48 protein-coding genes and 4 pseudogenes (1 of these 52 running past the window's edge) are annotated in these 57,671 nt (G+C 50.6%); 48 read left to right on the forward strand and 4 right to left on the reverse strand.

Features of this window, described 5'->3' with window-relative positions; translation table 11 throughout:
• Positions 1 to 483 (forward strand): immunity 22 family protein (locus tag G614_RS0106500; protein WP_242828011.1); only part of this gene is annotated, 483 nt, incomplete at its 5' end.
• 869 nt (positions 484 to 1,352) lie between these two features.
• Here G614_RS0106500 and G614_RS34970 read toward each other — a convergent pair.
• Positions 1,353 to 1,577, reverse strand: coding sequence for a transposase domain-containing protein (locus G614_RS34970; protein WP_420341522.1), 225 nt, complete (start codon positions 1,575 to 1,577; stop codon positions 1,353 to 1,355).
• A 119-nt stretch (positions 1,578 to 1,696) separates the two neighbouring features.
• On the opposite strand from G614_RS34970, the gene G614_RS29245 reads away from it, so the two are divergent.
• The 3 genes from G614_RS29245 (at position 1,697) to G614_RS0106525 (ending at position 4,057) form a co-directional block, all read left to right on the forward strand.
• Entirely contained in the window at positions 1,697 to 2,038 is a 342-nt protein-coding gene (locus G614_RS29245) for a helix-turn-helix domain-containing protein (protein ID WP_049948053.1), read from the forward strand.
• Positions 2,039 to 2,042: 4 nt separating this feature from the next.
• Complete coding sequence (locus G614_RS0106520) at positions 2,043 to 2,765, forward strand: LytR/AlgR family response regulator transcription factor (RefSeq protein ID WP_027641305.1); 723 nt, start codon at positions 2,043 to 2,045, stop codon at positions 2,763 to 2,765.
• A 185-nt stretch (positions 2,766 to 2,950) separates the two neighbouring features.
• Positions 2,951 to 4,057 carry an ATP-binding protein gene (locus tag G614_RS0106525; protein WP_162142738.1) on the forward strand — a complete coding sequence of 369 codons (1,107 nt, stop codon included), beginning with the start codon at positions 2,951 to 2,953 and terminating at the stop codon, positions 4,055 to 4,057.
• Between the two features lie 273 nt (positions 4,058 to 4,330).
• Here G614_RS0106525 and G614_RS34975 read toward each other — a convergent pair.
• Positions 4,331 to 4,604, reverse strand: a pseudogene (locus tag G614_RS34975) (transposase); the annotation flags it as partial.
• Positions 4,605 to 4,733: 129 nt separating this feature from the next.
• Here G614_RS34975 and G614_RS34280 point away from each other — a divergent pair.
• From G614_RS34280 to G614_RS0106545, 3 genes are all read left to right on the forward strand, one after another.
• The gene (locus tag G614_RS34280; protein ID WP_027641308.1) at positions 4,734 to 4,925 is read left to right on the forward strand and encodes a hypothetical protein; all 192 of its coding nucleotides are present in this window, start codon (positions 4,734 to 4,736) and stop codon (positions 4,923 to 4,925) included.
• A gap of 89 nt (positions 4,926 to 5,014) precedes the next feature.
• A complete protein-coding gene (locus G614_RS31135) occupies positions 5,015 to 5,176 on the forward strand; it encodes a hypothetical protein (RefSeq protein ID WP_155245027.1) in 162 nt (53 codons plus the stop codon).
• Between the two features lie 8 nt (positions 5,177 to 5,184).
• Positions 5,185 to 5,520: a type II toxin-antitoxin system RelE/ParE family toxin gene (locus G614_RS0106545; RefSeq protein WP_027641309.1), complete on the forward strand. Its 336-nt coding sequence runs from the start codon at positions 5,185 to 5,187 to the stop codon at positions 5,518 to 5,520.
• A 295-nt stretch (positions 5,521 to 5,815) separates the two neighbouring features.
• Here the strand turns inward: G614_RS0106545 and G614_RS0106550 are convergent, their stop codons facing one another.
• Positions 5,816 to 8,803: a glycoside hydrolase family 2 TIM barrel-domain containing protein gene (locus G614_RS0106550; protein ID WP_027641310.1), complete on the reverse strand. Its 2,988-nt coding sequence runs from the start codon at positions 8,801 to 8,803 to the stop codon at positions 5,816 to 5,818.
• A 9-nt stretch (positions 8,804 to 8,812) separates the two neighbouring features.
• Positions 8,813 to 10,207, reverse strand: a complete 1,395-nt coding sequence (locus G614_RS0106555) for an MFS transporter (RefSeq protein ID WP_027641311.1) — start codon at positions 10,205 to 10,207, stop codon at positions 8,813 to 8,815.
• Between the two features lie 158 nt (positions 10,208 to 10,365).
• Between G614_RS0106555 and G614_RS0106560 the strand changes: the two genes are divergently transcribed.
• The 41 genes and pseudogenes from G614_RS0106560 to priA form a co-directional block, all read left to right on the forward strand.
• Positions 10,366 to 11,280, forward strand: coding sequence for an AraC family transcriptional regulator (locus tag G614_RS0106560; protein ID WP_027641312.1), 915 nt, complete (start codon positions 10,366 to 10,368; stop codon positions 11,278 to 11,280).
• Positions 11,281 to 11,307: 27 nt separating this feature from the next.
• A pseudogene (locus tag G614_RS34980) lies at positions 11,308 to 11,394 on the forward strand (methionine--tRNA ligase subunit beta); the annotation flags it as partial.
• A 291-nt stretch (positions 11,395 to 11,685) separates the two neighbouring features.
• Positions 11,686 to 11,940 carry a hypothetical protein gene (locus tag G614_RS0106565; RefSeq protein ID WP_027641313.1) on the forward strand — a complete coding sequence of 85 codons (255 nt, stop codon included), beginning with the start codon at positions 11,686 to 11,688 and terminating at the stop codon, positions 11,938 to 11,940.
• A gap of 59 nt (positions 11,941 to 11,999) precedes the next feature.
• Entirely contained in the window at positions 12,000 to 14,168 is a 2,169-nt protein-coding gene (glgX, locus tag G614_RS0106570) for a glycogen debranching protein GlgX (RefSeq protein ID WP_027641314.1), read from the forward strand.
• 126 nt (positions 14,169 to 14,294) lie between these two features.
• On the forward strand, positions 14,295 to 14,729 hold the full coding sequence (locus G614_RS0106575) for a hypothetical protein (protein WP_027641315.1): 435 nt from the start codon (positions 14,295 to 14,297) through the stop codon (positions 14,727 to 14,729).
• Positions 14,726 to 15,685: a hypothetical protein gene (locus G614_RS0106580; RefSeq protein ID WP_027641316.1), complete on the forward strand. Its 960-nt coding sequence runs from the start codon at positions 14,726 to 14,728 to the stop codon at positions 15,683 to 15,685. Before G614_RS0106575 ends, G614_RS0106580 begins: the two co-directional genes overlap by 4 nt.
• A 31-nt stretch (positions 15,686 to 15,716) precedes the next feature.
• On the forward strand, positions 15,717 to 16,586 hold the full coding sequence (gene cdaA, locus G614_RS0106585) for a diadenylate cyclase CdaA (protein WP_027641317.1): 870 nt from the start codon (positions 15,717 to 15,719) through the stop codon (positions 16,584 to 16,586).
• Positions 16,567 to 17,910, forward strand: a complete 1,344-nt coding sequence (locus tag G614_RS0106590; RefSeq protein ID WP_027641318.1) for a YbbR-like domain-containing protein — start codon at positions 16,567 to 16,569, stop codon at positions 17,908 to 17,910. Before cdaA ends, G614_RS0106590 begins: the two co-directional genes overlap by 20 nt.
• A 23-nt stretch (positions 17,911 to 17,933) precedes the next feature.
• A complete protein-coding gene (locus tag G614_RS0106595; protein ID WP_002583469.1) occupies positions 17,934 to 18,197 on the forward strand; it encodes an HPr family phosphocarrier protein in 264 nt (87 codons plus the stop codon).
• A gap of 59 nt (positions 18,198 to 18,256) precedes the next feature.
• Positions 18,257 to 19,978: a phosphoenolpyruvate--protein phosphotransferase gene (gene ptsP, locus G614_RS0106600; protein ID WP_027641319.1), complete on the forward strand. Its 1,722-nt coding sequence runs from the start codon at positions 18,257 to 18,259 to the stop codon at positions 19,976 to 19,978.
• Positions 19,978 to 21,285, forward strand: coding sequence for an O-antigen polymerase (locus G614_RS0106605; RefSeq protein ID WP_027641320.1), 1,308 nt, complete (start codon positions 19,978 to 19,980; stop codon positions 21,283 to 21,285). Before ptsP ends, G614_RS0106605 begins: the two co-directional genes overlap by 1 nt.
• A gap of 269 nt (positions 21,286 to 21,554) precedes the next feature.
• On the forward strand, positions 21,555 to 22,385 hold the full coding sequence (gene licT / locus G614_RS0106610; protein WP_027641321.1) for a BglG family transcription antiterminator LicT: 831 nt from the start codon (positions 21,555 to 21,557) through the stop codon (positions 22,383 to 22,385).
• Positions 22,386 to 22,431: 46 nt separating this feature from the next.
• Positions 22,432 to 22,926 carry a PTS sugar transporter subunit IIA gene (locus G614_RS0106615; protein ID WP_027641322.1) on the forward strand — a complete coding sequence of 165 codons (495 nt, stop codon included), beginning with the start codon at positions 22,432 to 22,434 and terminating at the stop codon, positions 22,924 to 22,926.
• 20 nt (positions 22,927 to 22,946) lie between these two features.
• Complete coding sequence (locus G614_RS0106620) at positions 22,947 to 23,204, forward strand: HPr family phosphocarrier protein (RefSeq protein ID WP_027641323.1); 258 nt, start codon at positions 22,947 to 22,949, stop codon at positions 23,202 to 23,204.
• Between the two features lie 164 nt (positions 23,205 to 23,368).
• Complete coding sequence (gene nagE, locus G614_RS0106625) at positions 23,369 to 24,823, forward strand: N-acetylglucosamine-specific PTS transporter subunit IIBC (protein ID WP_027641324.1); 1,455 nt, start codon at positions 23,369 to 23,371, stop codon at positions 24,821 to 24,823.
• Between the two features lie 248 nt (positions 24,824 to 25,071).
• Positions 25,072 to 25,362 carry a hypothetical protein gene (locus tag G614_RS0106630; RefSeq protein ID WP_027641325.1) on the forward strand — a complete coding sequence of 97 codons (291 nt, stop codon included), beginning with the start codon at positions 25,072 to 25,074 and terminating at the stop codon, positions 25,360 to 25,362.
• Between the two features lie 400 nt (positions 25,363 to 25,762).
• Positions 25,763 to 26,044, forward strand: a complete 282-nt coding sequence (locus tag G614_RS0106640) for an autorepressor SdpR family transcription factor (protein ID WP_027641326.1) — start codon at positions 25,763 to 25,765, stop codon at positions 26,042 to 26,044.
• A complete protein-coding gene (locus tag G614_RS0106645) occupies positions 26,031 to 26,687 on the forward strand; it encodes an SdpI family protein (RefSeq protein ID WP_027641327.1) in 657 nt (218 codons plus the stop codon). Before G614_RS0106640 ends, G614_RS0106645 begins: the two co-directional genes overlap by 14 nt.
• Positions 26,688 to 26,864: 177 nt before the next feature.
• Positions 26,865 to 27,968, forward strand: coding sequence for a DUF362 domain-containing protein (locus G614_RS0106650; protein WP_027641328.1), 1,104 nt, complete (start codon positions 26,865 to 26,867; stop codon positions 27,966 to 27,968).
• 29 nt (positions 27,969 to 27,997) lie between these two features.
• Positions 27,998 to 29,275 (forward strand): O-acetylhomoserine aminocarboxypropyltransferase/cysteine synthase family protein, encoded by a 1,278-nt coding sequence (locus tag G614_RS0106655; RefSeq protein ID WP_027641329.1) that lies wholly within the window; start codon positions 27,998 to 28,000, stop codon positions 29,273 to 29,275.
• A gap of 328 nt (positions 29,276 to 29,603) precedes the next feature.
• A complete protein-coding gene (locus tag G614_RS0106665) occupies positions 29,604 to 30,041 on the forward strand; it encodes an RrF2 family transcriptional regulator (protein ID WP_027641330.1) in 438 nt (145 codons plus the stop codon).
• Positions 30,042 to 30,144: 103 nt separating this feature from the next.
• Positions 30,145 to 31,695: a cardiolipin synthase gene (gene cls / locus G614_RS0106670; protein ID WP_027641331.1), complete on the forward strand. Its 1,551-nt coding sequence runs from the start codon at positions 30,145 to 30,147 to the stop codon at positions 31,693 to 31,695.
• A 149-nt stretch (positions 31,696 to 31,844) separates the two neighbouring features.
• Positions 31,845 to 33,509, forward strand: coding sequence for a SulP family inorganic anion transporter (locus tag G614_RS0106675; protein ID WP_027641332.1), 1,665 nt, complete (start codon positions 31,845 to 31,847; stop codon positions 33,507 to 33,509).
• Positions 33,510 to 33,618: 109 nt separating this feature from the next.
• Positions 33,619 to 34,614 (forward strand): dipeptidase, encoded by a 996-nt coding sequence (locus tag G614_RS0106680; protein ID WP_027641333.1) that lies wholly within the window; start codon positions 33,619 to 33,621, stop codon positions 34,612 to 34,614.
• A 105-nt stretch (positions 34,615 to 34,719) separates the two neighbouring features.
• Complete coding sequence (locus G614_RS0106685; protein ID WP_027641334.1) at positions 34,720 to 35,397, forward strand: response regulator transcription factor; 678 nt, start codon at positions 34,720 to 34,722, stop codon at positions 35,395 to 35,397.
• Between the two features lie 26 nt (positions 35,398 to 35,423).
• Complete coding sequence (locus tag G614_RS0106690) at positions 35,424 to 36,821, forward strand: sensor histidine kinase (RefSeq protein ID WP_027641335.1); 1,398 nt, start codon at positions 35,424 to 35,426, stop codon at positions 36,819 to 36,821.
• Positions 36,822 to 36,989: 168 nt separating this feature from the next.
• Complete coding sequence (locus G614_RS0106695; protein ID WP_027641336.1) at positions 36,990 to 38,057, forward strand: ABC transporter substrate-binding protein; 1,068 nt, start codon at positions 36,990 to 36,992, stop codon at positions 38,055 to 38,057.
• A gap of 228 nt (positions 38,058 to 38,285) precedes the next feature.
• On the forward strand, positions 38,286 to 39,221 hold the full coding sequence (locus G614_RS0106700) for an ABC transporter permease (protein ID WP_027641337.1): 936 nt from the start codon (positions 38,286 to 38,288) through the stop codon (positions 39,219 to 39,221).
• Positions 39,221 to 40,018: an ABC transporter ATP-binding protein gene (locus tag G614_RS0106705; RefSeq protein ID WP_027641338.1), complete on the forward strand. Its 798-nt coding sequence runs from the start codon at positions 39,221 to 39,223 to the stop codon at positions 40,016 to 40,018. The genes G614_RS0106700 and G614_RS0106705 overlap by 1 nt, the downstream gene beginning before the upstream one ends.
• A 165-nt stretch (positions 40,019 to 40,183) precedes the next feature.
• Entirely contained in the window at positions 40,184 to 41,806 is a 1,623-nt protein-coding gene (locus G614_RS0106710) for a C40 family peptidase (RefSeq protein WP_027641339.1), read from the forward strand.
• A gap of 154 nt (positions 41,807 to 41,960) precedes the next feature.
• The gene (locus G614_RS0106715) at positions 41,961 to 42,737 is read left to right on the forward strand and encodes a ClpP family protease (protein ID WP_027641340.1); all 777 of its coding nucleotides are present in this window, start codon (positions 41,961 to 41,963) and stop codon (positions 42,735 to 42,737) included.
• A gap of 160 nt (positions 42,738 to 42,897) precedes the next feature.
• Positions 42,898 to 45,900, forward strand: coding sequence for a DNA translocase FtsK (locus G614_RS0106720; RefSeq protein WP_027641341.1), 3,003 nt, complete (start codon positions 42,898 to 42,900; stop codon positions 45,898 to 45,900).
• A gap of 89 nt (positions 45,901 to 45,989) precedes the next feature.
• Entirely contained in the window at positions 45,990 to 47,660 is a 1,671-nt protein-coding gene (locus G614_RS0106725) for a formate--tetrahydrofolate ligase (protein ID WP_027641342.1), read from the forward strand.
• A gap of 97 nt (positions 47,661 to 47,757) precedes the next feature.
• The gene (locus tag G614_RS0106730; RefSeq protein WP_027641343.1) at positions 47,758 to 49,293 is read left to right on the forward strand and encodes a UDP-N-acetylmuramoyl-L-alanyl-D-glutamate--2,6-diaminopimelate ligase; all 1,536 of its coding nucleotides are present in this window, start codon (positions 47,758 to 47,760) and stop codon (positions 49,291 to 49,293) included.
• Positions 49,274 to 50,710, forward strand: coding sequence for a UDP-N-acetylmuramoyl-tripeptide--D-alanyl-D-alanine ligase (locus tag G614_RS0106735; protein ID WP_027641344.1), 1,437 nt, complete (start codon positions 49,274 to 49,276; stop codon positions 50,708 to 50,710). The genes G614_RS0106730 and G614_RS0106735 overlap by 20 nt, the downstream gene beginning before the upstream one ends.
• A gap of 105 nt (positions 50,711 to 50,815) precedes the next feature.
• Positions 50,816 to 52,225 (forward strand): APC family permease, encoded by a 1,410-nt coding sequence (locus G614_RS0106740; protein WP_027641345.1) that lies wholly within the window; start codon positions 50,816 to 50,818, stop codon positions 52,223 to 52,225.
• A 72-nt stretch (positions 52,226 to 52,297) separates the two neighbouring features.
• Positions 52,298 to 53,623: a M18 family aminopeptidase gene (locus tag G614_RS0106745; RefSeq protein ID WP_027641346.1), complete on the forward strand. Its 1,326-nt coding sequence runs from the start codon at positions 52,298 to 52,300 to the stop codon at positions 53,621 to 53,623.
• 105 nt (positions 53,624 to 53,728) lie between these two features.
• Positions 53,729 to 55,051, forward strand: coding sequence for an MATE family efflux transporter (locus G614_RS0106750; RefSeq protein ID WP_027641347.1), 1,323 nt, complete (start codon positions 53,729 to 53,731; stop codon positions 55,049 to 55,051).
• Between the two features lie 130 nt (positions 55,052 to 55,181).
• A pseudogene (locus tag G614_RS26960) lies at positions 55,182 to 55,459 on the forward strand (TetR/AcrR family transcriptional regulator); the annotation flags it as partial.
• 2 nt (positions 55,460 to 55,461) lie between these two features.
• A pseudogene (locus tag G614_RS34285) lies at positions 55,462 to 55,614 on the forward strand (SAM-dependent methyltransferase); the annotation flags it as partial.
• A gap of 458 nt (positions 55,615 to 56,072) precedes the next feature.
• Positions 56,073 to 57,671, forward strand: the 5' portion of a protein-coding gene (priA, locus tag G614_RS0106765; RefSeq protein ID WP_027641349.1) for a replication restart helicase PriA. The gene runs 711 nt beyond the window's last position; 1,599 of the gene's 2,310 nt are visible here — the first part of the coding sequence; the start codon lies at positions 56,073 to 56,075; its stop codon lies off the right edge, out of view.

Below are 57,671 nucleotides of genomic sequence, written 5' to 3' on the forward strand. Positions count from 1 at the left end.
ATTTCTTATTTTGTCAAGATACGGATTATTACTTACTTACATTCAATGTGTTGTGCCTTTAATAAAACGAGAGGAATGAATATAAAAATGAGAGAAGTTGAGCAAAAAAATTATACATTTAGTAACGATGATTATCTTTCTGTTTTTGTGGGGGTTTGCAAATCACAAGAACTACTTGATAAATATCTGAAAAAAAATTATGAATTAATAGAAGATGGTTTCATAGGTTCTGAGTTTGGCGTGGATTTTAATATAAATACTTATGATGAAGATTTTATGGTTTCAGTTGTAAACACTAAGATGTCAAATGATATAGATGAGATTTTTGCTGAGGCAATGGTTTTTGACATTAATTTACTAAAAAAAGAGTATTCAGATAATTTAGAAGGGCTTTATAATGTTGCTCTCGTTATAGGAAGATTAAAATATGAAGGAGAAGTAAAGGAGATTCATTTGGGTGTATATCCAGAGGAAGAGGATTGAATATAGCAATGGGGAACCCAATTTTAGACGTGTCTCTCAAGCTATTGTTAATATAACCAGCTAGCAGTCGGTATACCGGCTACTGGAGTAGTTGCAGGTGCCATCACAGGGGGACTGGGAACAGCCCTGTTAACGCCGACTATGCTCTGGACTTATTGGCTGGCAGCTACAACGGTTGTACATGCTGCGGCAGATAGTTCAGAGGGGCGGGAGGATATCCAAAAGAGCCGGCAGGCCGATTCCAGCCGGTCCTATAGCTTCCTTCGGGATACGTTATTTTTAGGGAATCAAGCTACATATGTCAAGCTTACAGGAGTTAAAAAAATTCCAATCCTATACTTCAAAAGCCCATATAGAAATTTTGGTGGATAATTCAATTGTGGTCTATGCGGAACGGGAAAAACAATAAATACTGAGAAAAGATGTTAAAGCGAAAGGGGGCCACAGAAAAAACATTAATTATGACGGAAAATCATTGCGGTATGAGGTAGAGGAGGGAGACGGAACCACCTATGAGTATAACTGGGATAGGAACTGTATCCGTATCCATTATCCGGACGGAGGAACCGAGAGGCGGTTTTATGATGCGGAAAGGAACCTGGTCAAACAGGTCATGCCTGAGTCGTATGATGGAGCATTGGACGATGGTCCAGGGGTTGTTTATGCCTATGATAAGATGGGACGGCTTGTTACCGTAAAAGACCCGGAAGGGAATGAAATCCGGCACTATGAATATGATAAACACGGCCAGATCCCCCGTGAAACAGATGGGGAAGGAAAAGAGAAGCTTTACGAGTATAATGGCCTTGGCCAGATAACGCGCCAGCGGATCAGTGCCAGATGGGAGGCAGATACCACCTATTACCGTGTTATGAAATATTCGTACGACCAGCAGGGGAATAAGATAGAAGAAGCGTACGGGAAGGAAGAGGCAGAGCGGGATGCGGAGCCATCTGAGTGGATGGCAGAAGCCGATCCAGGTCTTCCGGCTTCGGGAACGGGTCCATCCGCCGCAGCTGATCCAGAACGTATGTAAGATAAAGATAGGATTTCACACCATTTAAAAGCGCTGTCTCTGTGATACTGTAAACCACGTACTCAGGCGAAATTAATGTGATTTGAATTTAAATACAATTAATTAGAGTTATTAAAATTTTTGATTAAAGTAAAAGTACCCTCTTTTAATGGTAAAATATAAAAAGAGGGTGCCAATATGGATAACAATTTAGAAAAACTGCGGAAATCCGCGCATTTGACACAATGTAAATTAGGAAGACAGTTGGGGCTGTCCCAGCAGGTCATCAGCCGCATTGAGCGTGATATCAGCACGATTACCTTAGACCATCTGCTCCTCCTGGCAGATTTTTACCATGTATCAATTGACTATCTTCTTGATCGGACAAAGGTAAAAAGGAGCTGGGAAGAACAGCAGGCTATCAGTGCGGTTTTGGAGGAGCATTATGAACTGGTGCGGGCGATTGATATGCTTGATGAACGTGACACTGGTCTTGTATGGGCGTTGATAGAAAAGATGCTGAAAGATAATAAGGAGTGACACGATGCTGGACATTGCTATTTGTGATGACGATAACCGTTTTGCTGGCGGATTGGAAGAGACATTATGCCGCATGGGAAAGAATTATGGGTTAAAATTTGAAATTGATGTTTATCAGGATGGGAGCAGCCTGGTAAAGGAGATCAAGAGCGGGAGACGTTATGACATTATCTGTCTGGATATCCAGATGCAGGAGATGGACGGGGTGGAAGCGGCCCGTCAGATACGCAAACTGGACCGGGTCGTGGAATTGATTTATGTGACATCATATGACAGCTATATGAAAGAGGTGTTTGAGGTAACCCCCAGCGGGTTTATTGTAAAACCCCTGGATCAGAAAGAGTTTGAAAAGACATTTCACCGCGTTCTGCAGACGGTTATAGGACAGGACGCATATTACCGATTTCGGTATAACAAAGAGGAATATAAGCTTTTGATACGCGATATCCTTTATTTTACAAGCGATTTGAGAAAAACGTATATCATAGAGGAAGGCGGACGTTATATGGAATACAGGAAGTTAAATGATATCAGCAAGATTCTGGGGCAGGGAAAGGGCATGTTTGTGAGGATACATAAGTCTTATCTGGTGAACTACCGCCACATCGTGCGGTTTTCGTATGATACTGTTAAGCTGAGCAATGGGGAGGTGCTTCCGGTAAGCAGCCATCGGAAGCAGGAAGTGGACGAGCAGCTTGCGAGGCTGATGTCACTTCTGTCAAGGTAAGGATGCTTTATTTTAGTACAATGGCTTTTTGTGTAGCAATGTCCCTCTTTAGTATCCTGGTATTGAAATTATACTTGGATACGTTCCTGCATAAGCCGAAAGGTATCAGGAGCATTGCTGGGTGGCTGCCGTTTTTTATATGGCAATGCCTTTCTGAAACAGGGTGTTTTCCGGGAAACATTACTTTGCTTTTTACATTTTCTACGATTGTTATGGTGGGCTTGATTGTATATACCGGTCCTTTTTGGAAACGGTGCGTGTTCCCTGCTGTTTATCTGGCAATATGGATGCTCTTAGAAGGTGCGGTGGATTTTGCCCTTCGGTATTTTAGCGGAACCGTGGAAACCGAGTTTTTGATGATTTCCGCTCCGTCTAAGATACTCCTGCTCCTGTTAAGCATGGGAATCAGGCAGTTCGCGAAAAAGAAGGGAATCGGAAAAGAGCCATATGGCGGTGGCATGGTTTTTATGGTCTTGCCTATCATAGGAATGTTACTGTACCATACGTTGTATCAGCTGCTGCAGGCCCTGTATGTGAACCAATCGGAAATCTGGGTATGGATGCTGTTGGCCGCGATTGCCTTGATTTGTCTGAATCTTTCCTTCTATCCGGTTTATATGCAGTTGGTCAATAACCTTCAGATGAAGAAAAATACGCATTTTTATATAAAGCAGATGGAGCTTTTCCGGCAGGAGAAGGCTATGGAAGAAGCAGCGGCGATAGAAATCCGGCAACTGCGCCACGATATGAGGCAGCATCTGATTTTCGTAGGGGAGTTGCTTGAAAATGGAACTTTAGAGTCTGCCCAGGACGCACTAATCGAACTGATCGGAGAAACAAGAAAGCGCGGGAGGCTGGAATCAAGGACGGGCAATATGGTGGTGGATTCTATGGTAAACCATGTATGGAAGACCGCGGTAGAAAACGGTATCATATTCCATGCGGATATAGCGCCGCTGCCGGAATTGTCCATAAAAGACGCGGATTTGTGCGTGCTGCTGGGAAATGCCTTTGATAACGCGCTGGAAGCGTCAAGGTTTGTGGAGGATGGCAGGAAAGAGATATGGGTAGCCTTCCAATATATAAAGGGAAGCCTGTATATTCAGATTAAGAATATCTATGAGGGGGATGTGAAATTATCAGCAGATAGGAAAATCTTAAGCCGTAAAGAAGAAAGCGGGCATGGATTTGGTCTGTACTCTATGGAGCGGATAACGGAGAAATATCATGGCAGGATGGATATAAAGTCAGGCGGAGGATTATTTACGGTGGAAATATTAATACATTGCTGAAGCCAGGTAAGGCGGCCGCAAACTGAATCAATTTAGATTCAGTTTGCGGCTTTTTTGCTTTTCAGGAAACTTCGCAAATCGGCAAAAATGGTGTATAATAGACTTGAAATAAAAAATGGCATAGCAAAAGAGCGAAGATGTAACTTCGTCATGACGTTGCCTATGTAGTTTTTTGTTTTTGGTTTAGGCTGCACTATCTGACGGTAGAGAAAGAATAAGGCGTATGAAGCCTGGAAAGATAACGCTGCTTCTGAGGGGATATACATAGATTTTTTCCTGTTTATGGTGCTTTGCATAAATCCCATAGCAGCGGAAAAGTGTCTGTCAGGGATATGTACAATCAGGCGTTTGATAAAGTCAATGGTGGGGATGCATTCGGTCACAGTTTCATGGTCCTCATGGCGCTGATAGTGGAGGTCACAGAAGTCCCATCATAGGCATCAATCCTGGAAGTGGCAATGACGGGCCGGCCCGGATATCTGCTGATATATTTAATAGTGATATCAGGGGAGCACGGATTGGGTTTGGCCCTGACATAAAACCCATCGGCAGCAGCTCTTCTTCGGGAGGCAGTGGGGGAGGCGGTTCTTCCAGCGACGGCGGTTCCTCCAGCCGTTCATCGACAGGAAGCGCCAAAGAACCAGGTCAGGAAAGCGGCACCTGGATTCAGGACACAGTGGGGTGGTGGTATAGGAACCAGGATGGGACTTATCCCAAATCCTGCTGGCAGCAGCTTTCCTATAATGGTATAGCGGAGTGGTATCATTTTGATGAAAACGGTTATATGCAGACCGGCTGGTATACCGATACGGACGGAAAAACTTATTTCCTCCACGGGACAAGAGGGGCGTTAATTGTGAAATTGTAAAAACGGTCTGTGATTGATTTTCTTTTCAATAAAGGTTATAATGTTGATAGACAAAATAACAGGCACTTATTTAAGGAAGGGTGAAAATTATGGCAATCATGACACAGACAGCTGCAGAGCAATCGTTGAGCTATCAGGCTAAAGATGTAATGAAAGAGTTACTTGGCAGGCTGGATGAGGCCATTGACGATATGGAACAGGGAAGAGTCCAAACAATAGAGGAAGCATGGGCAGAGATTGACGCGATTTAAGGTAGACTATGAAGAAACATTATCGGGTACAGATTGCCCAAAACGGAAAACAGGATATCAAAGTTATGAAAACGTATATCCTGCGGCAGTTTAAATACCGGGAACTGGCTGAAAATTTTTCAAAGAAAATAAAGCGTGCGCTGAAAAGCCTGGATACGTTTCCCGATGGACACCAGCATACTGGTTTTATGTATCGGGGATATCAGATTTGCATGAAACCTCGTGATACATACCTTATCTTTTATGTGGTAGATGAGTCAAAACAGGTTGTGACGGTGCTTAGAATCATGCAGGACGGTATGAATTGGCAATCTATTATTGGGCGCTGGATTCGTGAAAGTTAGATGTAAATGAAAAGGGATGCCTTTGTAATCTTGACATACATAATAAACACAACCGCAAGTAACGGAAAAGGCTATCCTCTACTGCCAATAGGGGATAGCCTGTAATCCGTAATTTTTTACGCTTTATAAGTTTCCGATTGTACAACCGTCGGACGTGCTAATATCCTTCGGCTTCTAAGATGATTATAAACCAACACTGCGTATTTTGCAAGAGGGTTTAGGAAATGGTTTCCTTGTTTGGTTTCATACGGAGAAGGCGAAATGCTGTCCGCTCCTGCTCGTTTTCTATAAATCATTATGAGAGGACAGGGAGCATGTAAAATGAAAAACGAATATCGTTCTTTCCCTTTATATGGTATGCCTTCTCCACATCGCTTCCCCAGCTGTCAATGCCGCCGACGCCGCGCAGTGCGCCCAGGATACGGATGACGCTCCGGAAGCTTTCCGGTAATTCTTCCTGATGATAAACCGCCGCGATTTGATGCTGCGTGTATGGAAGCACGGAGAAATTGAACGGTCTCTCGGACATCAGAAAAATCAATTCTCCCACCTTCATACGGTAGGTGTCTTTGTGATTGCCGCATTCCTGCGGAACCAGATAGGGCGTCATGCAGGTCGCGCTTTCATAAGAACCAAAGCTCGCCCCCTTATAACGATCCGGATAAGTCTCTCCTGAAAGGCCGTCCCAGGAATATCCTTCCTGTTTTTCTGCGGTCACAAACTGCAGGCCAAACGCCGGAAGATCCGGAAGACTCTCATTTCCCTTATAATCCAGATATACCTTGATCTTTCCGTAAGCATTCACACGGTAAGTAACCGTAACAAAGGTTTTGGGAACCGTTGCGGTCGCAAATATATAACGGATCTCCACTTCACGGATGTCTTCTCTTGCAGCTTTTCGTTTCGTAAACTCAAGAGGCACCAGTTCCTCTGAAAAATCATCTCCAAATTCTTCTACTATACATTCTACTGCAGTACTGTAAAGGTCAGCTCCCGCCCAGGCTGCGCTTCCTGCCGGATAATTGCAGCCCATGTCGTTTTCAGTAGGCGCCCGCCAGAAAGTTGGCTTCGGAGCGCGGTGTACCTGTTCTTTACCACGAATGATTAAAGAAACCGGTCCGCCCTTATCGAAGGAAAATACATAGTGAAAACCTTTCCCGTATAGTCCGAGGTTACAGTCGGCATGGATCACCTTTAAATAGGGTCCGACGTTCCTGCCGCTATCTGTCATTCCTTTATCAAAGCTTTCCTGGTTCACAATAGAGGAACCGGCGATTCCCGCAGGAACTTTATATTTGGGACCGCCCACCGTGCTTAAAGTTACCGGATAATCCGGATATTTCTCCAGCTCTCTGATCACATCCAGCCTGCAGGCCTCTCTTTTTTCGGCATTTGCAAGGTCATAAGCCAAACGGTCTTCCTTGCTCATATACCAGTAACGCACTTCATCCATGGCCGGTTTCTCCGTTCGATCAGCAAACAGCAGCCCATTGGCACAGAAAGCGTAATCGGTGGGGCGTTCTCCGAAATCGCCGCCATAGCGCAGCAGGTCTGTGAAATCCCCATTCTCATCTTTCTGATACAGCGCCTGATCGATGAAATCCCACAGGAATCCGCCCTGGAACATGGGGAATTCTTCCCGCAGCTTCATATAGGATTCCAGGCCGCCCATGGAATTGCCCATGTCATGCATGTATTCACAGAGGCACATAGGCTTTTCCGGTTCATTCTCCAGATATTCCCGTACTGCGTCCGGGTGCGGATACATCCGGCTTTCAATATCCGTGATAAAATCAAAGTCCCTGTCGTAAAAGACGCCTTCATAATGCACCAGGCGATGAGGATCGGATGCATGGAAATACTCGCACATCTTTTGAATGACCGTACCAACATGAGATTCATTTCCTGCTGACCACCACAGGATGGACGGGTGGTTTTTATCCCTCTCGTACATGGACACGGCGCGATCCAGACAGCAGCCAAGCCAGTCCTCGTTGTTGTGCGGAATATTCCAGGAGACTTCTGTGATCCCCATTTTCATGCAGGTGCCGTGGCTTTCCAGATTTGCCTCATCCATGACGCAGATGCCTGCCTCGTCACAGAGGCGATACCAAAGGCTCTGATTTGGGTAATGGGAAGTCCTTACGGCGTTGATCCCGTTTTTCTTCATGACCGCAATATCCCGACGCATATCCTCTTCAGTTATCGCACGTCCCGTTTTCGCATTCCATTCATGACGATCTACACCGTTGACTAAAAGCCTCTTCCCGTTAAGCTTCATGACCTTGTCCTCGATCTCAAAATGCCGGAACCCAATCGAATAGGGAACGATCTCTACCACATTCTTTTCTTCATCCCGGATGCAGATAACAAGTTGGTATAAATGAGGTTTCCCTACATCCCAGGGGGTGATATTCTCCAGCTCTACAATTCCAGTCCCGCACAATTCATCAGCAGCTATGCTTCCGTTTGAAATGTTATTCGATTTTCCGTCACTCAGATTCCATATGACGCTTTTTGCTGTGCTTCCTGACAGTTTGGCGGTGAAAGAGAAGAGTCCTTTTTTTCCGGAAACATCATAATCCGCTATGACTTTGAGGTCTTCCACATGGGCTTCCGGCTTCGCATAGAGGAAAACCTCACGGAAGATTCCGGAAAAGCGGAAGAAATCCTGATCTTCGATCCATGCCGCAGAGCTTCTTTTATAAAGCTCCACGCATAGCCGGTTGCCTGTTGGCTTCACGAAGTCGGTAATATCAAAGTCGGACGGCGTAAAGGAATCTTCTCCATATCCGATGAAGTGACCGTTCAGCCATACATAAATTGCTTCCTCTGCCCCCTGAAAGGAGATGCAGATCCTCTTGCCGATCAGGCTGTCTTTTAAATCGAATTCTTTCACATAACTGGCGACCGGATTATTTTCCCAGTCAATGTGGGGCGGACGTAAGAAAGCGTGCCCATCCCAGGGATAAGTGGTGTTCGTATACTGAATCTGTCCATATCCGGCCAGCTCCAGATGCCCCGGTACGCTGATCGTATCAAATCCGGAAATGTCGTACCTTTCTGTCATAAACTCCGTCGGACGTTCATCTGGCTTTGAACTCCATTTGAGCCTCCACGCACCGTTCAGAGACTGCTTTAGCGTGGCGTCACCCTTTTCCCAGGTAAGCGTGTCCTCGTAAAATTCATGATCAGAATGAGCCGGAAGACGATTTACCTGAAAAACCTTCTGGTCTTCGAGCCAGTTCAGGTCTGCTTTCGTTATTCTGTTCTTGTTATTCATATGATCCTCCTATTCCTGTCTCTGTATTTCCGGTATCGCTCCGTGTTCTTCATCCCATTTCGCATTTGCCTGTTCCACCTTCAGCATATAGAGAAGAAGTGTAATCAGAACATTTAAAAGGAACGGCGCCCAAAGGTACATAAAGTTCAGCATGTTAATACAGGACTGAGGCTGCACAGCGGCATTTCTCACATATCCGCCCGCGGCAAGCAGCCATCCGCCAAGTGCCGTTCCGACACCGCCCCCGATCTTCGTTCCAAGAGAAGTGCAGGAGTACATAGTTCCGTCAATCCGCTTTCCTTTTGTTCTCCAGGTATATTCGGAGCAGATAGCGATCAGCGCATTCAGATCTCCCTGCAGCGGACTTGTCCCGATATAAGCCAGCGCTGTGAAAGCGAGCATCAGAGGAACATTGCGCGCAAGTCCGGTTACAATGACCAATGCCCTGAACACGGTTGCCAGCACGTAGCCGGATAAATTTATCTTATAAATCCCTTTTGCCTTTTTTACGATCGCGGGCGTCAGCAGCAGTCCGATAATGATCGGTGCGTTCATCGCTACGGAAAAACTTCCTAACAGGTTGGCATCCCCCAGCACATAGGTCATGAAATAAATCCCCATTGCAGTCAGGGCGGAAGAGACCTGGCAGCAGATATAAACGCCGCAGATGATCAGATAATACTTATTGGCTATCAGCAGCTTCAAAGAATCCAGAAGAGAAATTTTTTCGTCCTCTGTTTCGCTTACATCTTCCCCTTCAAGAGCCAGTTCTTCCGGCGGAAGCTCTTTTACAGAGAACACAGAGAATGAATTGACCAAAAGACCTATGATCGCGTAGATGATCGCCACCGTTCTCCATCCGGATGCTCCGCCGCCAAAATGGCTGACCAGACCAACCGTTACCGACTGAATCAGCACACTTGTACTGAATGCGAAAATGAAACGGATCGAACCTATCTGCACACGTTCATGTCCGTTCTTTGTGATCAGGGCGGTCAAAGCAGAGTAAGCAATGTTATTGGCTGTGTAGAAAACAGCGTTCAGCATACTGTATGTAATGAAGAACCATGCATACTGTGCGGTTGTACTGATTACGGACGGTACAGAATAGATGGCCACCAGGAGTATTGCACATCCGATATAGGCGTACAGCATCCATGGCCTTGCTTTCCCCAGACGGGAATGCGTCTTGTCGATCATGGATCCAAAAAAGATGTCTGTGACCCCGTCAAAAATCTTGGAAAACATCATCAGTGTTCCTACGATTCCTGCGTTCATCCCCATCGTGTCGGTCAGATAAATCATAACAAAAGCTGAGAGAAAGGCATAAACAACGTTGCCTGCAATGTCCCCTGATCCATATCCGACCTTGTTAAACCAATTCAAATATCGTCTTTCGCTCATAATGGTTTACTCCTTCTCCTGTATTGTGACAAAATTATATTAAAATTTCTTGCATGCAATTCGTTTTATGCTATAATAATAGCATAATTGCAATATAAAAGCATATAAACTATATTTTCTGAAATATGGACAAAATGATACTATAAAGGAGGAACGCGATGTATATCAATGTTGCATATCTGGACAATATGCTGGAAAGCTATCTGACGCCGGTCGATTATGAAGATAAAACCGTTCCTCTGAAAGTTCTGTGCTGCGGTTTTTATCGCATAACGGAAGCGGACTCTGTTGTGGAAACAGCAAGGCCGAATGGGCGAAAGGATTACCAGCTATTGTATTTCCATTCCGGGCGCGGGCATTTTTCTTTTGATGGGGAGGACGCCGGAAGAGAGCGCTGCCCGGTCACGGTAACCTCCGGCCAGTTTGTTTTGTTCTGCCCGGGCGACCGGCAGGTATATGAATACTATTCTTCGGACCACACCGAGGTATATTGGATCCATTTCACGGGGAATGCAGTGGAAGGCATATTGGAGCAATTCGGCTTTTCCGGCAAGGAGCAGATCTACTGGGGAGGTGTGTCCCTAGAATACCAGAATCTTTTTCGCAAAATGATCAAGGAGCTGCAGCTGTGCAGGAAAAACTATGAGGCGATCATTGCCTGTCAGTTTCAGGAATTGCTGGCACTGGCTGGTCGGAACCGACACAATCCTTATGTGGCTGGAGGTTCTATGGAATCCATCATCAATGAAGCTCTTGTTTATTTTGATGAAAACTATGCAAAGCCCATCAATGTAAACGCGTACGCTGCTTCCGTCTATACCAGCCCCTGTTGGTTTATCCGAAGTTTCCGGAACTATATTGGGATGACGCCCTTGCAATACATTATCAATGTGCGCATATCCAACGCCCGGGAATTATTATTAAATCCGAAATTTTCAATCTCAGATGTTTCCCGGTCTGTCGGCTATGAAGACTCACTTTATTTCAGCCGGTTTTTTAAGAAAAACGTGGGGATTTCTCCAAAAGACTATAAGAAGGCTCTCCAGAGCAGGCAATCCGGATCTGAAGAATAATTTATATCTGAATCCTTATAATTTTAATCCGCCGTTCATCATGAGGAAGGCGAGGGACGTCTGCATCTTCTGATGGTGGATGACAGGATTCCTGCGGGAGCAAAGCTGTATTAAAGTTAATATAAAGTATTTAGATAATGACCGGGGCGGGATTTGTGAAAATCTTGCCCCGGTTTATTGCTTGAGCGTGGACACAAACAGTTTGTCACAAACGCACTTTTTATTAAGACAATCCGGGTTCCTCCTGTTATAATGAAATGAACCAGACCAGGAGGTGGCAGAATGAAGAATCAAAAGGATATAGTGAGAAAGGTCATTGATACCTTATGTGATATTTGGTTGATATTAGCTGTCCAGTAGTATAAAATAATAATTCATCAACCAATAACTATTGGAGAAAAGAATATGGACAATTCAGCCATTAACCAACCAACTCATGAGCGTATTTCTCAAATAGAGATGGAAAAACGTCTCAAAGAAGCTGGCAAGCAAGAACAATTTTATTCTATTGCTCTATTTGATATATTAGGATTCTCTAATTACGTCACCACACACGGTAATCAGACAATTTTAGAATTATATAATAAATTGCGTCAGCCTTTGAGTCCGGCGGCTTTTTCCAAGTCTTGTAATATACCTTGGGATGTTGTATATTGTTAATACAATGCCTGAAACAGCCTGACATAAGGCGAACATAGGAGGAATGTATGGAGGAATGTATGGAGGAAAAGGGAAAGAAAGCCACCAGCCGCACAGCGGCAGCAACACAGGACAAAAGCGCGGTGAAGGACAGGAAAGCCTTAAGACCGGCCAGTATTGACCACCTGGCCCTGCCCGGCACCATTCACCTGGTACCCATGGACTACTTAGGAGGATATGCGGTCAGGCCAGGATTCTATGAGATAAACGGAGCCACCGCCATACCGGGGGGAGTCAATTTTACGGTGTATTCCCATGGAGCCACTGCCATTGAGCTGCTCCTGTTTAGGCGGACAGAGGAGGAGCCCTATGCGGTTCTTCCCTTTCCAAAGCATTACCGCATCGGCAATGTGTACTCCATGATTGTGTTCAAGCTGAACATCGGCGAATTTGAGTATGCGTACCGGGTGGACGGTCCCTATGAACCGGAAAAGGGGCTTATATTTGATAAGAACAAGTATCTGCTGGACCCCTATGCCAAGGCGGTTACCGGACAGAGCCGGTGGGGGGACCCGCTGCCGGGATGCCAGCACTATAAGGCCAGGGTGGTCAAGGATGACTTTGACTGGGCGGATATGGCCCAGCCCCTGACACCCATGGAGGATTTAATCATTTATGAACTTCATGTAAGGGGATTTACCATGCACGGCTCCTCGGCCGTACTTCATCCCGGAACCTTTGATGGATTGGTGGAAAAGCTTCCCTATCTGCTGGAGCTGGGCGTGAACGTGGTGGAGCTGATGCCCATATTTGAATTCGACGAGATGCAGGATTACCGGGAGGTGGACGGCCGGAAGCTTTATAATTACTGGGGATACAACACCGTAAGCTTCTTTGCACCCAACACCAGCTACACTGCCAGTACGGAGTACAACCGAGAGGGCAATGAACTTAAGAACCTCATACGGGTGTTCAACCAGCATGGGATTGAGGTCTACCTGGATGTGGTATTCAACCATACGGCGGAAGGAAATGAAAACGGGCCCTTCTTTTCTTTTAAAGGATTTGATAACAATATATACTATCTGCTGACTCCTGAGGGATACTACTACAATTTCAGCGGCTGCGGCAATACCTTAAACTGCAATCACCCCATTGTCCAGCAGATGATTCTCAACTGCCTCCGTTATTGGGTTACGGCCTACCGAATTGACGGGTTCCGCTTTGACCTGGCCTCCATCATGGCGCGCAACGAGGACGGCGCGCCCATGAGCAAGCCTCCCCTGCTTCAGAGCCTTGCCTTTGACCCCATTCTGGGCGATGTTAAGCTCATAGCCGAGGCGTGGGATGCGGACGGCCTTTATCAGGTGGGGACTTTCCCGTCCTGGAACCGTTGGGCAGAGTGGAACGGCAGGTACAGGGACGACATGCGCCGCCATATCAAGGGAGACCAGGGCATGGCACAGGCGGCGGCCCTGCGAATCGCCGGCTCCAGAGATATATATGCGGACCATGACAGGAAGAACGCATCCGTAAATTTCATTACATGCCATGACGGTTTTACCCTTTACGACCTGTTTTCCTACAATGTAAAGCACAATGAATCAAACGGATGGAACAATACGGACGGCGCCAATGACAACAACAGCTGGAACTGCGGCGCGGAGGGGGAGACAGACGATCCTCAGGTGGAAGCCCTGAGGCGGCGCATGGTGCGCAATGCCTGCGCCCTCCTCATGTGCAGCAGGGGAACACCCATGTTTCTGGCAGGAGATGAGTTCTGCAACACCCAGTTCGGCAATAACAATGCCTATTGCCAGGACAATGAGATTTCCTGGCTGGATTGGGAACGGCTGGGACAATATAAGGATATATTCCGTTTCTTCCAGTATATGATACGGTTCCGCAAGACACACCGCCTGGTACGCGCCAATGTGAGCGGCGGGGCCTGCGGCTTCCCGGATGTGAGCTTTCACGGAGTGATGCCCTGGTGCAGTTCCTTTGCGGAGTATGAGCGCTATGTGGGTGTTATGTTTGCCGGCCGGGAGGAGGGGGAAGACCCCCAGACCGTGTACATTGCATCCAATGCATATTGGGAACCCCTTGATGTGGAGCTGCCGGTCCTTCCGGAGGGAATGGAATGGGAACTGGCGGCAGACACGTGGGAGGATGTCCCCTGTCCGGGCCCCCTGGGGGGAAATGGATTCAGAATTCGTCCAAGAACCGTGATGGTGCTGGTGGGAAAATAGGGCGGTTTCTTAAGCCAAATTCCAGTTCCTTACAAAATCATAAAAATTGATTTATAGTGTCGCAAATCTGAAAAAGTTGTGGTATACTAAATTGATATGTTATGAAAAAGCGTAAGAGGTACCTGTATGCTGAACGAAGAAAAGGTCAGATATATGACTGGGCTGGCCATATTTGAAAAGAATGAGGGCAGGAAGATATTTCCCATTAACCGTTATTTTAAAAAGGATTATGTCGGCGGACAGATGTTCCGCTCCTTTTTCGGTTATACTTTCTGCTACCTGTTGATTCTGCTTCTGTGGATACTCTACAAACTGGACGTGCTGTTGGGCGGCATGAGCATAGAAGAATTGCTGGAGTGCGGCAGGAACTGGGGAATCCTTTATGCGGGGGGACTGGTATTTTACCTGTTTGTGACCTGGATTGTATATTCCAGAAGGTACGACTACGCATCACGTTCCCAGACCATGTATGCCTCCAGACTGAGACACCTGGTCAAGAAATATGACAACAAAGACAGGACCGACAGAACCAAGGACAACAGAGGAGGAAGGGTTCGATGACAAGTCTTCTGCTATGGAAAGAACATCTGAAACGATTTTACAACCGCTACAGTTACGGAATACAGCCGGTGGTGCGCTTCCTGTTTGCGCTCTGCACCGTGGTAAGCCTTAATACGAATATCGGATATATGGCAAAGCTTAAAAGTCCTTTCGTCATCCTTCCGGTCTGTCTGGTCAGCGCATTCCTGCCCTATGGCGCCATCGTGTTCCTGGCGGGCTGCCTGTTGATTGCCCATGTATATGCGGTTTCTCTGGAGATGGCCCTGATTGCCATTGTGCTGATAATGATCATTGCCATTCTTTACTACGGATTCAAGCCCGGGGACAGTTATCTGATGGTTCTGACACCCCTTGCCTTCCTGTTTAAAATTCCCTATGTGGTTCCTTTGCTGGTGGGACTTGGAGGAAGCCTGGCTTCCGTGATCCCCGTTGGATGCGGCGTGTTCCTGTACTATCTGCTCATATATGTGAAGCAGAACGCAGGCATCCTGGCTGCCAGCGACGGCTCTGTGGACATTGTGCAGAAATACAGCCAGATTCTTAAATCCGTGCTCTTTAACCAGGCCATGATAGTCATGATTGCCACCTGCGCGGTGGGCATCATCGTGGTGTACCTCATACGCAGGCTGTCCATGGATTATGCATGGGTGGTTGCCATTGTGGCAGGCTCCGTGGCGGAGCTTCTGGCCATTTTTGTGGGAGATTTTGTGTTCGGGGTATCTGTTCCCGTGGGACAGATGATTCTGGGACTTGTTTTATCGGCAGCCATAGCGGCTGTATTCAATTTTTTTGTCCTGTCCGTGGATTATACCCGGACCGAATATGTGCAGTTCGAGGACGATGATTATTATTATTATGTGAAGGCGGTGCCCAAGATGACCGTGAGCACCCCGGATGTGAAGGTACAGAAAATCAGTACCCATAAACGCGGCACAAGGGAGAGAAATTCTTATTAATGAAAAAAAGTGAACGTAAGGAGGTGAGAGTATGGCGGAAATACTGGTAAAAGTGACATCCTGGCTGTCACTGCTTCCAAGGATATCAGTGGGGAATATTCTGGAAATCGTGATTATTTCCTTTCTGGTCTATGAACTTCTGGTGTGGATTAAGAACACCAGGGCCTGGAACCTGTTAAAGGGACTTCTGGTTATCCTGGTGTTTGTGCTGTTTGCCGCCGTGCTTCATCTGACCACCATATTGTGGATTCTGGAGAATACCACTACCATTGCGGTGACGGCCCTTCTGGTCATATTCCAGCCTGAGCTTCGCAAGGCTCTGGAACAGCTGGGAAGCCGCAATTACATGTCCTATATCTTTTCCTTTGACGAGGGCAAGGATAACCAGGGCTTTAACGACAAGACCATCAACGAGCTGGTCAGGGCCACCTTTGAGATGGCCAAGGTAAAGACAGGCGCACTGATGGTAATTGAGCGGGGATCTTCCCTGAAGGAGATAGAGAGGACGGGAATCGAAATTAACGGCCTGGTGACCAGCCAGCTGCTGATTAATATTTTTGAACACAACACACCTCTTCACGACGGCGCAGTGGTTATCAGGGGCAACCGCATCACAGCGGCAACCTGTTATCTGCCGCTGACCGATAACATGAGCATCAGCAAGGACCTGGGCACGCGCCACAGGGCGGCTGTGGGTGTAAGTGAATCCACGGACAGTATCACCATCGTGGTGTCGGAGGAAACCGGAAGGGTATCGGTAGCAGAAGGAGGAGTGCTGTCCAGGATACCAGATGCAGAAAGCCTCAAAAAGGTACTTTCCAACGTGAAAGAGGAGACTGTTTCATTGAACCGATTGAAAATATGGAAGGGAAGGCTGAAGAATGGAAAAAAAGCTGTCTAATAATCTTGGGCTTAAAGTACTTTCTGTCTTCCTGGCATTTTTTGTTTGGCTGGCAGTGGTGAACATCAATAACCCGGAGGACTCGGATTCAAAGGAGGTTCCGCTGGATATTGTCAATGAAGGAATCCTGACGTCCAACGGCAAGACATATGAGCTGCTGACGGATAAGGATACTGTTACGGTCAGCTACCGTGTAAGGACACTGGATAAGGCAGGCATCAGCGCCTCGGATTTCAGGGCCTATATAGATTTGGCCGATATCTATGAACCCACGGGCGCAGTGCCGGTGAAGATAGAGGTTAAGAACAACAAACGTCTTTTGGACACTCCGGTGGCAAAGCCGGGGGTCATCCGCGTCAAGACAGAGGATCTGCAGCGCAAGTCCTTTGAGATCAGGGCCAAGGTGATAGGGGAAGCTGCCGAAGGATACGATAAAGGAACACCTTCAGTTTCGCCCAACTATATAAATGTCAGCGGCCCCATGTCCGTGGTGGGCCAGATCAGCGCGGTGGGAATTGTGATCAACGTGGACGGCGCAGATTCCAACCTGGCAGACAGCGCTCCGGTGGTGTGCTTTGACGCCAATGAAAATGAAATACCTACTGACGAGCGCATCACATTCAGCCGCTCCAGTGTGGATTATACAATGCCGATTCTCAAGCGCAAGAGCCTGGTGCTGAACTTTGAGCCGGAAGGCAGGGTGGCAGACGGATACCGGTATACGGGGATAGAGAGCAGCCGTCCTTCTGTGGCTGTCAACGGGCTGAAATCCGATTTGGCCAATATTAATTCCATTACCATCCCAAGCTCTGAGCTGAATATGGACGGAGCCACAGGGGATAAGGAAGTCACCCTTGATATCAGCCAGTATCTGCCGGAGGGAGTTTACCTTTCGGACGAGTATTCCAAAGAGGTGAAGGTTGTCATTAAGGTGGAGGCTTTGGAGAGCAGGACATTTGAGCTTAGGACCAGCCAGATTAAGCGGGTGGGAGCCCACAGCGATTATGAATATCAGTATGACAGGGATTCTGTGAACGTAGTCATAAGAGGTCTGAAGGAAGATCTGGACCAGCTTTCGGCTGCCGCGCTGGGCGCTGAGATGGATGTGGAGGATATGGTGCCGGGAGAGAACAGCGGGGAGATTAAGTTCCAGCTGGGCGATGCCTATGAACTGGTGAGCTACGACCATATCCAGGTGACGGTGACAGAAAAAGGACCGTCAACTGGCAGTACAGCGGCCAGCCCGGATGAGAGCCGGGAGAGGACAGAAAGTGAGACATCAGAAGGTCCTGCCAGCACGTCTAAGGCAGAGCCCGGTCAGTAACAAAAAGCAAGGAGAGAGGTATAATGGTAAGCAAAACAACTGTAATCAAGAATCCGTCCGGTCTGCACCTGCGGCCGGCGGGAGTCCTCTGCAAGGAGGCACTGCGCTATAAATCAAAAATATCCTTCAAGGTGCGCACCACCACGGCCAATGCCAAGAGTGTATTAAGCGTCCTTGGGGCTTGCGTGAAATCTGGAGACGAGATTGAATTCGTCTGTGAGGGGCCAGATGAGAAGGAAGCACTGGAAGCCATGGTTGGTATCGTGGAGGCCGGGTTAGGCGAGTAGATTGACGGCAACCAAAGGTTGTGAGTATAAATGAATTTTTAATAAGGAGGTACAAGAGGATGTACAAGGGAACAAGCGCTTCTGCAGGAATTGGAATTGGAAAGGCAGTGATTGTGGAGGAAGTCCGGCTGGTGATTACCAGGCAGGCGGTAAAGGATGTGGAAGAGGAGGTGCAGCGTTTTAAGGGAGCGCTGGACGAGACCATCAAGGCCACAGAGAAATTGGCAGAGGACCTGGCAACCAGGGTGGGAGAGAAGGAAGCGGAAATCATGCAGGGACATATGATGCTTCTGGCAGACCCCATGCTGACAGGGGAGATTGAGAACTCTATCAGGAATGACAGCGTAAACAGTGAATACGCCATTGAGAATGTGTGCAACATGTATGCGGATATGTTTGCCTCCATGGGAGACGAACTGATGCAGCAGAGAGCCACGGACATGCGCGACATCAAGACCCGTATGCAGCAGATGCTTATGGGAATCCGGTCCGTGGACATCTCCTCCCTGCCGGTAGGCAGCATCATCGTGGCAAAGGATCTGACTCCGTCCATGACAGCGGGAATCAATCCGTCCAATGTGACCGGTATTGTCACGGAGCTGGGCGGCAAGACCTCTCACAGCGCCATCCTGGCAAGGGCCCTGGAGATTCCGGCTGTGGTAGCTGTCACAGGCTTCATGGACGGCGTAAAGAACGGGGACCAGGTGGTACTGGACGGGAGCACCGGCGAGGTGTATGTGAACCCGGACCAGGCTGTGATGGCTGATTATGAGGAGAAGAGAAAGCAGTTTCTGGTGGAAAAGAAGGAGCTGGAGCAGTATATTGGCAAGCCTTCTGTCACAAAGGACGGTGTGCAGGTAGAAATCGTGGCTAACATCGGAAAGCCCGAGGACGTGGATAAGGTGCTCCAGTATGACGGAGAGGGCATCGGACTGTTCCGCACCGAGTTTTTGTTTATGGACAGGAATGCCCTGCCTACAGAGGAAGAGCAGTTCGAGGCGTATAAGAAGGTGGCTGCTGCCATGAACGGCAAGCCGGTCATCATCCGCACCCTGGATATCGGAGGCGACAAGGAGATTCCGTACATGGGCCTGGAGAAGGACGAGAATCCATTCCTGGGCTATCGGGCAATCCGTTTCTGCCTGGACCGCAGGGAGGATGTGTATAAGCCTCAGCTGAGGGCGCTTTTAAGGGCAAGTGCATTCGGCAACATCCGTATCATGGTTCCTTTAGTAACATGCATTGAAGAGTACCGTCAGGCAAAGGCACTTGTGGGGGAAATTAAGAAGGAGCTGGATGAAAAGGGCATTGCATACAACAAGGACATACAGGTGGGCATCATGGTGGAGACAGCCGCAGCTTCCCTGATCGCAGATATCTTTGCAAAGGAAGTGGATTTCTTCAGTATCGGCACCAATGATTTGACCCAGTACACCATGTCTGTAGACAGGGGCAATAAAAAGGTATCCTATCTGTATTCCACCTTTAACCCGGCTGTGCTCAGAAGCATTAAGCATATCATCGCCTGCGGCCGTGAGGCAGGCATCATGGTAGGCATGTGCGGCGAAGCTGCAAGCGACCCAATGATGATTCCGCTGCTTCTGGCATTTGGACTCAACGAATTCAGCATGAGCGCATCCGCCATTCTGAAGGCCAGGAAGATGGTCACCCAGTACAGCGTGGAGGAACTTCAGGCAGTGGCTGACAAGGCCATGAGCTTTGCCACTGCGGCAGAAATAGAACAATACATGAGAGATTTTGTGAAGAAGGTTACGGATTAATGGCAGTTTATCTGGTTTGTTATATCATAAGCTTCATATTGGCCCGGCAGCATTTTTATATGCTGTCTGGGCTGGTTTTAATTACAGCAGCCTTGTGGCTGTATATAAAGGATTACAGGGAGACAGGCAACCTGATTCACCTGCGGGGGCTTTTCTGCCTCTTTTTTGTGGGCGGGCAGGGAATATCCTGCTTTAAGCTAAGCCGCCTTCAGACGGATTGGAGCACCCAGACATGGGTCTGCCTGGGACTGGCGGTGCTCACCTTCTTTATTGTGTTTGAGGTGCTGCACAGGATATATGACGGCTGGAGCGCGGCGGACATGCAGTCCGTATACCGTTTTTATGCCTCGGCTGAATCCCCTTTGCAGGCAAAGAGACTGCTTCATTCCATGGCAGCTCTGGTGGCCGTATCCTACCTCGCCTTTTTCTTTGAGGCGTGGAAGCTGGGATTTGTGCCATTGTTTTCCTACGGGGTGCCCCATGCCTATTCCTATTTTCATGTCAGCGGAGTCCATTATTTTACGGTCTCCTGTGTGCTGGTGCCCAGTCTGTTCGTGGTGTACAGCCTTATGATTTCCCGCAGGGGAAGAGGACTGACCAGGGACCAGGGATTCTGGCTGGGACTGCTTATGGTTGTGCTGTCCCTGGCCGTGCCGGTGCTGTGCGTGTCCAGGTTCCAGCTGATTCTGGCAGTGGGCATGGCCGCGTTTACCTATATTTCCATGAGCGGTACCTTCAGCCTGGTCTATGTGGGCGTGCTGATGGCCTGCATGATTCCGGCCTATCTGGTCTTGACTGTCATGCGCAGCCACAGCGTGGAATACCTGAACGGAATATTTGAGATGAAGAACAGCCATATGCCAATATTCATCACACAGCCTTATATGTATATTGCCAATAACTACGATAATTTCAACTGCCTGGTGGAGCAGCTGGGATCCCACAGCTTTGGGCTTCGCATGCTGTTTCCGGTGTGGGCTCTTACTGGACTTAAATTCCTGTTCCCGGTCCTGGTGAGCTTTCCTCTCTTTGTGACCAAGAAGGAGCTTACCACCCTTACCCTGTTCTACGATGCCTACTATGATTTCGGCATCTTTGGAATGGTGCTTTTGGGCGGGCTCTTGGGAGCGGCATGCTACTCTCTGGTAAGGCGAAGGCGGAAGATGTCATGTCCGGCAGGCCATGTGATCTATGCCCAGTTTGCCATGTATATGATGCTGTCTTTTTTCACCACCTGGTTTTCCAATCCGGCCACCTGGTTTTATCTGGCTGTCACAGGTATTATTTACATGTATGTCAAGTCCTGACAAGAGCTGTGTTGGGAATTCTGACAACAGGAGTGGGGGCAAATATAAAAATTATATAAAATATTGTTGACTTTTATCTTAAGATTTGCTATGATGCTGTTAGTGAAGCAAATCTTTGAAGTTATAATTAAATAATTAAATAATTAATAAGGATTGTTACTGTTCGGCAGGCAAAACCAGGTTTGTTAAGGAGATGATGTGTACCCGTGCGTATGCGCACATGGATCTCTTTAACAAAGTTGGTTTTTTTGTTTTCATCAGGAGCAATTATGAAAATAACGAAAATAATCAATAATAATGTAGTGAGTACCTGCGATGAAGAGGGCAGGGAAATCATCATTATGGGAAGAGGCGTTGGCTTCAAAGCAAAGGAAGGCAGTATCATTGACGAGGAGAAGGTGGAGAAGATATTCCGCCTGGAGAGTCAGAACACCATGGATAAGTTCAAGGAACTGCTTGTGAACCTTCCCATGGAGCATGTACAGATTTCGGCAGAAATCATCAGTTATGCCAAAGAGGTCCTTAACAGGCCTATTAACCCAAATGTGTATATTACCCTTACGGACCACATAAACTTTGCGCTGGAACGATACAAACAGAAGATGATGTTTTCCAATCCGTTAATCAGGGAGGTTCGCAGCTTTTACCACGCGGAATATCTCATTGGCGAATATGCCATTGCCATGATTGAAAGGGACCTGGGAGTGAAGCTCCCGGTGGACGAGGCAGCTTCCATTGCCCTTCACATTGTCAATGCGGAGTATGACGCACCTATGGGTGATACAATTAAGATCACCAATCTGATACAGCAGGTATTGGAGGTGGTCAGGGAGTATTTTAGCATAGAGCTGGATGAGCAGTCCCTCAGCTATGAGAGGTTTATCACTCATCTGCGCTTTCTGGCCCAGCGGGTATTTACAGGGGAGCATATGAATCTGGATAACCTGGAATTCCAGGAGGTCATTGACCGTCTGTATCCTGAGGAATATGCCTGCAGCCAGAAAATACAGGCGCTCATCAAGCTGCAGTACAGGCATCAGGTAACAGAGGAAGAAGTGGCTTACCTGGCCCTGCACATCAAACGTATCAGGACTAAATAATTATTTTGGGCAGGTCCTTCGGGGACATGAAAGGAGAGCAGTAAGGATGTTTGGATCACTTAAGAAGCTATTTGGGGGAGAAGAAAAGGAAGAAAAGATAATCGTAGCGCCGGTGAGCGGAACAGCCATTCCCATGAGCCAGGTAAGCGACCCCACTTTCAGCCAGGAGATTCTGGGCAAGGGAACAGCAGTCATACCGTCGGACGGCAGGGTAGCTGCACCGGCGGACGGACTGGTGACCATGGTATTTGACACAAAGCATGCCATCAGCATGCAGACAGACAATGGCGCGGAGCTGATTATCCACATCGGACTGGACACGGTACAGCTTAAGGGGCAGTACTTTGAGGCTTATGTGGCTGCTGGGGATAAGGTAAAGAAGGGCGACCTCCTTCTGGACTTTGATATAGATAAGATTAAGGAAGCCGGTTACGATGTGACCACGCCGGTCATTATCTGCAACACGTCCCAGTTCCCGAAGATGGAATGTATGACCGGAATGGAAGTAAAGGCAGGGGAGACAGCCATCATCAGACTATAAGGAACAAAGGTGGTGATGAGTTGATAGAGCGGAGCTTTATCTTAAAAGACGAAATGGGGCTTCACGCAAGGCCGGCAGCCATGCTTATGGCTAGGATGCTTCATGTAAGCTCCTGCGTGGAAATCATCTGCGGGGACCGCAGGGCGGACGGGAAGGATGTTATGAGCATCATGGCCATGAACACCATGGCAGGAGATGAGGTCATCTTCCGCATAGACGGACCCGATGAAGAGGCTGCCATGAAAGAAGTGGAGTCTGTCCTGGCCGCCGATGCCTGATACATTGGCATGGTCCGGCAGGCAGGTCCTAAAAATATACGGAAAACAGTAACAGTGATTTAAACCTGGAAACAGGTTTGAATAGATTATTTACCTGCAATTCAGAGTACTCCTACGGGAAAAGTGTAGAAGGAGGCTCTAAAAAAAGAAAGGGGATTTATGTTATGATGAAGTATTTGCAGAAACTAGGTAAGGCCATCATGCTTCCTGTTGCCGTTCTGCCGGTTGCAGCTATTATGATGGGTATCGGCTATGCCATGTGTCCTTCCACCATGCAGGGCGGTGACGTAACCGGTATCATCCAGGTAATTGGTTTTGCGCTGGTAAAGATTGGAAGCGCCGTAATCGACAAGCTGCCCATGCTGTTTGCAGTTGGTGTGGCAATCGGTTTATCAAAGGATCAGCACGGCGCGGCAGGTCTTGCAGGTCTGGTTGCATTCCTGACTGTTACCACTGTACTTAACAGCGGCGTTGTTGCCACCATGATGGGCGTAGAGGAAGCTCCTCTGGCCTTCTCCAAGATTGACAACGCATTTATCGGTATCATTTCCGGTATCACAGCATCTGTTTGCTACAATAAGTTCAGCAGCGCAAAGCTGCCCACCGCACTGGCTTTCTTCTCAGGAAAGCGCTGCGTGCCCATCGTTACATCCTTTGTAATGGTTGCAGAGTCCGCCATCCTGTACTTTGTATGGCCGGCACTGTTCAATGCCCTTATATGGGTTGGCGAGCACATCATGGGACTTGGCCCTGTAGGCGCAGGTATTTATGCATTTGCAAACCGTCTCCTGATTCCCACCGGACTGCATCACGCACTGAACGCAGTATTCTGGTTTGACATTGCCGGCATTGCCGACATCAACAAGTTCTGGGGCTTCGCAGAAGGCGGAATCAAGGGCGTAACCGGTATGTACCAGGCAGGTTTCTTCCCGGTAATGATGTTCGGCCTTCCGGCAGCAGCATTTGCCATGTATCAGACAGCAAAGCCAGAGAAGAAGCAGTATGCGGCAGGTATCCTGATTGCAGGAGCAGTAGCATCCTTCGTATCCGGCGTTACCGAGCCTCTGGAATTCTCCTTCATGTTCCTGGCTCCCGGACTGTACCTTGTACACGCCGTCCTGACCGGTATCTCCGTAGCAGTAGCAGCCGCATTTCACTGGACCGCAGGCTTTTGCTTCAGCGCAGGTGTTACGGACTTCATCTTCAGCTGCAGGCTGCCAATGGCCAACCAGCCATTCATGCTGTTAGCACAGGGTGTTGTATTCGCAGTTATCTACTACGTAGTATTCCGCGCCGTCATCACCAAATTTGACCTTCCGACACCAGGACGTGAGAAAGAAGATTTAGAGGCAGAAATGGCAGCCGTATTAGCAAACGACGATTTCACCAAGGTAGCAGCTATTGTATTAGAAGGATTAGGCGGCAAGGAAAATGTAGTATCATTAGACAACTGCATTACAAGGCTGAGATTAGAGATAAAAGATTACACATTAGTAGACGAGAAAAAGATAAAATCCGCAGGCGTGGCCGGAGTCATGAGGCCAAGCAAGACATCTGTACAGGTAATAGTAGGAACCAAGGTACAATTTGTAGCAGACGAGATGCAAAAGATGTTATAGCAATGAGCCGGGCAAAAATACGGACGGAAAGCCCCAGGGAAGAGAGCTTGCTCTTTTACCTGGGGCTTTCCGTCCGTATTTTTATGGGGCGAACGCCCCACAGCCCTGGGAACGCCGGGGCGTTTCCAGGGCTGCCGCCCGGCGGACCCGCTCCCTCCCATACCTAACACCACCCCAAGCGCCCCTGGGATTGCGGATGTTACAGATACTTGATGTGAAGAATCAGGCAGTGAGGAGGTCAATGTTTTATGAAATTGTTTAATAAGCAGCGTATTATAACCAGATGCCTCAGAGGCATGCTGGCCGTGATTATCCTGTCCGCCATGCTGGGTCTGGCGGCATGCGGCGCGGATACAGGGAGCCCTGAAAATGAAGCCAGGGCGGGTACGGAAAAAGATGGTATACAGGATAACTCCCATGCATTGGGCAGCTCCGGCATACAGGAAGGTTCCGTCAATACCGCAGATGCCTTTGACACAGGCGTGTTTAATGAATATGAGAAGGCCAATCTGAAGCTGGCGGTTGAAATGGAAAAATAAGCGGAGAAATAGTGTGAGAAGCAGTTTGGTGAGAGCGGCATCCATAGGGTGCCAGGCTGCTGCGGATTATGTGGGAGGAAAGACATATGCCCGGGATATTTGCCTGGAAGGCATCATGTCTTCCTCCCTCTTGACATATGTCGGGAGTTTTGGTAAAATACATTTAGATATTTTGATAAATATCTAAATGAAGGAGAGCTGGTTTCGTAGTTGGACCATACAGTTAGTTTACATGGCTGGTTTGCACAGTCGGTTTGCATAGTTGGTCTGCACAGTTGGTCCACAAAGCCGGTCCATATGCCGAACCAAACAGTCGGCCTGCACGTCTGTCCGGTACCTGCACCGTCCACTATAAAAAACCACATAAAAATCAGGCAAAGTGAAAGGAGGCATTCCGTCCATGTCCTTCGGTGATACATTTAAAGCCCTGTCCGACCCCACCCGCCGCGAGATACTCAACCTGTTAAAGCAGACAAGCATGACCGCGGGACAGATTGTGGAGCATTTTGACACAACGGGAGCAACCATTTCCCATCACCTGAACATACTCAGGCAGGCGGGGCTCATAGAGGACCGGAAATCAGGCAAATATATTTATTATGAGCTGAATACCACTGTATTCCAGGAAGTTCTTTCCTGGCTGCATTCATTAATGGAGGAAGACAAGCATGAAAAAAAATAACAGGAAGATATCCAAGTGGGATGTATTGTACTGGATTCTGGCTCTTGTGCCATTTATCATTTCCATATGTTTTTATAACCGCCTGCCGGAGCAGGTTCCAACCCACTGGGGATCAGACAATGTGGTAAATGGTTATTCCAGCCGCAACATGGCAGCATTTGGCATACCTGCCTTTATGTTTCTCATGGCAGTGATGGTAAATGTGTTTTACCGGATTGACCCCAAATGTGAAAACATCAGCCGATCCAGGGAACTGAAGCAGATTACACGGTGGTTCGTGGTCCTGCTGGCAGTTATGGTCCAGTGTGTGATTGTCCTGTCAGGAATCGGTATGGACATCAACGTGGGAAGCATGGTAAGCATCCCCATTGCATTAATGTTCGTGGCAGCAGGCAATTACCTGCCCAAATGCAGACAGAATTATACCATGGGAATCAAGCTTCCGTGGACCCTGGCAGATGAGGATAACTGGAACAGGACCCACCGCATGGCGGGTTATGTATGGACGGCAGGGGGCATGCTGATGCTGATTATGGGATTTTTTCATCTGGCATCCCTGTTCTTCCTGGTTTTCATGGCAATGGTCCTGATTCCAAGTGTGTATTCCTATCTGATTTACCGAAAGAAGCTGAAAGGAATTTAACCGGTTCCACTTTTTCTGTTGTGCGGATGATTTATGATGCCATGGTGAAACCTGTACGAAAATCCCGCGAAAAAAATCTCCCGAAAAAATTTGGTGCCGCTGTCCTCACATACAGGATTGAATAAATGCAGGGTTTGAAGTATAATAAACGGGATAATGATTCAGAAGGAGGACACTATGGCAGTATCAAACGTATACTACACCAACATGAGGACTACACTTACGGAAAATCTCCTGCAGAAGCTGGAGAGGCTGGTAAAAAAGGCAGGCATGATGGATATTGACTTTAACAACAAATACACTGCAATTAAGATTCACTTTGGTGAGCCAGGAAATCTGGCCTATCTGCGTGCCAACTACTCCAAGGTACTGGTGGATTTAATCCGGTCCCAAAGCGGCAGGGTATTCCTGACCGACTGCAACACCCTCTATGTGGGACGGAGGAAGAATGCATTGGACCATCTGGACGCTGCTTATGAGAATGGTTATAACCCCTTTACCACGGGATGTCATATCATAATTGCCGACGGCCTTAAGGGAACGGATGAAGCCCTGGTGCCTATTGACGGAGAGTATGTGAAGGAGGCAAAGATTGGCCGGGCCATCATGGATGCGGACATCGTCATTTCCCTTACCCACTTTAAGGGACATGAGGCAACCGGTTTTGGAGGCACCCTTAAGAACCTGGGCATGGGCAGCGGCTCCAGGGCCGGCAAGATGGAGATGCACAATGCCGGTAAGCCTTTTGTACATACGAATAAGTGTGTTGGATGCGGCGCCTGTCAGAGAAACTGCGCCCACAGCGCCATCACGGTCCTTGAACGCAAAGCCTCCATTGATACAAACAAGTGTGTTGGATGCGGCCGCTGTATCGGTGCCTGTCCCGTGGATGCGGTAGACTCCATGTACGACGAGGCCAATGATATCCTGAACCGGAAGATTGCCGAGTATACCCTGGCAGTGCTGAAGGGACGCCCGAATTTCCATGTGAGCCTTGTGGTGGACGTGTCCCCCAACTGTGACTGCCATTCGGAGAATGACGCCCCCATTGTGCCTAACGTGGGCATGTTTGCCTCATTTGACCCCGTAGCCTTGGACATGGCCTGTGTGGATGCGGTAAACCGCCAGCCCGTGCTTGCCGGAAGCTTTCTGGCAGAGCAGGATCATCACAGCCATGACCATTTCATCAATACACATCCGGAAACCAACTGGGAGACCTGTATTGACCATGCTGTGAAGCTGGGCCTTGGCAATAAGGAATATAATCTCATCACCATTTAGAACCTGACCATTAGGAGGACACAGGAAACATGAGCAAACAATCATTAGACACAATCTGCATACAGGGAGGATGGGAGCCGAAAAACGGCGAGCCCAGACAGCTTCCCATATACCAGAGCACTACCTTTAAATATACCACCAGTGAGCAGATGGGCCGGCTTTTTGACCTGGAGGAGAACGGTTATTTTTATACCAGGCTGGCGAACCCGACCAATGACGCAGTGGCATCAAAAATCTGCCGGCTGGAGGGCGGCGTGGGGGCCATGCTCACTTCTTCCGGACAGGCAGCTACCTTTTATGCTGTTTTGAACATCTGCCAGGCAGGAGACCATGTAATCAGTTCCTCCACCATATACGGCGGTTCCACCAACCTGTTTACCGTTACCTTCCCCAAGATGGGAGTGGAGTGCACCCTGGTGAATCCGGATGCAGACGAGGAGGAACTGGCAAAGGCATTCAGGCCAAATACTAAAGTGGTATTTGCGGAGAGCATTGCCAATCCTGCCCTGACAGTACTGGATTTTGAGAAGTTTGCCCGTCTGGCTCACAGCCATGGTGTTCCTCTGATTGTGGACAATACCTTTGCAACCCCCATTAACTGCCGTCCCTTTGAGTGGGGCGCAGATATTGTGACACACAGCACGACAAAATATATGGACGGCCATGCGGCCACGGTAGGCGGATGCATCGTGGACAGCGGAAACTTTGACTGGGAGTCCCATCATGACAAATTTAAGGGTCTGACAGAGCCTGATGAGTCCTATCACGGCATTGTATATACCCAGAAATTTGGCAGGCTGGCTTATATCCAGAAGGCCACAGCCCAGCTTATGAGGGATTTAGGTTCCATCCAGTCCCCTCAGAATGCATTCCTGATTAATATTGGCCTGGAAACCCTTCATTTAAGGGTGCCGAGACACTGTGAGAGTGCCTTTAAGGTGGCCTCCTACCTTCAGTCCAGGGATGATGTGGCCTGGGTGAAATATCCGGGACTTCCAGGGGATAAGTATTATGTGCTGGCTCAGAAATACATGCCAAAGGGTACCTGCGGCGTTATTTCCTTTGGTTTAAAGGGTGGGCGTCAGGCTGCTTCCGTGTTCATGGATAAGCTGAAGCTGTGCTCCATTGAAACCCATGTGGCTGATTCTAGGACAGCCGTCCTTCATCCGGCCAGCCATACCCACCGTCAGCTCACGGACGAACAGCTGGTGGAGGCAGGCGTGGATCCGTCCATGATTCGTTTCAGCGTTGGACTGGAGTCTGCCGATGATATTATTGAGGATATCCGCCAGGCGTTAGAAGATTAAGAGGTTTAGTCCGGAAGGGGTCAGAGTCTTATAAGGCTTACGATTTTGACAAATTGAAAAAAGGGAGCCGCCCGCTTACGATTAATATGTAAGTGGACCGGCTCCTTTTGTATTTACAAATGATTAGTCCCAGGCGGCCCCGGGAGAAAACGGCCGGGAAGGTCAGTCATCAGGAGCTGCCGGAGAAGCAGCGGGAAATGCGCCGGCGCAGGCAAACCCGGAGCAAAGCCAGGGAATTAAAAAATAAGTGCATTTTTCTGAAAAAAATGGTATGATTTAATGAAAGACAGAAGCAGGCTGTTACAGGTAGGAAAGGGGAATCGAAAAAGTGACAAGTGAATTTACCATTGCGGTGCATGCGCTGGTTTTTTTGAATCACAAGGGGACGGTGTATTCCAGCGAAGGTCTTGCGGCGAATGTCTGTACCAATGCCGCCAGGATACGGAAGGTCATGGCAAAGCTTAAAAAAGCGGATCTTGTGAAAACAAAGGAAGGTATGGACGGCGGTTATCTGTTCCACCGTGACAGCAGGGACGTGAACCTGTCCATGGTGGCTGAGGCTCTGGATACCCCCTTTGTGGCTGCCGCCTGGAAAAGCGGCAATCCGCATATGGACTGTCTCATATCGTCAGGCATGGCGGGAATCATGGACGAGCTCTATGGAGAGCTGAACCAGTGCTGCCAGGCATATTTAGAGAAAGTGACCATTGCGGATTTGGACAGCAAAATCTTCACTGGTGCCGCAAAGGCTGTAACAGCCATATAAAGACAGAGAATTAACCCTGGTGAATCAGGTCGGCGGATGCCGGTTTTTCACCAGGGATTTTTGAGCTGCATGATGAGTTACATGAGAGGAGACAAGGGACAGGATGAAGAAAATGAGAGGATTATTCCGGATTATATTTGGAAGGACGGCCTTTGTGGTGCTGTTTATGGCCATACAGGTGGGAATCCTGTTTGGCGCCTTCCGGTGGCTGGAAGAGTACATGCACATTGTATACGCCATATCTATCCTTTTGAGCGCGGCAGTCATCATTTATATTTTCAATGAACCCATCAATTCCAGCTTTAAGATGGCCTGGATTGTACCGGTCCTGGTGATTCCGGTGTTCGGAGTCCTGCTGTACATATTTGTGCAGATGCAGTTCCAGACAAAGCTTTTGGCCCGGCGCCTGAAGAAAAACATAGGCGACACAGCTCCCTATCTCAAGCAGGACCAGGAGGTACAGGAGCGAATCAGGGAAGCCAGCAGGAGAAGCAGCCACCTGATTGATTACATGAAGGACCACGCGGGGTATCCCGCCTACGGCAACACCCATGTGGAATACTTCCCGCTGGGGGAGGACAAGTTTGAGGCTCTCATGAGGGAGCTTAAGGCGGCCCGGCATTTCATTTTCATGGAATACTTTATCGTGGAGCGGGGATACATGTGGGACAGTATCCTGAAGGTGCTGGAGGAGAAGGTGAAGGAGGGCGTGGAGGTTAGAGTTATGTATGACGGCATGTGCTGCCTCATGCTTCTTCCGTACCATTATCCCAGGGTGTTGGAGAAAAAAGGAATTCGCTGCAAGATGTTTTCGCCTATCAAGCCAACCCTGTCCACCTATCAGAATAACAGGGACCACAGGAAGATTGTGGTCATAGACGGCCATACGGCCTTTACCGGAGGTGTGAATCTGGCGGACGAGTACATTAACCGCAAGGTGCGCTTTGGCCACTGGAAGGATACGGCCATCATGCTGAAGGGAGACGCGGTCCAGAGCTTTACCATGATGTTCCTGCAAATGTGGAATGTGACGGAGAGACAGCCGGAGGACTACGGGAAGTACGCGGTCCCTAAAGACTATGAGCATCCCCTGGCCGCGGACCATTCCGGTTTCGTCCTGCCCTATGGGGACAGCCCTATGGACAGGGAGCAGGTGGGGGAGCGCGTATATCTGGATATAATGAACCAGGCCAGGAACTACGTCCATATTATGACGCCCTATCTGATTCTGGACGACGAGATGGTCAATGCACTGAGTTATGCTGCCAAGCGTGGGATTGACGTAAAGCTCATCATGCCTCACATTCCGGATAAAAAGTATGCCTACATGCTGGCCAGAACCTTTTATCCGGAGCTGACAAGGGCAGGCGTGAAAATCTACGAATACACGCCGGGCTTTGTCCATGCCAAGGTTTTTGTCAGCGACGACGAAAAGGCTGTGGTGGGCACCATTAATTTGGATTTCCGCAGCCTGTACCTGCATTTTGAATGCGCGGCCTACATTTACCGCAACCCGGTGGTCTTTGACGTGGAGCGTGATTTTGAGGAAACCCTTAAGAAATGCAGTCTTATCACTATGGAGGACTGTAAAAATTACAGCTGGATGGGAAAGAAGCTGGGACGGCTCATGCGCCTCATTGCCCCTTTGATGTAATAGGAGATGAACAGCTGCCGGCTCTGACTCCGGAGGCTGTTTTTTGTACTATATTGGAAACATGGCGGAAAACAATTGATATGGGTCCATCCTTTCGCTATAGTAAAAAAGTATTAACATTTTATAAACACGAAAAGGATAAAGTTAAAATGAAGACGCTCACACCCCAGCTGTTTCTGTCCATGAAACAGTACACAAAGGAACAATTCACAAAGGACGTGGTATCTGGAATTATTGTGGCCATCATTGCCCTGCCCCTGTCCATTGCACTGGCACTGGCCTCCGGAGTCACACCGGAACAGGGACTTTATACGGCCATCATAGCCGGATTCGTCATTTCCTTCTTAGGCGGCAGCAAGGTGCAGATAGCAGGCCCCACGGCGGCCTTTGCCACCATTGTGGCAGGAATCGTCATGAAGAACGGAATGGAGGGACTGGCCACGGCCGCCATCCTGGCCGGCCTCATTCTTGTCATCATGGGCTTTCTGCGCCTGGGCGGCCTGATCCGGTTCATTCCCTATACCATTACAACCGGCTTTACAACCGGTATCGCGGTGACCATTTTTATCGGCCAGATTAAGGATTTCCTGGGACTTACCTTCAGGGAATCACCGGTGGAGACCATGGAGAAGCTGGGGCAGGTTATCACCTGCATAGATACCCTGAACCTTCAGGCCCTGGCAGTGGGAGCCGTTTCACTGGCCATTCTCATCCTGTGGCCCAGGTTCTTTAAAAAGGTGCCGCCTTCTTTGATTGCCGTTGCGGGGGCCGCGGTGCTGGTAAAGGGACTGGACCTGAAGGTCAATACCATAGGGGATTTGTATACCATATCCTCCGGCCTTCCCGCGTTCCATCTGCCGGCTATCAGCTTCAGCCTGGTGCAGAAGGTGATGCCGGACGCCATTACCATAGCTGTGCTGGCTGCCATTGAGTCCCTGCTTTCCTGTGTGGTGGCAGACGGCATGATAGGCGGAAAGCACAACTCCAACATGGAGCTGGTGGCACAGGGAGCGGGCAACGCGGCCTCAGCGCTTTTCGGAGGCATTCCGGCCACAGGCGCCATCGCAAGGACGGCTGCCAACATAAAGAACGGCGGGCGCAGCCCGGTGGCCGGTATGGTCCATGCGGTGGTGCTTCTGCTGATTCTGGTATTTCTCATGCCCTATGCCGCCCTGATTCCCATGCCCGCCATAGCGGCCATCCTGTTCATGGTGGCCTATAATATGAGTGAGTGGCGTTCCTTTGCCGATGTGGTGCGGACAGCTCCAAAAAGCGACACAGCAGTGCTGGTGCTGACCTTTTTACTCACAGTGGTGTTCGACCTGGTCATGGCCATCGGCGTGGGACTGGCCCTGGCCTGTCTGCTGTTCATGAAGCGCATGGCGGATGTGTCTGATATTTACGGATGGAAATATGCAGAGGATTACGAGGAGAGCACGGACAGGGAGCGCATTGACCTAAAACCGGTTCCCAGGCAGGTCATGGTGTTTGAGGTGAACGGTCCCATGTTCTTTGGCGCGGCGGATAAGATTGGACAGATTCCCCTGGATTCGGACAAGAAGGTGATGATTCTGCGGATGAGAAGCGTTCCTGCCATGGATGCAACCGCCCTGAACAGCCTTAAGAAGCTGAACGCAAGGTGCCGCAAGGCCCGCATCACCATGATTCTTTCCCATGTAAACGAGCAGCCCTTGTCTGTGATGGAGAAGGCGGGATTTGACAAGGAGATAGGAAGGGAAAACATAGCGCCCCGCATCGACGATGCAATCTGCCGTGCAGGGGAAATCCTCTCAGGGGCAAATCCTGACGATTGACGGAAACAGGCAATCAGTATAGACTGGAACATAGTACTGACTGACAGAATATTTCCGGTTATCCGGGAATAAATTGGGAATACCAGAGAACAGGAAAGAGGACAGGGATATGAAGGTTGTGGATATGCACTGCGATACCATTGCGGAAATCTATAAAGACCATAAGGAGGGAGGCAGGCAGTCTATCCTTGAGAACCGGCTGATGCTGGATTTGAGGAAGATGCAGGCAGGGGATTACGGACTGCAGAATTTTGCCCTGTATGTCAATCTGGAACAGGCCAAGGGAAGGCCCTTTGAAGCCTGTATGGAACTTCTGGACACCTTTTACCAGGAGATGGAGGCCCATGAGGATATCATAGGAATCGTCAGATCCTACGGGGATATCCGCAGAAACTGGGAGCAGGGCAGGATGTCAGCCCTTCTCACAGTGGAGGAAGGCGGGACCTGTCAGGGAAAAACGGCGTTCCTGCGGGATTTCTACCGGCTGGGTGTACGCATGATGACCCTGACCTGGAACTTTCCCAACGAGCTGGCATTTCCCAATGCCAGGATTACTGAGGAGGACGGTACCTTCAGAATGGCGCCTGATACGGAGCATGGGCTTACGGATACCGGAATTGCCTTTGTGCAGGAGATGGAGCGCCTGGGAATGATTATCGATATTTCCCACCTGAATGACGCGGGCATATGGGATGTGTTCCGGTATACCAGAAAACCTTTTGTGGCCAGCCATTCCAACGCAAGGGCCATGGCCTCCCATCCAAGGAACCTGACAGATGATATGATACGCGCCCTGGCCGGGCGGGGCGGCGTCATGGGCATCAATTACTGCACCGCCTTCCTGCGGGATTTCGGACCGGGGGAAGAGCAGTTAAGCCGCATATCCGACATGGTGGAGCACATGAAGCATATTCGGAAGGTTGGCGGCATCGGCTGTATCGGGCTGGGCTCTGACTTCGACGGAATCAGCGGGAACCTGGAGATGGGGGATGCAGGCAAGCTCCCCATGCTGGCGGACGCCATGGAACGGGAAGGCTTTACCGCCTCGGAGATAGAGGCTGTATTCTATAAAAATGTGCTGCGGGTGTATAAGGACGTCCTGTAACGGGAAAAACTTTACACAAGTTTTGCATTCCCATGAGGTGGATTTTACTTCTGTTTGGTATGCTGTTTACATAGGCTGTATGCAGGGAAAGGCGGTAGTTGGAAAATGGAACGGATTTATATTATAGAGGATGATGAAAACATCAGGAATCTGTTAAAAATTGCCCTGGAGGGCTTTGGGTACGCGGCGGAAGGGTTTGAGACCGCAGAGGAAGGCCTGGCCAGGATGCGGGAGGAAAAGCCGGACCTGGTAATCTTTGACTGGATGCTTCCGGGGATGGACGGGACAGAGGCCATCAAGGAGATAAGGAATACGGAGCAGTTAAAATATGTGCCCGTCATGCTCCTGACTGCCAAGGAAAAGGAGCTTGACAAGGTGGTTGGGCTGGACTGCGGGGCAGACGATTACATGGTAAAGCCCTTTGGGGTGCTGGAGCTGTCGGCCCGCATCCGCAGCCTGCTTCGCAGGACCAAACGGGAGGAGGAAAGGGATGTACTGTCCTACCAGGACATCCAGGTCAACCGCAAGACCAGGGAGGTGTCAAGCGGCGGCCGGCTGGTGGAGCTTACACTGAAGGAATTTGAACTGCTGGCCTATCTGCTGGAGAATCAGTCCAGGGTGGTGACCAGGGATGAACTGCTCAACCGTATCTGGGGATATGAGTATGATGGAGAGACCAGAACCCTTGATATGCACATCCGGACCCTTCGCCAGAAGCTGGGAGAAGAGGGCGGTGCATGCATTAAGACGGTCCGGGGCGTGGGCTACCGCATGGTGAGATAACATGACAGGAAACCAAGGAGGAAGATATGCGTAAGGCATTATTGGAACGTTTTATCCTGGTACTTTTGGCGGCGCTGTGTATTAACAGCGTCATCTTTTATATTGCCAGCAGCAAAATGATGTTAAAAAACTCCAAAGATGACATGACCTACACCATCAAGGCCGTGGACAGCATCCTGGATTATGACAGGGACTTAATGGAGCAGATGGAGCGCCTGGAGGCGTTTACGGACCAGGATTCCAGCAGGGTGACCCTCATAAAGTCAGACGGTACCGTTGTGACGGATTCGGACGCGGACGCGGAGTATCTGGACAACCATCTGGGACGAGAGGAGATACGGGCAGCCATGGAGCACGGGGAGGGATATGCCAGGCGCTATTCCAAAACACTGGGCAAGACCATGCTCTATGTGGCCTGCCGCTCCGAGTATTCGGACATGGTGCTCCGCCTGGCCGTACCCTATTCCGGCATACAGGAATACCTTCCCATGCTGTTTCCGGCAGCCATCTTAAGCTTCCTTATGGCCATGGTATGCTCCGTGGTGACCACCAGACGTTTTGTGTCATCGGTCACCAGACCCCTGCGCGACATCTCAAAAGCCGTGATGAAGGTAAAGGGGGATTACACGGAACTCCAGTTTGAAAGCTGCCAGTACTCTGAAATAAACGTCATTGCCGAGACTATCATGAATATGTCAAAGGATGTAAAGGAATACTTAAGCCAGATAGAAAAGGAAAAGCAGATACGCCAGGAATTCTTCAGCAACGCGTCCCATGAGCTTAAGACCCCCATCACCTCCATCCAGGGCTACGCGGAGCTGCTGGAGAGCGGCATGATTCAGGATGACGGCATGAAGCTGGATTTCGCAAAGAGAATCAAGAAGGAGGCCGCCGGAATGACCGGGCTCATCAACGACATCCTGATGATATCCCGCCTGGAATCCATGGATGCCGAGGTGATTTTCTCCGATGTGAGAATCAGTGTGCTTCTCCAGGAAATCATGGACAGCTTAAAGCCTCTGGCTGCCTCCTGCCGGGTATTTCTCCATGTGGACGTGAAGCCGCTGTGCGTCCGGGCAAACCTGCAGCAGATGAAGGAGCTGTTTACCAATCTGGCCACCAATGCCATCAAGTACAACCGGCCCGGAGGCCAGGTGTGGATTACGGTTGGTGAACAGGGGGATGACATGCTGGTAAAGGTAAAGGACAACGGCGTGGGAATCCCAAAGGAGAGCCTGGACCGCATATTCGAGCGTTTCTACCGGGTGGATAAGGGCCGCAGCCGCAAACAGGGCGGTACGGGACTGGGGCTGTCCATTGTGAAACACATCGTGAACTTTTACCATGGAACTATCCATGTGACCTCTGAAGTGGACAAGGGTACGGAGTTTACTGTCACCCTTCCTCTTGACATGCATAAATAATTATGGAAATATCTTATGGAAATATCTGCAAAAAACAGCGGTTTTTCGCTTTATTACTTTAAAATCACAGAAATTTAAAGTAATAAAATTGACGGCGCAATTTTTTTGTAGTATGATAGGAAAAGTCCTGATAGAGGACGAATTCTTAAGTGGAAGGGAGATAGTATTATGAAAAAGATATCAAAAATCATGTCCCTGGTTGTAGCCGGCGTCATGGTTCTGTCCATGACTGCCTGCGGAGGCAATGCGGCTGAAACCACGGCAGCTGTCACCGAGGCACAGAAGGAGACAGCAGCTGATACGGCAGCAAAGGCTGAAGAGACAACTGAGGGAGAGGCCTCAGAGAGTGAGACTGCTGCGAAAGCAGAGGGAACCACCTATAAGATTGGCGTACTCCAGCTGGTGCAGCACACCGCCCTGGACGCTGCCAATGACGGTTTCATCGCTGCCCTGGATGATGCTGGAATCGCCTACGAGGTTGACCAGCAGAATGCTTCCGGCGAACAGTCGGCATGCCAGACAGTGGCATCCAAGTTCGCCAATGAGAAGAAGGATTTGATTCTGGCCATCGCCACACCGGCTGCACAGGCCATGGTGGGCGCGGTGGAGGATACTCCTGTTTTGATTACCGCAGTGACAGATCCGGCTGAATCCGGTCTGGTTGACACCAATGAAAAGCCGGGAGCAAATGTAACAGGAACCTCTGACCTGACTCCTGTAAAGGAGCAGATTGACCTGCTTAAGCAGCTGGTTCCGGATGCCAGGACCGTTGGCGTGCTGTACTGCTCCGCAGAGTCCAACTCCAAGATTCAGGCTGATATGGCCAAGGAAGCCATTGCGGCGGCAGGCATGGAGAGCAAGGAGTATACGGTTTCCGGTTCCAATGAGATTCAGACCGTGGTACAGTCCATGGTAGGTGCCGTGGACGCAGTGTATGCTCCTACGGATAATGTAATCGCAGCAGGCATGGCCACAGTCGGAATGGTGGCAGGAGACAACAAGCTGCCGGTTATCTGCGGCGAGGCAGGTATGGTACAGAACGGCGGACTGGCTACATACGGCATTGATTATTACCAGCTGGGATACATGACCGGCCAGCAGGCCGTGAAAATCCTCACCGAGGGGGCATCACCGGCCGATATGCCGATTGAGTACCTGCCGGCTGAGAAGTGCGAGCTGACAGTGAACGAGGAAACAGCCCAGACTCTTGGGATTGATGTGTCCGGATTAAAATAAACAGTCAGGCAGCTCAGGATGATACAGGCGGTGCTGCGGGGCAGAGACGGTGCAAACCGCTTTGGCCTGCGGCACCCTCTTTTCGGTCATTGGATAAAATGGATCCGGCAGGAAGGGTAGATGGTTTGCTCAAGCTGTAAGGCCCGCAGGAACGGCGGTTTGGGCAAGCTATTTACATAATCAAATGATACAAAGGGACAGAGACAGGAACGGAGGTAAGTATAGGATATGAATTTTGCGAATCTGATGCAGGGCATGGGCCCCAATCTGTTGGATGCAGTGGGACAGGGAGTGCTCTGGGGAATCATGGTGCTGGGGGTGTACATCACCTTCAAGCTCCTGGACATTGCTGATTTGACCGTGGACGGAAGTTTTGCCCTGGGGGGCTGCGTCTGTGCCACGCTGATTGTGGGCAGGGGAATGAATCCGGTGGCAGCCCTGGCCATAGCCACACTGGCGGGAATGGCGGCTGGTTTTGTGACAGGCATCCTTCACACGGTATTTGAGATACCTTCCATACTGGCCGGAATTCTGACCCAGATATCCCTGTGGTCCATCAACCTGTGGATTATGGGAGGCAGCAGCAACATACCCCTTCTCAAGTCCAAGTCTATTGTGACAATGGTTTCTTCCGCCACCGGCTTTAACCAGGCCCAGGCGTCCCAGGTCATCGGCATCGCGGCAGCCATACTGATGGTTGCTGTGATGTACTGGTTCTTCGGCACGGAGATAGGCAGCACCCTGAGGGCAACGGGAAACAATGAGGATATGATACGCGCCCTGGGGGTCAACACCAAGTGGACCAAGCTGCTGGCCCTGATGCTCAGCAATGGTCTGGTGGGCATGTCCGGCGCCCTGGTATGCCAGGGCCAGAAATACGCGGATATCCAGATGGGTACCGGAGCCATTGTCATTGGCCTGGCAGCCATTGTCATCGGGGAAGTGCTCTTTGGCTGGTTCCGCAACTTTGCCCTTAAGCTGTCGGCGGCAGTCATCGGTTCCGTGATCTACTTTGTCATCCGGGCCTTTGTCATCAAGCTGGGCATGAATCCAAACTACATGAAGCTTTTATCCGCTATTGTGGTTACCCTGGCTCTCTGCATCCCGGTAGCTGCCAATAAGTGGAGGACCAGCAGGGAATACTCGGAAGGAGGAAATGCATAATGCTGATCATGACCAATGTGCGCAAAACATTCAACAAAGGCACCATCAATGAGAAGAAGGCGTTAAACGGCATTGATCTGACCCTGAACGACGGGGATTTTGTGACGGTCATCGGAGGAAACGGCGCGGGCAAGTCCACCATGCTCAACATGATAGCCGGCGTGTATCCCATTGATTCAGGAAAGATCGAGATTGACGGTGTGAATATATCCAGGCAGCCGGAATACAAGCGGGCCAAATACATTGGCCGGGTGTTCCAGGACCCCATGAAGGGAACGGCAGCCGGCATGGAAATACAGGAAAATATGGCCCTGGCATTCAGAAGAGGCCAGAGAAGAGGACTGGGCTGGGGAATCAGGGCCAATGAGAAGGACTATTACCACGACCTGCTGACCAGGCTGGGACTGGGCCTCCAGAACCGCATGAGCAGTAAGGTGGGACTGCTGTCAGGCGGCCAGAGACAGGCCCTTACCCTTCTCATGGCAACCTTGCAAAAGCCGAAGCTTCTCTTGCTGGATGAGCACACGGCAGCCCTGGACCCCCAGACGGCCAGAAAGGTGCTGGACCTGACAAACGAGATGGTGACGGAGCAGAACCTGACAGCCCTCATGGTGACCCATAACATGAAGGACGCCATCCAGATAGGAAACCGGCTTATCATGATGAATGACGGGCGGATTATCTATGACGTGTCCGGCAGAGAAAAACAGAACCTGACCGTAGATGACCTTCTGGCCAAGTTTGAAGAGGCCAGCGGAGGGCAGTTTGCCAATGACCGCATGCTGCTCTCAAATTAATCCATATCAGCCGCTAAAATTGCCGGTTTCCGGGGCATTTCATGTAAATACTTCGGGGACCGGCAAAACTTAAGAAATTTTTCACATTTTCGAGTCTGTTTTTATGATATACTTTACGCTATATGAGTTTTTATGGCGAAAAATGAGTTGGAGATTGTAAGAATTATGCTTGAACATAAGGATTATCTATCGAGCCTGAATAAGGCCAGAAAAAAACGGAATCAACGGCTGGATCCCAGATACCTGGTGCTCCTGCTGGCTGCTATCGCGGCAGTGGGAATCATCGTGCTGGGGGTAAAGGCAGTCAAGAAGCCGGTATCCGGCAAAGCAGCGGGACCGGCCCCCTCGGGACAGGTGCGAAACGCCACCCCGGCCCAGGCAGCTCCGGCCAGTGTTTCACCGGAGGAGGTAGCAGCCCAGAAGAAAGCCCAGGAGATTGACAATGTAATCAGCTCCTACAGCAATCTGGGAATCGTGCAGGTGTCCGGCTACCTCAACATAAGGGAGACTCCAAGCACCGACGGCAAGATCATAGGTAAGCTGTCAGGGGACGGAGCCTGCGAGATTCTGGCAACGGAAGGGGACTGGTCCCACATCACTTCCGGCGGAGTGGAGGGCTACATCAGCAATCAGTACCTTCTGACCGGAGACGAAGCCAGGGAAAAGGCAAAGGAGCTTGTTAAGCTGCGCGCCACGGTAACGGCTGACAACCTGAACATCCGCCAGGCACCTGCTCTGGATCCGGGAAATGTCATCGGACAGGCCTTAAAGGGAGAGCGCTACGTGGTCAAGGGACTGGAGGACGGCTGGATTCAGATTGAGGAGGGATACATTTCCTCTGAATATGCTGAGGTGGTCTATTCCCTGAACGAAGGACGTAAAATGGACATGAAGGCCATGGCCATCAACCAGTATGACAATCTGGTCATATCCAAGGTGAACAACTACCTGAATGTGCGCCAGGAGCCAAAGTCAGACGGCAAGATTATCGGTAAGATGACCAGCAAGGCGGCAGGCGAGATCCTGGAGACCCTGGACGGCTGGTATAAGATTAAGTCAGGCCCCATCATTGGTTATATCTCAGCAGACCCCCAGTACACGGCCACGGGTCAGGAGGCAAAGGATATAGCCATGCAGAACGCCACTCTAAAGGCGGTTATCAACACAGACGTGCTGAATGTGCGCACGGAGCCCAACACGGACTCCAAGATTTGGACCCAGATTGTAAAGGACGAGCGTTATCCGGTTGTGGCGCAGTTAGACGGCTGGGTGGAGATTGAGCTGGATTCCGTGGATGAAGAGGACGGAAGCAAGGTGGATAAGGCATTTATTTCCACCAGGGATAACAACGTGGAGGTGCGGTACGCACTGAACGAGGCCATCAAGTTCTCACCTGCCGAGGTGGCAGCCAACAATGCGGCATCCAGGCGTTCCAAGGTGGTGAATTACGCCCTTCAGTTTGTGGGCAACCCGTATGTATGGGGCGGAACCAGCCTGACAAAGGGCGTGGACTGTTCCGGATTCACCATGCAGGTCATGAAACAGTTCGGTGTATCCCTGCCGCATTATTCCGGATCCCAGGCCAAAATGGGCAAGGCAGTTACCTCCGGCAACATGCGTCCGGGCGATTTGATATTCTACGCAGGCAGCGGCGGCCAGGTAAACCATGTAGCCATCTACATCGGCAACGGCCAGGTAGTCCATGCAGCCAGCCGTAAGAGCGGTATCAAGATTTCCACCTGGAACTACAGGTCGCCTGTGGCTATCAGGAATGTGTTAGGCGACTAGGCCAAAAACATTGTATTTTATTCAGAAAGCCGGTCGGCAGTCTCTGCTGGCCGGCAATTTTTGGGTGAAACTGTGTGAAAGGCAGCGCATATTTTATGGTTCACGGTGCAGACTATCCTTAATTGATGAATGTTCACGAAAGGGTGGTCTGATTATGGGACAAGGAAAAAACAACAGGAAAAAAAGAGACAATCAGGTGGAAAACGGAAACGGACAGGTACGCCAGCAGGACGATGAAACCAAAAAGCTTGAGAAGGAAATAGAGGAAAAAGAAGACAGTAAGCTGGAGGAGTATGGCCAGGTCATTCTGGAGGACAACCGCAAACAGAGGAAAATCCATCTCATCACCATCATTGGGGAGGTGGAGGGACACGAGAATTCCTCGGGAAGCAGCAAAACCACGAAATACGACCATATACTGCCGAAGCTGGCTGAAATAGAGGACGACGACAGTGTGGACGGACTTCTGGTGCTGCTCAATACATCGGGAGGGGATGTGGACGCGGGCCTTGCCATTGCGGAAATGATTGCATCCCTCAGCCTTCCCACCGTATCCCTGGTATTAGGCGGAAGCCATTCCATCGGGGTTCCCCTTGCTGTGTCCACCAATTATTCCTTCATCGTGCCCTCAGGCACTATGATGATTCATCCGGTTCGGATGACGGGGATGGTTATAGGTACGTCGCAGACCTACGAGTATTTTGAGATGATACAGGATCGCATACTGACATTTGTATCAAACCATGCCGATATTGCCTATGACCAGCTGAGGGAGCTGATGCATAATACAAAGATGCTCACCAGAGACCTGGGCACTGTCCTGGTCGGGGCCCAGGCCGTGGAGGCAGGGCTTATAAACCAGGTGGGCGGTATCAAGGAAGCGCTTGGAAAGCTTTATGCCATGATTGATGATCGGGAACGCAGGCGGTAGATTCCGTCTTAAGATTCCGTCTTTTGAAACAATCCACTTGAATTTTAACCTCAAATATAGCATAATATAAGTTAACTGTATAAATGAGACAGCCTGCTGTGGGAATGGGAGGCTGATGCGGTATGATAACTTGTAAGAGAATGACAGGAGGCTGTATCAAGTGGCTGAAACAACAAAACGACAGCAGAGTGGGAACAGAAAACCGGGAAGGCCAAAGGCAAGCACGTCCAAGAAGACAAGCACTTCCTCCAAGAGCCGGGGGACAACCGGGAAAAAGGCCTATGAACAGGATAATACGGAATTCATGAGAGCAGAAGTGGTCATCATCTGCTCTTTTGCTGTTGCCATTCTTTTATTTCTGAGCAATTTCAAGCTGTGCGGCGTGGTGGGCGATGTGCTGCGGGGCGTGCAGCTGGGAATATTTGGGATAGTGGGATATTTATTCCCCATCCTGATATTCGTGGGCACCTGTTTTCATCTGTCCAACCAGGGAAACATCCATGCTGCCATGAAGCTGGCAGCCGTGGCGGGGGCTGTGATTACGGTCTGCGGAATGCTGCAGCTGGCCTTCGGTACGGTTCCGGCCGGTGCGAAGTGGATGGAATATTATAAGCAGTCCACCCTGACCGGTACGGGCGGCGGATGGCTGGGAGGCGTCCTTACCTCCTTCCTTACCATCGGACTGGGGAAGCCGGGAACCTTTCTGGTTCTGGTGGTCCTGTTCATCATCTGCATGGTATGCATCACGGAGCGTTCCTTTGTGTCTGCTGTGAAGCGGGGAGGGGACAAGGCCTACCAGTATGCCAGGGAGGATATGGACCGGCGCAGGGAGCTTCATGCCATACGGGAGGAGGAACGCAGGCGCATTCGTGAGGAACAGAGGGTGCGGGGCGTTAACCTGAATGCAACCAGGCTGATGACGCCTGAGGAAGAGGATTACGACGAGGAGGCATTTGACCGTGAGTTTGGAGCGGATCTGGAGGAAATGCCGGATATGCCCGATACATACGAGGAGGACTGGGGACCGGCCCGGACAGCCGGCGCAAAGGACCGCCTGCCGCCGGATGAGTTTGTGGGCAGGTTTGATCCGCCTTTGGAGACTGAGACCGATGGCGGGGATTCCTATGACACAGATGACCTGGGAGCCCTGGCCAGGTCCATAGAGGGCCACAGCCGCACCGGACACAGGGGTGAAGCACCGGTGGTCACCGGCATCCGGGTGGAGGACGAGTATGGGACACACGATGCGGATGATTATGACACCATCCATGTTAAAAAGGATTTGAAGACACTGGATGAGATGGAGTTCAATGTCAGGTCCTCCACGGACAGGAATGAGGGCGCTGTCCGCGGCTATGGCCATGATAAAGGCCGTGAGGATAAGGTTCCCTGGGAAGAAGAGTATGGGACGTCTGAGGATATGGCAGAAGAGGATGCCATGTCTTCTGAAGCAGGAATTCCTGAAACGGTTGACCATGAGACAGATATCTACGAGACAGACGCGTCAGAGCAGGGGATCAATTATGACAGCGTATTTGTGCCGGAGGAGCCCAAGCGGGTGGTTACGGCTTCAGGCAAGGTCATAGAGACCGAGACAGAGCTTCTCCAGAAGAAGATTGAGAAGAAGCGGGAGGAGGCCAAACAGCCAGATTCAAATATGGCCGTGGCCCAGGAAATCAAGGAAAAGGAAGAGGCGGTAAAGAAGGAATATGTGTTCCCGCCCACTACCCTGCTTAAGAAGGGGGCTAAGAATGCCGGTTCCTTCTCGGGGGAGGAGTATAAGGCTACGGCCATTAAGCTGCAGCAGACCCTCCATAACTTCGGGGTAGGGGTGACGGTTACAAATATCAGCTGCGGCCCTGCCGTGACCCGGTATGAGCTTTTGCCGGAACAGGGCGTGAAGGTCAGCAAGATAGTGGGACTGACCGATGACATCAAGCTGAGCCTGGCTGCGGCGGATATCCGCATCGAAGCGCCCATTCCCGGCAAGTCGGCGGTGGGAATCGAGGTGCCCAACAAAGAGAATAATATGGTGTACCTGAGGGATTTGCTGGAGGCAGAGTCATTTAAGAACCACAAGTCACGTCTGGCCTTTGCCGTGGGCAAGGATATAGGCGGACAGGTGGTGGTGACGGATATAGGAAAGATGCCCCATCTGCTCATTGCAGGCGCCACTGGTTCCGGTAAGTCGGTGTGTATCAACACCCTGATTATGAGCATCATTTTCAAGTCCAAACCAGAGGACGTGAAGATGATTATGGTGGACCCCAAGGTGGTGGAGCTCAGTGTCTATAACGGAATCCCCCATCTGCTCATCCCTGTGGTGACAGACCCCAAGAAGGCTTCAGGGGCTCTTAACTGGGCAGTGGCAGAGATGACGGACCGCTATAAGAAGTTCGCGGAGTGCAATGTCAGGGATTTAAAGGGCTACAATGAAAGAGTTGAAAAGATAAAGGATATTGAGGATGACAAGAAGCCGGTGAAGATGCCTCAGATTGTCATTATCATCGACGAGCTGGCAGACCTTATGATGGTGGCTCCGGGAGAGGTGGAGGATGCCATCTGCCGCCTGGCCCAGCTGGCCCGTGCGGCGGGAATCCATCTGGTCATTGCCACCCAGAGGCCGTCGGTCAATGTCATCACAGGACTGATTAAGGCAAATGTGCCGTCCAGGATTGCCTTTGCCGTGTCATCGGGTGTGGATTCCAGGACCATCATTGATATGAACGGGGCTGAGAAGCTGCTGGGAAAGGGCGACATGCTCTTTTATCCGGCAGGATTGCCCAAACCCCAGCGTGTACAGGGCGCCTTTGTGTCCGATGAGGAAGTGGGCCGGGTGGTGGAGTTCCTGACAGAACAGGGCATGATGGCGGAATATAATCCGCAAGTGGAGAGCTGTGTCTCCTCCCCGTCCATGGACGGAGGCGGCGGGGCTTCTGAACGGGATGAATACTTCGTCCAGGCAGGCAGGTTTATCATTGAAAAGGAAAAGGCATCCATCGGAATGCTCCAGAGGATGTTTAAGATTGGCTTCAACCGGGCTGCCCGGATTATGGACCAGCTGGCGGAAGCAGGTGTAGTGGGCGAGGAAGAAGGTACCAAGCCCAGAAAAGTGCTCATGAGCATGGAAGAATTCGAGGAATTGCTGGAGCAGGGGTATTAAAGCCTGGTCCCTGAGACTTTTGAATAAAACGTTGACGGACCTGCAAAGGCAGGAAACCGGGGAGCGTAATATAAGAGGAGGTACAAATCATGAAATCAGATATTGAGATTGCACAGGAGGCCGTGATGCAGCCCATCAAAGAAGTGGCTGCTGCTTACGGAATCGGGGAGGATGACCTGGAGCTTTACGGTAAATACAAAGCAAAGCTGACGGACCAACTCTGGGAGCAGGTAAAGGACCGTCCCGATGGAAAACTGGTGCTGGTAACAGCCATTAACCCAACACCGGCAGGAGAAGGAAAGACCACTACCACGGTTGGTCTGGGCGAGGCATTTGGAAAGATGGGCAAAAAGGCCATCATAGCACTCAGAGAGCCGTCCCTGGGCCCCTGCTTTGGCGTTAAGGGCGGGGCAGCCGGCGGCGGTTATGCCCAGGTTGTGCCCATGGAGGATTTAAACCTGCACTTTACAGGTGATTTCCATGCCATCACATCCGCCAATAATCTGTTGGCAGCGCTCTTAGACAACCATATCCAGCAGGGAAACGCCCTGGGTATTGACCCAAGGCAGATCCAGTGGAAGCGCTGCGTGGACATGAATGACCGCGTCCTGCGCAACATTGTGGTAGGCCTGGGAGCAAAGGGAGACGGCATGGTAAGGGAGGACCACTTTGTCATCACAGTGGCTTCCGAAATCATGGCAATCCTGTGCCTGGCTGACAACATGGAGGATTTGAAGAACCGTCTGGGCAAGATTATCGTGGCCTACAATTTTGCAGGAGAGCCGGTGACCGCTGAGCAGCTCCATGCGGTAGGCTCCATGGCAGCCCTTCTGAAGGATGCCTTAAAGCCCAACCTGATTCAGACCCTGGAGCACACAGGCGCCCTGGTACACGGCGGCCCGTTTGCCAACATTGCCCATGGATGCAACAGCGTAAGGGCCACTAAGACAGCCCTGAAGCTGGCTGACGTGGTGGTGACAGAGGCTGGCTTCGGCGCTGACCTGGGAGCTGAGAAGTTCCTTGACATCAAGTGCCGCAAGGCAGGACTGAAGCCTGACGCAGTGGTTCTGGTGGCAACGGTCAGGGCCCTTAAGTACAACGGCGGAGTGCCGAAGGACCAGCTGTCAGCTGAGAATCCGGAAGCCCTAAAAAAGGGCATTGTCAATCTGGAGAAGCACATTGAGAACCTCCAGAAGTTTGGCGTACCCGTGGTGGTTACACTCAATTCCTTCATATCAGACACCGAAGCAGAATATGCATATATCAGGAAGTTCTGCGAGGACAGGGGCTGCGAGTTCGCTTTGTCCGAGGTATGGGCAAAGGGCGGCGAGGGCGGTATTGCACTGGCTGAAAAGGTAATGGAGACACTGGAGAACAAGCCGACCCAGTACCATGTACTCTATCCGGATGAGATGAGCCTTAAGGATAAGATTAACACCATTGCCAGAGAGATTTACGGGGCGGACGGCGCGTCCTTTGCACCGGCCGCTGCCAAGGCATTAAAGCGCATTGAGGATATGGGCTTTGGAAACCTGCCGGTGTGTATGGCCAAGACACAGTATTCACTGTCGGATGACCAGACCAAGTTAGGACGGCCCGCCGGCTTTACCATCAATGTAAGGGATGCCTATGTATCAGCAGGCGCAGGCTTCGTGGTGGCGCTTACAGGTTCCATCATGACTATGCCGGGACTTCCAAAGAAACCGGCAGCAGACAGCATTGATGTGGACGAGAACGGTAAGATTACAGGACTTTTCTAGGAAATGGGCCTGGCCCGGTGCATCCAAGAAAGGAGCGCCGGGCCAGGATATATTTTGGCATAATATGAGTTGCACGAAAAAGAAATGAGGTATTCAGATGATACTTAGAACCTGGTTAGATGAGCTGGATTATGAACTTGTCAGGGGAAGCCTGGATGTGGAGGTCACAGAGGTGGTCTATGACTCCAGAAAGGCAGTGCCCGGCGCTGTGTTTGTGTGTATGGCGGGGACCCGCGTGGATTCCCACCGTTTTGTCCCGGATGTGCTGCGCGCAGGTGTCCGTGTGCTTGTGACGGAGCGGGACATTGAGGAGGAACTGGCTGCCTCAGGACTTACGGAGGATGAGATGGGCCGGGTGACAATACTTAAGACAGCGGAGGGCAGGAGAAGCCTGGCTCTTCTCTCAGCAGCCAGGTTCGGCTATCCTGCGTCAAGGATGATTACCATTGGCGTGACGGGAACAAAGGGAAAGACCACCACCACCCATATGATAAAAGCCATTCTTGAGGCGGCAGGAAAAAAGGTGGGGATGATAGGCACCACAGGCACGGTGATCAATGGCCAGGTGACCCCTACCATGAACACCACGCCGGAATCCTATGAACTGCACCAGTCCTTCGCGAAAATGGCGGAGGCAGGCTGCCAGTATATGATTATGGAGGTGTCGTCCCAGGGAATCAAGATGCACCGGGTGGACGGCATCGCCTTTGACTACGGCATTTTCACTAATATATCCCCGGACCACATAGGGCCGGATGAGCACGCTGATTTTGCGGAATATCTTTACTGCAAATCACGTCTTTTGAGCATGTGCAGGATAGGGCTGGTGAACTTAAACGACGGGCATTTTAAAGAAATCGTGAAGGATGCGTCCTGCAGGCTTTATACGTACCGTGTAAAGGAAGACGAGGAGACGAAGGCTGACTTTGAGGCCTCCAACATCCGGTATGTGTCCCGGCCGGACTTTGTGGGCACGGAGTTTGACGTCACAGGAAGCCTGGACATGGACGTCCGCCTGGGAATCCCCGGCCTGTTCAACGTGGACAATGCCCTGGCAGCCCTGTGCGTATGCGCCTTTCTGGGACTTCCAAAAGAGAGGATTGTCCACGCCCTGGAGCACATACGTGTCAATGGACGCATGGAAATCGTCCACACCTCATCCAGGTGCACGGTCCTGGTGGACTATGCCCACAACGCGGTGAGCATGGAGAGCCTTCTTACCACTCTGCGCCGGTATCATCCCAAACGGCTGGTGGTTGTATTTGGATGCGGCGGCAACCGTTCCAAGGACAGACGCTACTCCATGGGCGAGATCGGAGGAAGACTGGCCGATCTGAGCATCATCACGGCAGACAACTCCAGGTATGAAAAGGTGGAGGACATCATGGCGGATATCCGGGGAAGCATAGAGAAAACAGGCGGGGATTTCCTTGAGATTCCTGACAGAAGGGACGCAATCCGCCACAGTATCCTTTACGCGCAGCCGGGGGATATGATAGCTGTCATCGGCAAGGGACACGAGGACTATCAGGAAATCAACGGTGTGCGCCATCACTTCCTGGACAGGGAAGTCATTGAAGAAACCATAAAAGAGTTGGGAGACGAGACACAGTATGACAGGAATAACGGTTAAGGAACTGCTTGAGGCCACAGGAGGAAACCTTCTGCGGGGGCAGGAGGATCAGCATGCGGGACACATCAGCCTGGATTCCAGAAAAATGGAGGGGGATGACCTATTTGTGCCCATTGTGGGTGAACGGGTGGACGCCCACCGCTTTCTCTGCCAGGCAATTGCCAGCGGGGCGGCAGTGGTATTTACCAGTGAACATCACTGCGGGGAGGATGTTAAAGCCTCTGTCCGGGAACAGTGCGGGGGAGACAGGGAGCAGGAGAAGAAAGCCCTTGATGCCGCGTGGATTGAGGTGCTTGACACGAAGAAGGCCCTTCAGGACTTGGGAAGCTTTTGCAGGAAACGCCTTACCCTGCCTCTGGTGGGAATCACGGGAAGCGTGGGAAAGACCACTACCAGGGAAATGATAGCGGCTGCCCTGAGCGCCGGATTCCTGGTGTATAAGACTCCGGGCAACAGCAACAGCCAGGTGGGAGTGCCCATTACCATAGCGGAGATCCCGCAGTCTGCGGAGATTGGCGTCATTGAGCTGGGAATGAGCGAACCGGGAGAGATGGAGCGCATTGCCAGGGTTGCCAGGGTGGACTGTGCCGTCATGACCAACATAGGGGTGGCCCACATCGAACAGCTGGGCTCCCAGGAACACATCCTGGAGGAAAAGCTGCATATCCAGGACGGGATGCCGGCAGAGGGCGCATTGTTCTTAAACGGCGACGACCCCCTTCTGGCCTCAGTGGTTCCGAAGGGGGGCAGAAAGAGGGTACTGTACGGACTGAGCCGGGACTGTGACTACAGGGCAGAGGATTTGCACCTGGAAGAAGGTTATCCCGTGTTCACGGCGGTTCACGGGGACAGCAGGGTCCGGGTGCGTCTCCAGGTTATGGGAAGCCACATGGTGAGCAATGCCATGGCAGCCCTGGCAGTGGCGGATACATACGGGCTTTCCATGGAGAAGGCGGCCCTTGCCCTGGGACGGTTTAAGGGCTATAAGGGACGCCAGCAGATATTTGAGTGGGGCGGTGTCACTGTCATTGACGACAGCTACAATGCCAGTCCGGTGTCCATGAAGGCCGGGCTGGAGGTGCTGGCCAGCGTGAAGGGAGAAGGACGAAGGATAGCGGTCTTAGCCGATATGAAGGAGCTGGGCCCGGATACGGTCAGGTTCCATGAGGAAATAGGCGCCTGTATAGGAGAACATCCCCTGGACATGGTCCTTTTGCTGGGAGAGCTGGCAGCCTGCATTGGCAGCGGAATGGATGCCGCCCACGCAGTGACGCCTCATTTTGAAATGGACAGTTTGGCCCAGGTAGAAGTGTGGCTGGATGAGAACATCAAGGAGGGCGACTGCATTCTTTTTAAAGGCTCCAACAGCATGAAGCTGTCCGAGGCAGTGAGGCATCTGAAGGAAGCCAGGGCATGATTCTAACTGAATACTCATATCTTTCCCTCATTTTGGGAAGAATTATAATATGGACAGAAATGTCACAGACAGTACATTCTAAATAAGATAAGGAGAAACATTGTGATGCAGCAGAAAAAAGATGATAAGAAGATTCTCTGGCATACCCTGGCTTTTATGGCCTTTTCAACGGTCTGGGGATTTGGGAATGTGATAAACGGATTCTCGGAGTACGGCGGATTAAAGGCCATTGTATCCTGGATTCTTATATTTGCCATTTATTTTGTGCCCTATGCCCTGATGGTGGGAGAGCTGGGCTCCACCTTCAAGCATGCCGGAGGCGGTGTCAGCTCCTGGATTCATGAGACCATAGGGCCTAAGATGGCTTACTACGCGGGCTGGACCTATTGGGTGGTCCACATGCCTTATATCTCCCAGAAACCAAATTCCACGGTAATTGCAGCCAGCTGGGCCCTGTTTCAGGACAAGAGGGCCAGCGGCATGAACACCACGGTGATGCAGATTCTATGCCTGGTCATTTTTCTGTTTGCCATGTATCTGTCCGGCAAGGGAATAGGTGTATTAAAGAGGCTTGCCACATTGGCAGGCTCTGCCATGTTCATTATGTCCATGCTGTTCATTGCCATGATGGTGGCTGCTCCGGCCCTGACAGACGGTGCCTTCTTAGCCGTTGACTGGTCCCCCTCATCCTTCATACCGGACTTTAACGCCAACTTTTTCCTGAGCCTTTCCATCCTGGTTTTTGCGGTGGGAGGATGTGAGAAGATTTCCCCCTATGTAAATAAGATGAAGGATCCTTCCAGGGATTTTGCAAAGGGCATGGTGGCCCTGGCAGCCATGGTGGCCGTGACCGCCATCCTGGGCACCATTGCCCTGGGCATGATGTTTGACTCCAACCATATTCCCCAGGACCTGATGACCAACGGCGCCTACTACGCGTTCCAGAAGCTGGGAGAATATTATCATGTGGGGAATTTCTTCGTGGTGGTATACGCGCTGACCAATCTGATTGGACAGTTTTCCGTTATGGTCCTGTCCGTGGACGCGCCCCTCAGGATGCTCTTAGACAGCGCGGATTCCCGTTTCATCCCCAGCAGGATGTTTGAGAAAAATGAACACGGTACCTATGTGAACGGACACAGGCTTGTGATGCTCATTGTCTGTGTGCTGATTGTGGTCCCTGCCTTTGGCATCAGGAACGTGGACGTTCTGGTGCGCTGGCTGGTCAAGGTAAACTCTGTGTGCATGCCCCTGCGCTATCTGTGGGTCTTTGTGGCATACATTGCCTTAAAACGGGCCGGGGATGCATTCTGCGGCGAGTACAGGTTTGTAAAGGGGAAAACAGCAGGTATCCTGGTGGGCGGCTGGTGTTTTATATTCACGGCCTTCGCGTGTCTGACAGGCATTTACTCAGAGGACCCGTTCCAGCTGGCTCTGAATATCGTAACTCCCTTTGTGCTGGTAGGACTTGGGTTCATTATGCCATGGATGGCAGCAAAGGAGAAAAAAAGTTAAGCTTCCCGCATTGCCGTGGAGGTTTCTTTATGGTACAGTAGAGGAGAAATAAAGAGACAAAGGAGATATTATATGAATATAGACAGAGAAGACTGCTTAAGCACAGCCAAAGAACTCATCGGTTTTCTTGAAAAAAGCCCCACCTGCTTCCACGCGGTACAGTCCATTGCAGACTGTCTTCTGGAGGCGGGCTTCACACAGCTTCATGAGGGAGAGAAGTGGGTGCTCACAGAGGGAGGTTCCTACTATGTTACCAGGAACGGTTCATCCATAGTGTCCTTTAAGGTGCCGGGAAAAGCATTTTCCAGTTTCCAGATCATGGCCAGCCACAGTGATTCCCCCTCCTTTAAAATCAAGGAAAATCCGGAGATGGAGGCGGAGAACCACTATGTGAAGCTGAACGTGGAGAAATACGGCGGTATGCTGTGCGCTCCCTGGTTTGACCGCCCCCTTTCCGTGGCAGGCCGTCTGGCTGTGAAGGAGGGAAACCGCATTGCCACAAAGCTGGTAAAGGTGGACCGGGACCTGCTTATGATACCGAACCTGGCCATCCATTTTAATCGTGAGGTCAATGAGGGCTATAAGTATAATGCCCAGGTGGACATGCTGCCCTTGTACGGCGGCCCGGACGCAAAGGGAACCTTTATGGAGACTGTGGCTGAGAGCGCAGGGGTCAAAAAGGAGGATATCCTGGGACACGATCTCTATCTCTACAACCGTGTGCCGGGAAGCATCTGGGGGGCTGGCGGGGAGTTCCTGTCCTGCGGCCATTTAGACGACCTGCAGTGCGCGTTTTCCACCATGAAGGGATTTCTGGAGGGCGGCCATCCGGACTGTGTGAGCGTTCACGCGGTATTTGACAATGAAGAGATAGGAAGCATGACCAAGCAGGGGGCTGACTCCACCTTTTTGGAGGATGTGCTGAGACGGATTAACAGCGCCATGGGAAGGAGCGAGGAGGAGTACCTGATGGCTATTGCCTCCAGCTTCATGGTTTCCGCTGACAATGCCCATGCAGCCCACCCCAACCATGGAGACAAATCAGACCCTGTAAACCGTCCCTACATGAATGAGGGTATCGTCATCAAATACAGCACAAAGTACGCCACAGACGGACTTTCAGCCGCCGTGTTCAGGGTATTATGCCAGGAAGAGGGAATACCCTGCCAGACATTTACCAACCGTTCCGACAAGGCAGGCGGTTCCACCCTGGGCAACATTTCCAACAGCCATGTGGCCCTGAACACAGTGGACATCGGACTGCCCCAGCTGTCCATGCACTCCCCCTACGAGACAGTGGGAATCAAGGATACCTGTTATCTGATTCGGGCCGCAAAGAGGTTCTACAGCACCTCCATGAAGGCCATGGGGTCCGGGAGCTGCGAAGTGCGGCAATAGATATGCGGTAACAGATGCCCAGCCATAGCCCTGAGAGGAAGAAACGCCTCCGGGAATCATGGCTGGGTATTTATTGGAACTATGAGAGAAAGAGGAAGGTAAGATATGTTTTCCAGAAAACAAGTGATAAAGCTCCTGGCTCCCCTTATTGCGGAACAAATCATGGCGGTGCTGGTGGGAATGGTGGACGTGATGATGGTGGCCGCAGCAGGGGAATCCGCGGTGTCCGGCGTTTCCCTGGTGGATTCCATCAGTGTTTTAATCATACAAATCATGGGAGCCCTGGCTACCGGAGGAGCCGTCATATCGGCCCAGTACCTGGGCAAGGAGCAGCCCAGGGATGCCAGGAAGGCAGCCGGACAGCTGGTTCTGGTGACCATGCTTCTGTCTGTCATCATTGCCGGGACAGCTCTTGCAGGGGGACGCCATCTGCTGGGAGGAATATTTGGAAAAGTGGAACAGGACGTAATGGACAACGCCCAGACCTATTTCTGGATCACAGCCCTGTCATACCCCTTCATCGGACTTTACAATGCCTGCGCAGCCCTGTTCCGTTCCATGGGCAACTCAAAGGTATCCATGATGACCTCCTTTGTCATGAATATGGTTAACATTATAGGAAATGCAATCTGCGTATTCGGCCTTAAAATGGGTGTGGCGGGTGTGGCGTGGCCTACCCTTATAAGCCGTGTGACAGCTGCCTTTATGATGTTCGTCCTCATACGGAACAGGAACAATTCCATCTGTCTCAACAGCTGGAAGTTCCTGATTCCGGACCGTCATATGATAAAGCACATCCTGTCCATCGGAATTCCCAACGGGCTGGAAAACGGCATGTTTCAGTTCGGCAAGATATTCCTTCAGAGCCTGGTTTCCTCCCTGGGCACGGTATCCATAGCCAGCTTTGCCGTGGCCAGCAACCTGGTGACGGTTCTCTATCTTCCGGGAAATGCCATTGGCTTAGGTCTGGTAACCATAGTGGGCCAATGCGTCGGAGCAGGCCGTCTGAAGGAAGCCAAGAACAACACAAAATCCCTTATTCTGGTGGTTTATGGAATCCTGGCCGTATTCAGCACTGCCATGGTTATCTGGTCCGGCCCGCTGGTAGGAATCTATCATCTGTCCCCTCAGGCTGCTGTCATGGCGCGTGAGCTGATCCTGATCCACAGTATAGCCATGATTATATGGCCTCTGGCCTTCACCATCCCCCACGCCCTGAGGGCCTCCTTAGACGCTAAGTTTACCATGGCTGTATCCGTATTCTCCATGTGGGTATTCCGAATCGGATTTGCATACCTCTTCGTATACATATTTGACCTGGGACTTTCCGGGGTATGGTACGGCATGTTCATTGACTGGATATTCCGGGCATTGGTGTTTTCGGCAAGGTTTAAGGGGTTTGAGAGGAGGGCGGGGGTTGTGGAGTGAGAGGTGAGAGGCGCGGGGGGTTAGGGGGTCGCGTTCGTGGGAGCAAGGGGGAAGGAACCTGGGGATACGGCTGCGGGACAAGTCCGGTCTAAGGACAATCGGGAAAAAGTAAATGGCTGGCTGGGGGAATGTCGAGGATTACAGCAGTTCTGAAAACATAAATCCATGTCTGGTTCTGCCGGTTTCGTACATTGAGTTTGCGAAAGAAGAGACACATCTTTTCAGGCTGTTATTCATAAACCATATGGATCTGAGCATGGAAGAGCCAAAGGATTTCTATAAGGAGGCAGGCAATGAAAAGAGGGAAAAGATATTTTCGGATGCCATTGGAATCGAGTCTTAGCAGCGGCGCAAAAAATAACATTAGACAGGAACCGTATAGAAAAAATGGCTGCAAACATGCTGACACCGCGACAGATGGCTGTGCGCTGCTCATTCGGGAAGCAATCGACAAAATGGACGATGAAACATTCAAATTATATTTAAAATATCACTACGCCACCTGTGAACGGAAAGACTTAACAGGAATTACCAGCCATGCAATTGACATATTCCAAAAATAAATCCCCCCATAAAAAGCAACCCCCATAACAACCAACCCAGCCAGTCATTTTTCTTTCCCCTGGGCGTGGAAGAACCAGCAAACGTGGAAAGCGTAGTGGGTGAGAGGGAGGCGGGCGGGGCCGGGAGTGAATTTGGAGCGATTCGCAGGGACTTAGGAGGCGGGGCGGGCCGGAGGGGAGGTTGCGCAGGGCGCTCAACGCCCGGAGCAAAGTGAACACGGAGCAGAACTCATCAAGAGTTCTGCGTAGTTTTCGCGATCCTCCCCTCCGGCCCGCCCCGGCGCCTTAGTCCCTGCCATCGCGGAAACATCACTCCCGGCCCCGCCCGCCTCCCTCTCACGGACGGAATCCCCCGCCACGTTTGCGTACCCTTCCATCCCCCCACCCCATTTGCATTTTACTCAATTCTCATGTATAATAACCAAAGTACAAAATAACAAGACAGACAGGTGACGTAAGTGGCGCATAGATATGCCAGTATTATCATAGATATTTCCCATGAAAATGTGGACAGGACATTCCAGTACAGGATACCGGAGGAGCTCCAGGGAAAGATTCAGGTGGGGCAGCAGGTCCGCATACCCTTTGGGCAGGGAAACAGACAGCGTAAGGGGTATGTGGTGGATCTGACTGACCAGGCTCAGATAGATGTCCATAAACTAAAAGATGTGGCTGGGATTGTGCAGGGAAGCGTGGCTGCAGAGTCCCAGCTTATTTGGCTGGCCTGGTGGATGAAGGAGCGGTATGGCTCCACCATGAATCAGGCATTAAAAACAGTACTGCCTGTGAAACAGAAGGTCAGGCAGGCCCCCAAACGGAGAATCCGTACTCTGGTGGGCAGGGGTGTGCTTGAAGAACTGGCGGAGGAAGCCGGGAGAAAAAAACATAAGGCTAAGCTGCGGCTTTTAGAGGCGCTGCTTCAGACCGGCACCATTCCCTATGAGGAGGCCATGAACCGGCTGAGCCTTACGCCGGCAGCCATTAAGCCTCTTCTGGAGGCCGGAATTATTGCCGTGGAGGTGGTGGAGAAGTACCGGAATCCTCTGGAGGAGATGAAGCTGCTTATGGGCAGCCAGGAGAATCAGGCAGTTTCGAATGGTCAGAGGGCAGCAGGCTTGTGGGGCGCGCCGCCTGAGCTGAATCCTTTTCAGCGGGAGATAGCAGATGCTGTCATAGGTGAATATGACCGGGGAATCCGGCGGACCTACCTGCTTCACGGGGTGACGGGAAGCGGTAAGACGGAAGTTTACATGGAGCTGATTGCCCATGTGCTGTCGGCGGGACGTCAGGTAATTGTGCTGATTCCGGAGATTTCTCTTACCTGGCAGACCGTCATGCGGTTTTACAGCCGCTTTGGCAACCGGGTGTCGGTGATGAATTCCCGTATGTCTGCCGGGGAACGGTACGATCAGTATGAACGGGCCAGAACCGGCGATATTGACATCGTCATTGGTCCGCGTTCCGCCCTTTTTGCTCCTTTTGAAAACCTGGGGCTTATCATTATTGACGAGGAGCATGAAAATGCTTATAAGAGCGAACTGTCCCCGCGTTATGATGCCAGGGAGGCGGCGGCAAAGCGGGCTCAGATGAATGAAGCCTCCCTTGTACTGGGGTCAGCCACCCCTTCTCTGGAGTCCTACACAAGGGCTTTAAGGGGAGAGTACGGGCTTTTTACCCTGAAGGAGAGGGCAAAGGAGGATGCATGCCTTCCCCAGGTTGAAATCGTGGATTTGCGGGAAGAATTAAAGGAGGGGAACCGCTCCATTTTCAGCAGGCGCCTTAAGGCGCTGATAGAGGAACGGCTGGAAAAGAGGGAGCAGGTCATGCTGTTTATCAACCGCAGGGGCTATGCCAATTTTGTGTCCTGCCGTTCCTGCGGCGAGGCTGTCAGATGCCCTCACTGCGATGTGACTCTGACACTGCACCGGGATGGGCGCATGATGTGCCATTACTGCGGGTACTCCATTCCACAGCCAAAGAAATGTCCTGTCTGCGGCTCCCCGTACATTGCGCCTTTTGGTACCGGAACCCAGAAAATTGAAGCCATGGCAGCAGAG

The organism is [Clostridium] clostridioforme AGR2157, from assembly GCF_000424325.1.
Lineage (GTDB): Bacteria > Bacillota > Clostridia > Lachnospirales > Lachnospiraceae > Enterocloster > Enterocloster clostridioformis_A.

What these genes read in the sequence shown, in the direction of transcription:
- G614_RS0106685 (WP_027641334.1), top strand. Translation starts at nt 34,720, where the DNA reads ATGGAACGGATTTATATTATAGAGGATGATGAAAACATCAGGAATCTG.
- G614_RS0106740 (WP_027641345.1), top strand. Translation starts at nt 50,816, where the DNA reads ATGCAGCAGAAAAAAGATGATAAGAAGATTCTCTGGCATACCCTGGCT.
- G614_RS0106590 (WP_027641318.1), top strand. Translation starts at nt 16,567, where the DNA reads ATGGAAAAAAAGCTGTCTAATAATCTTGGGCTTAAAGTACTTTCTGTC.
- G614_RS0106605 (WP_027641320.1), top strand. Translation starts at nt 19,978, where the DNA reads ATGGCAGTTTATCTGGTTTGTTATATCATAAGCTTCATATTGGCCCGG.
- G614_RS0106550 (WP_027641310.1), bottom strand. Translation starts at nt 8,803, where the DNA reads ATGAATAACAAGAACAGAATAACGAAAGCAGACCTGAACTGGCTCGAA.
- G614_RS0106520 (WP_027641305.1), top strand. Translation starts at nt 2,043, where the DNA reads ATGCTGGACATTGCTATTTGTGATGACGATAACCGTTTTGCTGGCGGA.
- G614_RS0106640 (WP_027641326.1), top strand. Translation starts at nt 25,763, where the DNA reads ATGTCCTTCGGTGATACATTTAAAGCCCTGTCCGACCCCACCCGCCGC.
- G614_RS0106730 (WP_027641343.1), top strand. Translation starts at nt 47,758, where the DNA reads ATGATACTTAGAACCTGGTTAGATGAGCTGGATTATGAACTTGTCAGG.
- G614_RS0106655 (WP_027641329.1), top strand. Translation starts at nt 27,998, where the DNA reads ATGAGCAAACAATCATTAGACACAATCTGCATACAGGGAGGATGGGAG.
- G614_RS0106580 (WP_027641316.1), top strand. Translation starts at nt 14,726, where the DNA reads ATGACAAGTCTTCTGCTATGGAAAGAACATCTGAAACGATTTTACAAC.
- G614_RS0106745 (WP_027641346.1), top strand. Translation starts at nt 52,298, where the DNA reads ATGAATATAGACAGAGAAGACTGCTTAAGCACAGCCAAAGAACTCATC.
- G614_RS0106725 (WP_027641342.1), top strand. Translation starts at nt 45,990, where the DNA reads ATGAAATCAGATATTGAGATTGCACAGGAGGCCGTGATGCAGCCCATC.
- G614_RS0106560 (WP_027641312.1), top strand. Translation starts at nt 10,366, where the DNA reads ATGTATATCAATGTTGCATATCTGGACAATATGCTGGAAAGCTATCTG.
- G614_RS0106555 (WP_027641311.1), bottom strand. Translation starts at nt 10,207, where the DNA reads ATGAGCGAAAGACGATATTTGAATTGGTTTAACAAGGTCGGATATGGA.
- G614_RS0106715 (WP_027641340.1), top strand. Translation starts at nt 41,961, where the DNA reads ATGGGACAAGGAAAAAACAACAGGAAAAAAAGAGACAATCAGGTGGAA.
- G614_RS29245 (WP_049948053.1), top strand. Translation starts at nt 1,697, where the DNA reads ATGGATAACAATTTAGAAAAACTGCGGAAATCCGCGCATTTGACACAA.
- G614_RS0106675 (WP_027641332.1), top strand. Translation starts at nt 31,845, where the DNA reads ATGAAGACGCTCACACCCCAGCTGTTTCTGTCCATGAAACAGTACACA.
- cls (WP_027641331.1), top strand. Translation starts at nt 30,145, where the DNA reads ATGAAGAAAATGAGAGGATTATTCCGGATTATATTTGGAAGGACGGCC.
- G614_RS0106545 (WP_027641309.1), top strand. Translation starts at nt 5,185, where the DNA reads ATGAAGAAACATTATCGGGTACAGATTGCCCAAAACGGAAAACAGGAT.
- G614_RS0106750 (WP_027641347.1), top strand. Translation starts at nt 53,729, where the DNA reads ATGTTTTCCAGAAAACAAGTGATAAAGCTCCTGGCTCCCCTTATTGCG.
- licT (WP_027641321.1), top strand. Translation starts at nt 21,555, where the DNA reads ATGAAAATAACGAAAATAATCAATAATAATGTAGTGAGTACCTGCGAT.
- G614_RS0106735 (WP_027641344.1), top strand. Translation starts at nt 49,274, where the DNA reads ATGACAGGAATAACGGTTAAGGAACTGCTTGAGGCCACAGGAGGAAAC.
- G614_RS0106615 (WP_027641322.1), top strand. Translation starts at nt 22,432, where the DNA reads ATGTTTGGATCACTTAAGAAGCTATTTGGGGGAGAAGAAAAGGAAGAA.
- cdaA (WP_027641317.1), top strand. Translation starts at nt 15,717, where the DNA reads ATGGCGGAAATACTGGTAAAAGTGACATCCTGGCTGTCACTGCTTCCA.
- G614_RS0106690 (WP_027641335.1), top strand. Translation starts at nt 35,424, where the DNA reads ATGCGTAAGGCATTATTGGAACGTTTTATCCTGGTACTTTTGGCGGCG.
- G614_RS0106695 (WP_027641336.1), top strand. Translation starts at nt 36,990, where the DNA reads ATGAAAAAGATATCAAAAATCATGTCCCTGGTTGTAGCCGGCGTCATG.
- G614_RS0106565 (WP_027641313.1), top strand. Translation starts at nt 11,686, where the DNA reads ATGGACAATTCAGCCATTAACCAACCAACTCATGAGCGTATTTCTCAA.
- glgX (WP_027641314.1), top strand. Translation starts at nt 12,000, where the DNA reads ATGGAGGAAAAGGGAAAGAAAGCCACCAGCCGCACAGCGGCAGCAACA.
- ptsP (WP_027641319.1), top strand. Translation starts at nt 18,257, where the DNA reads ATGTACAAGGGAACAAGCGCTTCTGCAGGAATTGGAATTGGAAAGGCA.
- nagE (WP_027641324.1), top strand. Translation starts at nt 23,369, where the DNA reads ATGATGAAGTATTTGCAGAAACTAGGTAAGGCCATCATGCTTCCTGTT.
- G614_RS0106710 (WP_027641339.1), top strand. Translation starts at nt 40,184, where the DNA reads ATGCTTGAACATAAGGATTATCTATCGAGCCTGAATAAGGCCAGAAAA.
- G614_RS31135 (WP_155245027.1), top strand. Translation starts at nt 5,015, where the DNA reads ATGGCAATCATGACACAGACAGCTGCAGAGCAATCGTTGAGCTATCAG.
- G614_RS0106680 (WP_027641333.1), top strand. Translation starts at nt 33,619, where the DNA reads ATGAAGGTTGTGGATATGCACTGCGATACCATTGCGGAAATCTATAAA.
- G614_RS0106645 (WP_027641327.1), top strand. Translation starts at nt 26,031, where the DNA reads ATGAAAAAAAATAACAGGAAGATATCCAAGTGGGATGTATTGTACTGG.
- G614_RS0106630 (WP_027641325.1), top strand. Translation starts at nt 25,072, where the DNA reads ATGAAATTGTTTAATAAGCAGCGTATTATAACCAGATGCCTCAGAGGC.
- G614_RS0106575 (WP_027641315.1), top strand. Translation starts at nt 14,295, where the DNA reads ATGCTGAACGAAGAAAAGGTCAGATATATGACTGGGCTGGCCATATTT.
- G614_RS0106705 (WP_027641338.1), top strand. Translation starts at nt 39,221, where the DNA reads ATGCTGATCATGACCAATGTGCGCAAAACATTCAACAAAGGCACCATC.
- G614_RS0106700 (WP_027641337.1), top strand. Translation starts at nt 38,286, where the DNA reads ATGAATTTTGCGAATCTGATGCAGGGCATGGGCCCCAATCTGTTGGAT.
- G614_RS0106650 (WP_027641328.1), top strand. Translation starts at nt 26,865, where the DNA reads ATGGCAGTATCAAACGTATACTACACCAACATGAGGACTACACTTACG.
- G614_RS0106595 (WP_002583469.1), top strand. Translation starts at nt 17,934, where the DNA reads ATGGTAAGCAAAACAACTGTAATCAAGAATCCGTCCGGTCTGCACCTG.